The 55,876-nt window shown below is 64.3% G+C and carries 53 protein-coding genes, 1 tRNA gene, 1 pseudogene and 1 riboswitch (1 of these 56 only partly in view); of the genes and pseudogenes, 41 read left to right on the top strand and 14 right to left on the bottom strand.

The features are described from left to right. The first annotated feature begins 146 nt into the window (after positions 1 to 146). The 3 genes from K410_RS0133870 to boxB all read left to right on the top strand — a co-directional run bounded on the left by K410_RS0133870 (position 147) and on the right by boxB (position 4,363). Positions 147 to 965, top strand: a complete 819-nt coding sequence (locus tag K410_RS0133870) for an alpha/beta fold hydrolase (protein WP_028138983.1) — start codon at positions 147 to 149, stop codon at positions 963 to 965. Positions 966 to 1,097: 132 nt separating this feature from the next. Then, a complete protein-coding gene (boxC, locus tag K410_RS0133865; RefSeq protein WP_028138982.1) occupies positions 1,098 to 2,786 on the top strand; it encodes a 2,3-epoxybenzoyl-CoA dihydrolase in 1,689 nt (562 codons plus the stop codon). Between the two features lie 125 nt (positions 2,787 to 2,911). Further along, entirely contained in the window at positions 2,912 to 4,363 is a 1,452-nt protein-coding gene (gene boxB, locus K410_RS0133860; protein WP_028138981.1) for a benzoyl-CoA 2,3-epoxidase subunit BoxB, read from the top strand. Positions 4,364 to 4,539: 176 nt separating this feature from the next. On the opposite strand, the gene K410_RS0133855 is transcribed toward boxB, so the two are convergent. Beyond that, positions 4,540 to 5,340: an SDR family oxidoreductase gene (locus tag K410_RS0133855; protein WP_028138980.1), complete on the bottom strand. Its 801-nt coding sequence runs from the start codon at positions 5,338 to 5,340 to the stop codon at positions 4,540 to 4,542. A 129-nt stretch (positions 5,341 to 5,469) separates the two neighbouring features. After that, positions 5,470 to 6,528 (bottom strand): polysaccharide deacetylase family protein, encoded by a 1,059-nt coding sequence (locus tag K410_RS0133850; RefSeq protein ID WP_028138979.1) that lies wholly within the window; start codon positions 6,526 to 6,528, stop codon positions 5,470 to 5,472. A 164-nt stretch (positions 6,529 to 6,692) separates the two neighbouring features. On the opposite strand from K410_RS0133850, the gene K410_RS0133845 reads away from it, so the two are divergent. The 10 genes from K410_RS0133845 to phoB all read left to right on the top strand — a co-directional run bounded on the left by K410_RS0133845 (position 6,693) and on the right by phoB (position 16,734). Further along, positions 6,693 to 8,087 carry an OmpA family protein gene (locus K410_RS0133845; RefSeq protein WP_028138978.1) on the top strand — a complete coding sequence of 465 codons (1,395 nt, stop codon included), beginning with the start codon at positions 6,693 to 6,695 and terminating at the stop codon, positions 8,085 to 8,087. Between the two features lie 2 nt (positions 8,088 to 8,089). Then, complete coding sequence (locus tag K410_RS0133840; protein WP_028138977.1) at positions 8,090 to 8,386, top strand: hypothetical protein; 297 nt, start codon at positions 8,090 to 8,092, stop codon at positions 8,384 to 8,386. A gap of 484 nt (positions 8,387 to 8,870) precedes the next feature. Then, on the top strand, positions 8,871 to 9,926 hold the full coding sequence (locus K410_RS0133835) for a lysylphosphatidylglycerol synthase domain-containing protein (RefSeq protein ID WP_028138976.1): 1,056 nt from the start codon (positions 8,871 to 8,873) through the stop codon (positions 9,924 to 9,926). A 44-nt stretch (positions 9,927 to 9,970) separates the two neighbouring features. Then, complete coding sequence (locus K410_RS0133830; protein WP_028138975.1) at positions 9,971 to 11,269, top strand: ATP-binding protein; 1,299 nt, start codon at positions 9,971 to 9,973, stop codon at positions 11,267 to 11,269. Between the two features lie 144 nt (positions 11,270 to 11,413). Continuing rightward, entirely contained in the window at positions 11,414 to 12,427 is a 1,014-nt protein-coding gene (gene pstS / locus K410_RS0133825; protein WP_028138974.1) for a phosphate ABC transporter substrate-binding protein PstS, read from the top strand. 190 nt (positions 12,428 to 12,617) lie between these two features. After that, a complete protein-coding gene (gene pstC, locus K410_RS0133820; protein ID WP_028138973.1) occupies positions 12,618 to 13,607 on the top strand; it encodes a phosphate ABC transporter permease subunit PstC in 990 nt (329 codons plus the stop codon). Between the two features lie 4 nt (positions 13,608 to 13,611). Beyond that, a complete protein-coding gene (gene pstA / locus K410_RS37650; protein WP_049820429.1) occupies positions 13,612 to 14,457 on the top strand; it encodes a phosphate ABC transporter permease PstA in 846 nt (281 codons plus the stop codon). Then, complete coding sequence (gene pstB / locus K410_RS0133810) at positions 14,454 to 15,275, top strand: phosphate ABC transporter ATP-binding protein PstB (RefSeq protein WP_028138972.1); 822 nt, start codon at positions 14,454 to 14,456, stop codon at positions 15,273 to 15,275. The genes pstA and pstB overlap by 4 nt, the downstream gene beginning before the upstream one ends. A gap of 11 nt (positions 15,276 to 15,286) precedes the next feature. Further along, positions 15,287 to 16,003, top strand: coding sequence for a phosphate signaling complex protein PhoU (gene phoU / locus K410_RS0133805; RefSeq protein WP_028138971.1), 717 nt, complete (start codon positions 15,287 to 15,289; stop codon positions 16,001 to 16,003). Positions 16,004 to 16,026: 23 nt separating this feature from the next. After that, on the top strand, positions 16,027 to 16,734 hold the full coding sequence (gene phoB / locus K410_RS0133800; RefSeq protein ID WP_008143479.1) for a phosphate regulon transcriptional regulator PhoB: 708 nt from the start codon (positions 16,027 to 16,029) through the stop codon (positions 16,732 to 16,734). 229 nt (positions 16,735 to 16,963) lie between these two features. On the opposite strand, the gene K410_RS0133795 is transcribed toward phoB, so the two are convergent. Beyond that, complete coding sequence (locus K410_RS0133795) at positions 16,964 to 17,473, bottom strand: GcrA family cell cycle regulator (RefSeq protein ID WP_028138970.1); 510 nt, start codon at positions 17,471 to 17,473, stop codon at positions 16,964 to 16,966. A 469-nt stretch (positions 17,474 to 17,942) separates the two neighbouring features. On the opposite strand from K410_RS0133795, the gene K410_RS0133790 reads away from it, so the two are divergent. The 3 genes from K410_RS0133790 (at position 17,943) to K410_RS0133780 (ending at position 21,382) form a co-directional block, all read left to right on the top strand. Further along, positions 17,943 to 19,151 carry an aspartate aminotransferase family protein gene (locus K410_RS0133790; RefSeq protein ID WP_028138969.1) on the top strand — a complete coding sequence of 403 codons (1,209 nt, stop codon included), beginning with the start codon at positions 17,943 to 17,945 and terminating at the stop codon, positions 19,149 to 19,151. Further along, on the top strand, positions 19,151 to 20,086 hold the full coding sequence (gene argF, locus K410_RS0133785) for an ornithine carbamoyltransferase (protein WP_028138968.1): 936 nt from the start codon (positions 19,151 to 19,153) through the stop codon (positions 20,084 to 20,086). The genes K410_RS0133790 and argF overlap by 1 nt, the downstream gene beginning before the upstream one ends. A 276-nt stretch (positions 20,087 to 20,362) precedes the next feature. Beyond that, positions 20,363 to 21,382, top strand: a complete 1,020-nt coding sequence (locus K410_RS0133780) for an Hsp33 family molecular chaperone (RefSeq protein WP_028138967.1) — start codon at positions 20,363 to 20,365, stop codon at positions 21,380 to 21,382. 899 nt (positions 21,383 to 22,281) lie between these two features. Here the strand turns inward: K410_RS0133780 and apaG are convergent. Next, complete coding sequence (apaG, locus tag K410_RS0133775) at positions 22,282 to 22,674, bottom strand: Co2+/Mg2+ efflux protein ApaG (RefSeq protein ID WP_028138966.1); 393 nt, start codon at positions 22,672 to 22,674, stop codon at positions 22,282 to 22,284. 202 nt (positions 22,675 to 22,876) lie between these two features. Between apaG and K410_RS0133770 the strand changes: the two genes are divergently transcribed. From K410_RS0133770 to K410_RS0133760, 3 genes are read left to right on the top strand one after another with little or no spacing between them, the layout of a single operon-like run. After that, positions 22,877 to 24,127 carry an OpgC domain-containing protein gene (locus K410_RS0133770; RefSeq protein WP_028138965.1) on the top strand — a complete coding sequence of 417 codons (1,251 nt, stop codon included), beginning with the start codon at positions 22,877 to 22,879 and terminating at the stop codon, positions 24,125 to 24,127. After that, positions 24,127 to 24,909 carry an SGNH/GDSL hydrolase family protein gene (locus K410_RS0133765; RefSeq protein WP_028138964.1) on the top strand — a complete coding sequence of 261 codons (783 nt, stop codon included), beginning with the start codon at positions 24,127 to 24,129 and terminating at the stop codon, positions 24,907 to 24,909. The genes K410_RS0133770 and K410_RS0133765 overlap by 1 nt, the downstream gene beginning before the upstream one ends. A 12-nt stretch (positions 24,910 to 24,921) precedes the next feature. Beyond that, positions 24,922 to 25,914: an SGNH/GDSL hydrolase family protein gene (locus K410_RS0133760; RefSeq protein ID WP_028138963.1), complete on the top strand. Its 993-nt coding sequence runs from the start codon at positions 24,922 to 24,924 to the stop codon at positions 25,912 to 25,914. Between the two features lie 178 nt (positions 25,915 to 26,092). On the opposite strand, the gene K410_RS0133755 is transcribed toward K410_RS0133760, so the two are convergent. Beyond that, positions 26,093 to 27,280, bottom strand: a complete 1,188-nt coding sequence (locus K410_RS0133755; RefSeq protein ID WP_028138962.1) for an O-succinylhomoserine sulfhydrylase — start codon at positions 27,278 to 27,280, stop codon at positions 26,093 to 26,095. A 75-nt stretch (positions 27,281 to 27,355) separates the two neighbouring features. Continuing rightward, a riboswitch (SAM riboswitch) is annotated at positions 27,356 to 27,435 on the bottom strand. Positions 27,436 to 27,515: 80 nt separating this feature from the next. Here K410_RS0133755 and K410_RS0133750 point away from each other — a divergent pair. From K410_RS0133750 to K410_RS0133735, 4 genes are all read left to right on the top strand, one after another. Continuing rightward, a complete protein-coding gene (locus K410_RS0133750) occupies positions 27,516 to 28,652 on the top strand; it encodes a 2'-deoxycytidine 5'-triphosphate deaminase (RefSeq protein WP_155253806.1) in 1,137 nt (378 codons plus the stop codon). A gap of 140 nt (positions 28,653 to 28,792) precedes the next feature. After that, positions 28,793 to 29,209, top strand: coding sequence for a PAS domain S-box protein (locus tag K410_RS0133745; protein WP_028138960.1), 417 nt, complete (start codon positions 28,793 to 28,795; stop codon positions 29,207 to 29,209). Positions 29,210 to 29,313: 104 nt separating this feature from the next. After that, positions 29,314 to 30,366 (top strand): hypothetical protein, encoded by a 1,053-nt coding sequence (locus tag K410_RS0133740; protein WP_028138959.1) that lies wholly within the window; start codon positions 29,314 to 29,316, stop codon positions 30,364 to 30,366. Positions 30,367 to 30,531: 165 nt separating this feature from the next. Next, positions 30,532 to 31,968 carry an MATE family efflux transporter gene (locus K410_RS0133735; protein WP_028138958.1) on the top strand — a complete coding sequence of 479 codons (1,437 nt, stop codon included), beginning with the start codon at positions 30,532 to 30,534 and terminating at the stop codon, positions 31,966 to 31,968. On the opposite strand, the gene K410_RS0133730 is transcribed toward K410_RS0133735, so the two are convergent. The 5 genes from K410_RS0133730 to K410_RS0133710 all read right to left on the bottom strand — a co-directional run bounded on the left by K410_RS0133730 (position 31,965) and on the right by K410_RS0133710 (position 34,945). After that, positions 31,965 to 32,435, bottom strand: a complete 471-nt coding sequence (locus K410_RS0133730) for a hypothetical protein (RefSeq protein WP_028138957.1) — start codon at positions 32,433 to 32,435, stop codon at positions 31,965 to 31,967. The genes K410_RS0133735 and K410_RS0133730 overlap by 4 nt on opposite strands. Positions 32,436 to 32,548: 113 nt before the next feature. Next, positions 32,549 to 32,950, bottom strand: coding sequence for an SRPBCC family protein (locus tag K410_RS0133725; protein ID WP_028138956.1), 402 nt, complete (start codon positions 32,948 to 32,950; stop codon positions 32,549 to 32,551). Between the two features lie 150 nt (positions 32,951 to 33,100). Next, positions 33,101 to 33,460 (bottom strand): VOC family protein, encoded by a 360-nt coding sequence (locus tag K410_RS0133720; RefSeq protein ID WP_028138955.1) that lies wholly within the window; start codon positions 33,458 to 33,460, stop codon positions 33,101 to 33,103. A gap of 56 nt (positions 33,461 to 33,516) precedes the next feature. Beyond that, entirely contained in the window at positions 33,517 to 34,356 is an 840-nt protein-coding gene (locus K410_RS0133715) for a helix-turn-helix transcriptional regulator (protein ID WP_028138954.1), read from the bottom strand. A 10-nt stretch (positions 34,357 to 34,366) separates the two neighbouring features. Continuing rightward, on the bottom strand, positions 34,367 to 34,945 hold the full coding sequence (locus tag K410_RS0133710) for a methylated-DNA--[protein]-cysteine S-methyltransferase (protein WP_028138953.1): 579 nt from the start codon (positions 34,943 to 34,945) through the stop codon (positions 34,367 to 34,369). A gap of 174 nt (positions 34,946 to 35,119) precedes the next feature. On the opposite strand from K410_RS0133710, the gene K410_RS0133705 reads away from it, so the two are divergent. Then, positions 35,120 to 35,193 (top strand) — tRNA-Gly (locus tag K410_RS0133705). 334 nt (positions 35,194 to 35,527) lie between these two features. On the opposite strand, the pseudogene K410_RS40715 reads toward K410_RS0133705, so the two are convergent. Continuing rightward, positions 35,528 to 35,675 (bottom strand): annotated as a pseudogene (locus K410_RS40715) (transposase domain-containing protein); the annotation flags it as partial. A 280-nt stretch (positions 35,676 to 35,955) separates the two neighbouring features. Between K410_RS40715 and K410_RS41580 the strand changes: the two are divergent. The 6 genes from K410_RS41580 (at position 35,956) to K410_RS38945 (ending at position 41,592) form a co-directional block, all read left to right on the top strand. After that, positions 35,956 to 36,528, top strand: a complete 573-nt coding sequence (locus K410_RS41580; protein WP_080672299.1) for a 2OG-Fe(II) oxygenase — start codon at positions 35,956 to 35,958, stop codon at positions 36,526 to 36,528. Then, positions 36,521 to 37,027: a DUF6817 domain-containing protein gene (locus K410_RS41575; RefSeq protein ID WP_433994213.1), complete on the top strand. Its 507-nt coding sequence runs from the start codon at positions 36,521 to 36,523 to the stop codon at positions 37,025 to 37,027. The genes K410_RS41580 and K410_RS41575 overlap by 8 nt, the downstream gene beginning before the upstream one ends. 27 nt (positions 37,028 to 37,054) lie before the next feature. Next, positions 37,055 to 38,029 carry a cupin-like domain-containing protein gene (locus K410_RS38955; RefSeq protein WP_196236089.1) on the top strand — a complete coding sequence of 325 codons (975 nt, stop codon included), beginning with the start codon at positions 37,055 to 37,057 and terminating at the stop codon, positions 38,027 to 38,029. Between the two features lie 309 nt (positions 38,030 to 38,338). Next, positions 38,339 to 39,391 carry a radical SAM protein gene (locus tag K410_RS38950; protein ID WP_196236088.1) on the top strand — a complete coding sequence of 351 codons (1,053 nt, stop codon included), beginning with the start codon at positions 38,339 to 38,341 and terminating at the stop codon, positions 39,389 to 39,391. A 13-nt stretch (positions 39,392 to 39,404) separates the two neighbouring features. After that, entirely contained in the window at positions 39,405 to 39,716 is a 312-nt protein-coding gene (locus K410_RS0133685; RefSeq protein ID WP_028138951.1) for a hypothetical protein, read from the top strand. 139 nt (positions 39,717 to 39,855) lie between these two features. Next, entirely contained in the window at positions 39,856 to 41,592 is a 1,737-nt protein-coding gene (locus K410_RS38945) for a B12-binding domain-containing radical SAM protein (protein WP_196236087.1), read from the top strand. Here the strand turns inward: K410_RS38945 and K410_RS41570 are convergent. After that, the gene (locus tag K410_RS41570; RefSeq protein ID WP_433994221.1) at positions 41,582 to 42,166 is read right to left on the bottom strand and encodes an aspartyl/asparaginyl beta-hydroxylase domain-containing protein; all 585 of its coding nucleotides are present in this window, start codon (positions 42,164 to 42,166) and stop codon (positions 41,582 to 41,584) included. The genes K410_RS38945 and K410_RS41570 overlap by 11 nt on opposite strands. Before the next feature lie 608 nt (positions 42,167 to 42,774). On the opposite strand from K410_RS41570, the gene K410_RS0133670 reads away from it, so the two are divergent. The 10 genes from K410_RS0133670 to K410_RS0133625 all read left to right on the top strand — a co-directional run bounded on the left by K410_RS0133670 (position 42,775) and on the right by K410_RS0133625 (position 52,709). Continuing rightward, on the top strand, positions 42,775 to 43,356 hold the full coding sequence (locus K410_RS0133670; RefSeq protein WP_028138950.1) for a helix-turn-helix domain-containing protein: 582 nt from the start codon (positions 42,775 to 42,777) through the stop codon (positions 43,354 to 43,356). 54 nt (positions 43,357 to 43,410) lie between these two features. Next, positions 43,411 to 43,875 carry a GNAT family N-acetyltransferase gene (locus K410_RS0133665; protein WP_028138949.1) on the top strand — a complete coding sequence of 155 codons (465 nt, stop codon included), beginning with the start codon at positions 43,411 to 43,413 and terminating at the stop codon, positions 43,873 to 43,875. Positions 43,876 to 43,972: 97 nt separating this feature from the next. Then, a complete protein-coding gene (locus K410_RS0133660; protein ID WP_028138948.1) occupies positions 43,973 to 45,043 on the top strand; it encodes a LacI family DNA-binding transcriptional regulator in 1,071 nt (356 codons plus the stop codon). A 71-nt stretch (positions 45,044 to 45,114) separates the two neighbouring features. Next, positions 45,115 to 46,572 (top strand): xylulokinase, encoded by a 1,458-nt coding sequence (gene xylB / locus K410_RS0133655; protein ID WP_028138947.1) that lies wholly within the window; start codon positions 45,115 to 45,117, stop codon positions 46,570 to 46,572. Next, positions 46,569 to 47,891, top strand: coding sequence for a xylose isomerase (xylA, locus tag K410_RS0133650; protein ID WP_028138946.1), 1,323 nt, complete (start codon positions 46,569 to 46,571; stop codon positions 47,889 to 47,891). The genes xylB and xylA overlap by 4 nt, the downstream gene beginning before the upstream one ends. A 13-nt stretch (positions 47,892 to 47,904) precedes the next feature. Beyond that, positions 47,905 to 48,663 carry an ATP-binding cassette domain-containing protein gene (locus tag K410_RS0133645; RefSeq protein WP_028138945.1) on the top strand — a complete coding sequence of 253 codons (759 nt, stop codon included), beginning with the start codon at positions 47,905 to 47,907 and terminating at the stop codon, positions 48,661 to 48,663. Beyond that, a complete protein-coding gene (locus K410_RS0133640) occupies positions 48,663 to 49,745 on the top strand; it encodes an ABC transporter permease (protein ID WP_028138944.1) in 1,083 nt (360 codons plus the stop codon). The genes K410_RS0133645 and K410_RS0133640 overlap by 1 nt, the downstream gene beginning before the upstream one ends. Positions 49,746 to 49,841: 96 nt before the next feature. Continuing rightward, the gene (locus tag K410_RS0133635; protein ID WP_028138943.1) at positions 49,842 to 50,774 is read left to right on the top strand and encodes a sugar-binding protein; all 933 of its coding nucleotides are present in this window, start codon (positions 49,842 to 49,844) and stop codon (positions 50,772 to 50,774) included. 102 nt (positions 50,775 to 50,876) lie between these two features. Beyond that, complete coding sequence (locus K410_RS0133630) at positions 50,877 to 51,854, top strand: aldo/keto reductase (protein ID WP_028138942.1); 978 nt, start codon at positions 50,877 to 50,879, stop codon at positions 51,852 to 51,854. A gap of 3 nt (positions 51,855 to 51,857) precedes the next feature. Next, a complete protein-coding gene (locus K410_RS0133625) occupies positions 51,858 to 52,709 on the top strand; it encodes an amidohydrolase family protein (RefSeq protein ID WP_028138941.1) in 852 nt (283 codons plus the stop codon). Between the two features lie 154 nt (positions 52,710 to 52,863). Here K410_RS0133625 and K410_RS0133620 read toward each other — a convergent pair whose 3' ends face one another. Together K410_RS0133620 and K410_RS0133615 are read right to left on the bottom strand one after the other, a co-directional pair. Continuing rightward, complete coding sequence (locus K410_RS0133620) at positions 52,864 to 54,093, bottom strand: ABC transporter substrate-binding protein (protein WP_028138940.1); 1,230 nt, start codon at positions 54,091 to 54,093, stop codon at positions 52,864 to 52,866. 116 nt (positions 54,094 to 54,209) lie between these two features. Further along, positions 54,210 to 55,136 (bottom strand): class I SAM-dependent DNA methyltransferase, encoded by a 927-nt coding sequence (locus K410_RS0133615; protein ID WP_028138939.1) that lies wholly within the window; start codon positions 55,134 to 55,136, stop codon positions 54,210 to 54,212. A gap of 129 nt (positions 55,137 to 55,265) precedes the next feature. Between K410_RS0133615 and K410_RS0133610 the strand changes: the two genes are divergently transcribed. Further along, positions 55,266 to 55,876, top strand: the 5' portion of a protein-coding gene (locus tag K410_RS0133610) for a ligase-associated DNA damage response exonuclease (RefSeq protein WP_028138938.1). Its footprint extends 427 nt past the window's final position; the window shows 611 of its 1,038 coding nt (coding positions 1-611); it begins with the start codon at positions 55,266 to 55,268; the stop codon falls past the right edge of the window.

The raw sequence follows: 55,876 nt of genomic DNA, 5'->3' as shown, positions 1-55,876 counted from the left end.
CAGCGGCGGCAGATCGATCACCTTCTCGACCCACCGCCCCCAATGATCAGAAACGACCGCCAGATGAGCTTAAGACTATGCCAAAATTAAACCGGACAGCCGTGGGTCAAGCCCGGGCATGACGACAGAGAGAGAAGAGCGCAGAAATGAACACACTCACCCCCACCGGCTTCCTCAACATCGATGGCGCCAGCCTCGAATACAAATGGCTCGCGCCGCAAACGGCCGATGCGCCCACCATCGTCATGCTGCATGAAGGCCTCGGCTCGGTCGGGCTCTGGGGCGATTTCCCCGAGAAGCTCCAGCAGGCCACCGGAGCCGGCATCTTCCTCTACTCGCGCGCGGGCTACGGTCAGTCGAGCCCGGTCGCGCTGCCGCGGCCGCTCGACTACATGCAGCGCGAGGCGCTGGACGTGCTGCCGAAAATCCTCGACGCGATTCCGTTCAAGCGTGGTCTCCTGCTCGGCCATTCCGACGGCGCCTCGATCGCCACGATCTATGCCGGAGCGCATCAGGATCATCGCCTGAACGGGCTCGTGCTGATCGCGCCGCATTTCATCGTCGAGGACATCTCCATCAAGTCCATCGCCGCGATCAAGACGACGTTCGAGACCACCGACCTCAAGACAAAGCTGGCGCGCTGGCACAAGGACGTCGACAACGCCTTCTACGGCTGGAACGGTGCCTGGCTCGATCCGAAGTTCCGCGACTGGGACATCTCGGACTACCTCGCCTATATCCGCGTCCCCATCATGGTCGTGCAGGGCGCGGACGACCAATACGGCACCCTGCGTCAGGCCGAGATCGCACGGGAAGAGTGCTACTGCCCGGTCGATCTGACCGTCATCCCAAACGCAGGACATTCCCCGCATCGCGAAGCCCCGGCGGCGACGCTTGAGGCAGTCGAGCAATTCGCGCGAGCGGCGCTGCGCGATGACCTGGGTCTGCAGGGGCGCGCCGCGTGACGGTAGCAAAGAACGGCTCTACATGAAACAAAGTGCATGCTATCGCGATTGAGGGCTAGACGCGCTCGGGAAGATGCACTATTGTGCATCTAACGCTACGGCAAAATGCATAATCAAGCTCAGGGATGACCCATGGCCGGGGAAGATCGGCGCCTCGCAGGCGGCGCCACATTCATCGATTTCCAGACCGAACCGTCCCGCTACAGGCACTGGAAGCTCGCGGTCGACGGCGACGTCGCGACGCTGACCATGGATGTCGACGAGAACGGCGGCCTGTTCGAGGGCTACCTGCTCAAGCTCAATTCCTACGATCTCGGCGTCGATATCGAGCTTGCGGACGCGCTCCAGCGGCTGCGCTTCGAGCATCCCGAGGTCAAGGTCGTGGTGATGCGCTCGGCCAAGAACCGCGTGTTCTGCGCCGGTGCCAATATCCGCATGCTGGCGGGCTCGACCCACGCCCACAAGGTGAATTTCTGCAAGTTCACCAACGAGACCCGCAACGGCATGGAAGATTCCTCGGAGAATTCCGGTCAGCGCTTCATCACCGTGGTGAACGGCTCGGCCGCCGGCGGCGGCTATGAGCTGGCGCTCGCGACCGATCACATCATCCTCGCCGATGACGGCTCCTCCGCCGTGGCGCTGCCCGAAGTGCCGCTGCTCGCGGTGCTGCCGGGCACCGGCGGCCTCACCCGTGTGGTCGACAAGCGCAAGGTGCGCCGCGACCACGCCGATTTCTTCTGCACCATCGAGGAAGGCGTGAAGGGCAAGCGCGCCGTGCAATGGCGCCTCGTCGACGAGATCGCGCCGAACTCCAAGCTGGAAGCGAAAATCGCCGAGCGCGCCAAGGAATTCGCCGCGGCCTCGAAACGCAAGGGTAGCGGCAAGGGCATCGCACTGACGCCGCTCAAGCGCGTGATCGACCAGAACAGCATCCGCTACGGCTTCGTCACCGTCGACATCGACCGTGCGGCGCGCATCGCCACCATCTCGATCAAGGCGCCGGAGGCCGCGCCGCCCGCCGACATCGACGGCATGATGGCGCAGGGCGCCGCGTTCTGGCCGCTGCAGATCGCGCGCGAGCTCGACGACGCCATCCTGCATCTGCGCATCAACGAGCTCGAGATCGCCATGCTGGTGTTCAAGAGCCATGGCGATCGCGCCCATGTGCTCTCCCACGACGCCTTCCTCGAAGCCAACAAGGCGCACTGGCTGGTCAACGAGATCAGGCATTACTGGAAGCGCGTGCTCAAGCGCATCGACGTCACCTCGCGCACGCTGGTGACGCTGGTCGAGCCCGGCTCCTGCTTTGCCGGCACGCTGGCCGAGCTCGTGTTCGCCGCCGACCGCTCCTACATGCTGATCGGCACGCGCCAGGGCGACAACCGTCCGCCGCCGTCGATCGAGCTGTCCGCCATGAATTTCGGGCCGTATCCGATGAGCCACGGCCTGACCCGGCTGCAATCGCGCTTCCAGGCCGATCCCTCCGATGTCGAGCGCGCGGAAGCGACGCTCGGCACCAGCCTCGACGCCGAGCAGGCCGAGGAGCTCGGCCTCGTCACCTTCGCGCTCGACGACATCGATTGGGACGACGAGGTCCGCGTGTTTCTCGAGGAGCGCGCCAGCTTCTCGCCCGACAGCCTCACCGGCATGGAGGCGAGCCTGCGCTTCGTCGGCCCCGAGACCATGGAATCAAAGATCTTCTCGCGCCTCACCGCGTGGCAGAACTGGATCTTCCAGCGCCCCAACGCCGTCGGCGAGGAAGGCGCGCTGCGCCGCTACGGCAGCGGCCAGAAGCCGAAATTCGATATGACGCGGGTGTAACGACATTCACTGCGTCATGGCCGGGCTTGTCCCGGCCATCCACGTCCTTGGCTCAAGGAAGCAAGAACGTGGATGCCCGGCACAAGGCCGGGCATGACGGAAAAGAGATCGCAAGGAGCACGGCCATGAACATGAACATCATGAACGTCGACTACTCGACCAAGATTCCGAACAACGTCAACCTCGCCGAAGACCGCCAGGTGCTCAAGGCGCTGGAAGGCTGGCATCCCGGCTACATGGACTGGTGGAGCGACATGGGGCCGGAAGGCTTCCAGGAATCGCTGGTGTACTTGCGCACCGCTTACTCCGTCGATCCGCGCGGCTGGGCCAAGTTCGATTACGTCCGCATGCCCGAATATCGCTGGGGCATCCTGCTCGCGCCGCAGGAAGAGAACCGCGTCGTGCCGTTCGGCGAGCACTACGGCGAGCCGGCCTGGCAGGAGGTCCCGGGCGAGCATCGCGCCATGCTGCGCCGCCTGATCGTGATCCAGGGCGACACCGAGCCGGCCTCGGTCGAGCAGCAGCGCCATCTCGGCAAGACCGCGCCCTCGCTCTACGACATGCGCAATCTGTTCCAGGTCAATGTCGAGGAAGGCCGCCATCTCTGGGCGATGGTCTACCTGCTGCAGAAATATTTCGGCCGCGACGGCCGCGAGGAGGCCGATGATCTGCTGCGCCGCCGCTCCGGCGATGCCGACGCGCCGCGCATGCTGGGCGCCTTCAACGAGGCGACGCCGGACTGGCTGTCCTTCTTCATGTTCACCTATTTCACCGACCGCGACGGCAAGATGCAGCTGCACAGCCTCGCGCAGTCCGGCTTCGATCCGCTGTCGCGCACCTGCCGCTTCATGCTCACCGAGGAAGCGCACCACATGTTCGTCGGCGAGACCGGCATCACCCGCGTCGTGCAGCGCACTTGCGATGCGATGCGCGCGGCCGGCATCACCGATCCCACCGACATCGCGAAGGTGCGCGCGCTCGGGGTGATCGACCTGCCGACCATCCAGAAGAAGCTGAACCTGCACTACACGCTGTCGCTCGACCTGTTCGGCTCGGAGGTCTCGACCAACGCGGCCAACGCCTTCAACGCCGGCATCAAGGGCCGCTATCACGAGACCCAGATCGAGGACGATCACCAGCTCAAGAACTCCACTTATCCGGTGCTCAAGCTGATCAATGGTGAGATCAAGCTCGTGGACGAGCCGGCGCTGACCGCGCTCAACATGCGCCTGCGCGACGATTACAGCCAGGACTGCGTCAAGGGCATGCTGCGCTGGAACAAGGTGATCTCGACCGCCGGCTACGACTTCAAGCTGACGCTTCCCAACGTCGCCTTCCACCGCCACATCGGCGAGTTCAAGGACGTGCACGCCACGCCCGACGGCATCCTGATCGACGATGCCACCTGGGCCAAGCGCAAGGACGAGTGGCTGCCGTCGGCGAGCGACGGCGACTTCATCACCTCGCTGATGCAGCCCGTGACCGAGACCGGCAAATACGCCTCCTGGATCTCGCCGCCCAAGGTCGGCATCGACAACAAGCCCGGCGATTTCGAATACGTGAAGATCGAGTCGTAAGCGTCAGGGGGAGACGCTCTTGCCACACAAATGGTGTCATCACCCGCGAAAGCGGGTGATCCAGTATTCCAGAGAACACCAGTCATCAAGCCGGCAAGCTGCGGCGTACTGGATGCCCCGCCTTCGCGGGGCATGACAGCGGAGTGTGAGGTGCGGCCTTTGCCAAACCGCGCCCTCTACCCCGCGATCTCCAGCCCCGCATTCGCGTACACCACGCCGCCGTCGACCGCGATGGTGTTGCCGACGACGTAATCGCCCGCGCGCGAGGCGAGATAGATCGCCACACCCGCCATGTCCTCGTCGCTTCCGATCCGCCGCGCCGGAATGCGCTGGGCGACCTCGTCGCCGTGGTCGCGCGCGGCCCGGTTCATGTCGGACTTGAAGGCGCCCGGCGCGATCGCGGTGACGTTGATGTTGTCCTTGATCAGCTTGGTCGCCATGCGCCGAGTCAGGTGGATCACCGCGGCCTTGCTGGCGGCATAGGAATAGGTCTCGCCCGGGTTGACGAAGATGCCATCGACCGAGGCGATGTTGATCACCTTGGCCGGACGTTCCGCGCTTGCGGCCGCGCGCAGCGGTTTCGCCAGCGCCTTGGTCAGGAAGAACAGCGACTTGACGTTGAGGTCCATCACCTTGTCCCAGCCGCTTTCGGGAAATTCGTCGAACTCCGCGCCCCAGGCCGCGCCGGCATTGTTGACGAGGATGTCGAGCTTCGGCTCCAGCTTGATGATCTCGGAGGCCAGCCGGTCGCAGCCTTCGACGGTGGAGATGTCGATCGGCAGCGCGATGCACTCGCCGTCATATTGCGCGGTGAGCTCCTTGGCGGTCGCCTCGCAGGGGCCGGCCTTGCGCGCGGTGATGTAGACCTTGGCGGCGCCGGCGTCGAGAAATCCCGCCGCGATCATCTTGCCGATGCCGCGCGAGCCGCCGGTCACCAGCGCGACGCGGCCTTTGAGCGAGAACAGGTCGTTGAACATGAGGCCTCCCTTGGTTGGCGCTGTTTTGGGCGGGGCGGGGAGGGGAGTCAAGGAAGGCGCTGCGGCCCATCCTTCGAGACGCGCTCCTTGGGAGCGCTCCTCAGGATGAGGTCTGAGTGTGCGGTTAGGTCAGGCCGCGGCGATCCGGCGGAAACCGTTCCACATCGCGGTCGCGGCGCCCGAGGTCAGCACCGGCAGGATCCGCGCGTCCTGGTAATTGCCGTTGAGCGAGACGCGCGGCAGCGCCGTCATCTGGCCGGCATTTTCGGCAAACAGCATGCCGGGCCGCGTCGTCACCGCGGTCTTGAAGCCGGCCGTCGCAGCCATGCCGAACTCGCGCACGCCTGCGGCCCCGCGGTCGCCATAGGGATAGGCGAGATGCAGCACGGGGCATTGCAGCACCTGCTCGATCCGCGCGCGGCTCACGGCCAGCTCCTGTGCGGCGATGTCTTCCGCCAGCTTGGCGAGGTTGCAATGGCTGACGCTATGCGCGCCGATCGTGACCAGCGGATCGGCGGCAAATGTCTTCAGCTCGGGCCAGGACAGGCAGAGGCTGCGGCACAGCGCAGCCATGTCGACGTCGTACGCCGCGCACAGCGCTTCGATCTCCCGCGCCAGATCATGCTCGCCCGGCAGCGCGCGCAGCCAGTCGTGCAGGCGGTCGAACGCGGCCTGCTTGGCCGCGGGCGTCGTCGCATCGAGCCGCAGCGCGGAATGGCCGATCTTGATGTCGATCTGCTCGGCCTTGGCGATCACGGCCTCCAGCGCCGTCCACCACAGCCGTCCCGTGCCTTCGGCAAAATCGCTCGCGACATAGACCGTCATCGGCGCGTCAAATTCGCGCAGCACCGGCAGCGCGTGGTCCAGATTGTCGCGATAGCCGTCGTCGAAGGTGAAGGCGGCGAAGCGGCGGTCGAAGCGGCCCTGCACCAGCCGCTCATGCAGCTCGTCCATGGTGACGATATCGACGTCGATCGAGCGCAAATGGCACAGCGTGGCGCGCAGGAATTCGGGGGTGACCTCGAGATGCCGGTTCGGCTGGAACGCGGCCTCGCGGGCCGGCCGCACGTGGTGCAGCATGAAGATGGCGCCGACGCCCGACAAAAGCGGCCGCAGCAGATGGTGCGCCCCGCTGAAATAAAGTGCTCCCAGCCCGGCGCGGATGACGTTGTTACGTAGTTGTTTCATGACCCGTCGGCGGACTCTGGCATTCCGTCCTCAACTTACGGAAGAACCCTTGAAGAAAAAGTTATTCCGATTGTCTGATCCGTGCCTTCGGAAGGGCGCCATTTCCGGTTTGACAGCCTGCCAAGGGTTTGTTTTGTCTCCGGTTCCAGAGTTCGGGTCGTCGAATGCAGAAGCTTTTCAGGTGGGCCAGCAAATGGTGGCTGGGGCTGATTCCCCTGGCCGTCATGTGGGGATTTGCGGCCTGGAATAACACCTTACCGGTGGAGGCCGACCTGTCGGCCCGCAGCTCGGCCGCGCTGAAGGGGACCGTTCTGGACAAGACCCGGATCGCGGTCGACGGCCGCGACGTCAGCCTGGTCGCGGACGCCTTCTCCGAGGAGGGGCGCCGCGACGCCGTGACGGCGGTCGAGGCCGTCCCGGGCGTGCGCCTGGTCGACGACCGGACCCGGCTCGTTCCGGAGGCCCAGCCGTTCGTCTGGAACGCCGAGCGCGACGTGGTGCGGGTGACGCTGTCGGGCTCCGCGCCGCTGCCGTCGATCAAGGCGCGGCTGACCGAGGCGGCCCGCAAGGAGGTCGGCGGCGCCGAGGTGGCCGACCAGATGGGGCTGGCGCGCGGTGCGCCGCCCCGGTTCGAAGCCGCCGCGATGCTGCTGCTCGACCAGATCGGCAAGCTGAAGGACGGCAAGATCACGATCACGGATACCAAGGTCAATCTGTCGGGCATGGCGCGCGAGCTCGGCGGCCGCGAGGCGATCGCGGCTGCGCTGAAGAACCTGCCCGAGGGCTTCTCCGTCGCCGCCAACGACGTCAAGGCGCCGCCCTACATCTTCCAGGCCTACAAGGATCCGGTCGCGGCGACCGTGACGCTGACCGGCTACGTCCCCGACAACAATGTGCATGCGGCGATCGCCACCAGCGCGTCGCGAAAGTTCTTCACCGAAAAGGTGGTCGACAATCTCAAGGCCAGCATCGGCGCCCCCGGCTCCTTCAACACGGCCGTGGTCGCCGCGCTCGGCGCCCTGTCGCGGCTGTCGACCGGCACGCTCGTCGTGTCCGACCGCGAGGTGAAGCTGTCGGGCGACGCGCTCTACGAGGGGGCCGCCAACGACATCCGCGCAGGCCTCGGCAAGGACTTCCCCAAGCACTGGCAGTACAAGCCGGAGATCACCGTGAAGCCCGCGGCAGGGCCGGTCGACGGCACCGTGTGCCAGCAATTGTTCACCGACCTGCTGGCCAAGGGCAAGATCCGCTTCACGCCCAAGCGTGCCGACATCGATCCGGATTCCGTCGCCATCCTCGATCACCTGATCGAGACGGCGCTGCGTTGCCCGGCCGTCAATATCGAGGTTGCCGGGCATACCGATGCCGACGGCGAGGACGGCTTCAACCGGGCGCTCTCGGAGAAGCGCGCCCAGGCGGTGATCGACTATCTGGTCAAGGCCGGCCTGCCCGCCAGCCGCTTCACCGCGGTCGGCCATGGCAGCACGCAGCCGGTCGCCGGCAACGACACCGACGACGGCAAGGCGAAGAACCGCCGCATCGAATTTCTGGTGAGGTGACGATGCCCTATCTCGTCTCGTTCCATCTGGGTTGGCTGATCGGCTCGGTGCTGCTGGGCTTCTGCATGGGCTGGATCTCGGTGGTCCAGCGCGGCAACGGCACCTCGAAGGTGACCGCGCGTTGGCTCGCCGCGCTCGCCGTCGCCCTGGTCGCGGCCTCGTTCGCCCATGTGGTGCCCGGCCGCTTCGGCTACTGGCTCGACCTCGGCCTGATCATGTTCGCCTGCTACCTCGTCGGCTGCACCGTCGGCGCCTGGCTGCGCGACCGCGTGGTGGCGCGCAGCCAGCCTGCGGCCTGAGCCTGCGATCCGCGAGGATCGGACCGGCCGCCTGGCGGCGCGGCGATCCGGCCGCTCCCCGGCCTGCCTTTCGGTGCCGCGACTTTCCGGCGCATCGGGAGTCCTCGACGCGGTCCGGAGCCACCCTCTTTCAACAGCCGCGCGCCGTCCATAGATTGACGTCAGCCTAAGGCGTGACGGAACATTGTGCGGCCGAAATCATCAAAACTTCACGGCCTCTGCGCAGGATCGCCACGGAGATTCGCGTCAAGCCTTGCCGCTAGAGGCGCCAAACCCTGCATCAGGAGCCAGGACCCTGCCTAAAATATTGAAGGCACGTGTTTTTGTTCGAATTGGCGAATTCCACTCCGCCCCAAAACGCGCTAGTGGAGGGGCAGGGGGCATGCGCGATGCCGGAGCCGGCGGCGAGGGGTCGTCGCGTGCCCAAGCGCCGTCCGCCTGTCCGCCGGCCGTTCTGGCCGCTGAAGCGTTGTTCGAGGTCTAGATGCTGGAAGCCATACGCAGGGCGACGTCGTTTCTGCGCGAGAAGCAAGTCCTGCATAAGCTTGGCGTTGTGATCAGCGTCGCGGTCATCGGCATCGCCTGCTATGTGCTCTACCACATGCTGCGCGGCATCGACTTCAATGAGGTCCTCGAGGCGATCAAGAGCACCGAGCCGACCCAGATTGCGATGGCGGCGCTGTTCGTCGCCGCGGGCTATTTCACCCTGACTTTCTACGACCTCTTCGCCGTGCGCGCGATCGGCCGCGACCATGTGCCCTACCGCATCAACGCGCTCGCCGCCTTCACCTCCTATTCGATCGGCCACAATGTCGGCGCCTCCGTCTTCACCGGCGGCGCGGTGCGCTATCGCATCTATTCGGCCTATGGGCTGAATGCGATCGACGTCGCCAAGATCTGCTTTCTCGCCGGCCTGACCTTCTGGCTGGGCAATGCCGCCGTGCTTGGCCTCGGCATCGCCTATCATCCCGAGGCCGCCGCCTCGATCGACCAGCTGCCGCCCTGGCTGAACCGGACGCTGGCGCTGATGCTCATCGCAGGCCTGATCGGTTACGTGGTCTGGGTCTGGACCCAGCCGCGCGTGGTCGGCCGCGGGCCCTGGACCGTGGTGCTGCCGGGCGGCCCGCTGACGCTGCTCCAGATCGCGATCGGCATCATCGATCTCGGCTTCTGTGCGCTGGCGATGTACGTGCTGGTCCCGGACGAGCCCAATGTCGGCTTCGTGGTGGTCGCGGTGATTTTCGTGTCGGCGACGCTGCTCGGCTTCGCCAGCCATTCGCCCGGCGGGCTCGGTGTGTTCGACGCCGCCATGCTGGTCGGCCTCTGGCAGATGGACCGCGAGGAGCTGCTCGGCGGCATGCTGCTGTTCCGGGTGCTCTATTATCTGTCTCCGTTCGTCATCTCTGTAATCTTGCTGACGTTTCGCGAAGTTATCATCGGCGCACGATCGAAGCGCCTGCAGCAGGCAGCGCTCAAGCTCGATCCCGGTCCGGCGCGCGAAGCCGCTTATGTGAGAGAGCGTAGCGACAGCGGCGCCTGACGGCGCCAAGCTTTGAGACAAGCTCCCAGGAGAAGTCCGCCCCGATGGCGATCGACGCCCCATCTTCTCCCTCCGCCCAGCCCTGGTCCGACCGGCTGCGGCACTCGACGATCATCCTGATCGCTGCGGCGCTGGCGCTGTCGGTCGTGGTCTCGCTCGGCGAATTGTCGGCGCTGCACGCCATTGCGGTGTTCCTCTGCATCGCCGCCGCTGCGCTGATCCCGTGGCGCCTGCATGATCCCGCCACTTCGCGCGACGACGTCGGGCGCATCAACCCGGTCGAGAGCGCGGCGGTGGCCGCGGTGGTCTCCGGCATGCCGGATCCGGCGGTGCTGCTCGACCGCGCCGGCCGCGTCATCCACCTCAATGCCGCCGCCGCCCAGCTCGCGCCGGCGCTGCGCAGGAACGAGCTCGCCCAGTTCGCGCTGCGCTCGCCCGAGATCATCACGGCGCTGCGCGAGGCGATCGCGACCACCGAGCCGCGGCGCGCGACCTATCTCGATCATGTCCCGGTCGATCGCTGGATGGAGCTCATGATCACGCCGGTGCCGGTGCCGACCAGCTTCGGTGGCGCCGACAAATGCATGCTGATGACCTTCCACGACCAGACGCCGCTGCGCCGGGTCGAGGAGATGCGGGCCGACTTCGTCGCCAATGCCAGCCACGAGCTGCGCACGCCGCTGGCCGCGCTCTCGGGCTTCATCGACACGCTGCAGGGCCAGGCCAAGGACGATCCCAAGGCGCGCGAGCGCTTCCTCGGCATCATGCACAACCAGGCCACGCGCATGGCGCGCCTGATCGACGATCTGTTGTCGCTGTCGCGGGTCGAGCTGTCGGCCCATGTCCGGCCCGACACCCTGGTCGATCTCCTGCCGATCATCCGACAGGTCGCCGACGGGCTCGAGCCGCTGGCGCGCGAGCGCCAGGTCGAGGTCGAGATCCATTTGCCGGACAGCCCGGTGATGATCGCCGGCGACCGCGAGGAGCTGCTTCGCCTGTTCGAGAATCTGATCGAGAACGCCCTCAAATACGGCGCCTCCGGCGGGCGTGTCATCGTGTCGCTGAGCTCGGGCACGGCCACTGACGGAACTCAGGAAATTCGGATCATGGTCCGCGATTTCGGCCCCGGCATCGCGCCGGAGCACCTGCCGCGGCTGACCGAGCGGTTCTACCGCGTGGACGTCGGCGACAGCCGTTCGCAGGGCGGCACCGGCCTCGGATTATCGCTGGTGAAACATATTCTTAACCGCCATCGCGGCCGGCTCCTGATCGAAAGCGTGCCCAGGCAGGGCGCCACTTTCACCGCCTGTTTTCCCCAGATCAAGACTCCCGCGGCGGCCTGAAATTAAAGCAATATCAATTGCTTGTCGGTGTCATCCAGCTGTCACGAAACCTTCGTAAAAGCACAGCGGACCGCTCTTACACGGGCGGCGTGGGGAGCGCGATCGGGCGCGGATGGCGCTTCGCTCCCCCAAATGGAGACCAGCATGAATTTCCTCAAGACGATGGTCGCTGCCGGCTTGGTCGCCGCATCGGCGACCGCAGCCTTTGCGGCCGACATCACCGGCGCCGGCGCGACGTTCCCGTTCCCGCTCTATTCCAAGTGGGCCGACGCCTACAAGAAAGAGACCGGCAACGGTCTGAACTACCAGTCGATCGGTTCGGGCGGCGGCATCAAGCAGATCCAGGCCAAGACCGTGACCTTCGGCGCGAGCGATATGCCCCTCAAGGCTGAGCAGCTCGAAAAGGACGGCATGATCCAGTGGCCGCAGGCGATGGGTGCCTTGGTGCCGGTCGTCAATCTCGAAGGGATCAAGTCGGGCGAGCTGGTGTTTTCCGGCGAGTTGCTGGGCGACATCTATCTCGGCAAGGTCAAGACCTGGAACGACCCGGCGATCGCCAAGCTCAATCCCAACGTGAAGCTGCCCTCGGACGCCATCACCGTGGTGCGTCGGTCGGACGGCTCCGGCACCACGTTCATCTGGACCGATTTCCTGACGAAGACCAATGCCGAGTGGAAGAGCAAGGTCGGTGCCGGTACTGCGGTCGAGTGGCCGACGGGTGTTGGCGCCAAGGGCAATGAAGGCGTCGCAGGCAATGTCAGCCAGACCAAGAACTCGATCGGCTATGTCGAGTACGCCTATGCCAAGCAGAACAAGCTGACCTACGGCGCCCTGATCAACAAGGCCGGCAAGACCGTGCAGCCGACCGTTGCGGCCTTCCAGGCTGCTGCCGCCAACGCCGACTGGGCCGGTTCCAAGAACTACTACGTGATCCTGACCGACCAGCCCGGCGAAGCCTCGTGGCCGATTACCGGCGCGACCTTCATCCTGATGCACAAGGATGCGACCGACAAGGCGGCGTCCCAGGAAGCCATCAAGTTCTTCAAGTGGGCGTTCGAGAAGGGCGACAAGATGGCGGAGGATCTCGACTACATCCCGATGCCCGACACGGTCGTCAAGCAGATCGAGAAGACCTGGGCTGCCGAGATCAAGAGCTAGGCGCTCCCCTCTCGTGTCCCGGACGCGGTGCAGCCCTGGCGATGCGAAGCATCGTCCAGTGTGCTGCTCCGCAGAGCCGGCACCTCCAAGAACTGGGCCCCGGATCAGCAGCGCTTCGCGCTGCGTCGCATCCGGGGCACGAGACCAGCAAAAGCGTATATAACGGGTACAGGGGATCGGCGTGGCAGAGATGGCCGTTCAGAGCGATGTAATCGACGATGCCGGACCGTATGACCGTGCCAAGGCCTTGGGCGCGTTCAAGCTCGGCGACGTCACCTTCTACTGGATCACGCGGCTCTCCGCGATCTCGGTGCTGCTCATTCTCGGCGGCATCATCATGTCGCTTGTCATCGGCGCGTTCCCGGCGATCAAGGAATACGGCCTCTCCTTCCTGTGGACGCAGCGCTGGGCGCCGTCGGCCGATCCGCCCGTGCTCGGCGCGCTCGGGCCGATGTACGGCACGCTCGTCACCTCCTTCATCGCCATGCTGATCGCCATTCCGGTCGGTCTCGGCATTGCGATCTTCCTCACCGAGCTCTGTCCGCAATGGTTGCGCCGCCCGATCGGCATGGCGATCGAGCTGCTCGCCGGAATTCCCTCGATCATCTACGGCATGTGGGGCTTCTTTGTGCTGGGCCCGTTCCTGGCCAACACCTTCCAGCCGTTCATGATCAGGGTGTTCGACGGCGTCCCGGTGCTGGGCGCGATCTTCGCGGGTCCCCCGTCCTATCTCAGCCTGTTCAACGCCGCGCTGATCCTCGCCATCATGGTGCTGCCCTTCATCACCTCGATCTCGGTCGACGTGTTCAAGACGGTGCCGCCGGTCCTGAAGGAAGCCGCCTACGGCGTCGGCTGCACCACCTGGGAGGTCGTCCGCAGCGTGGTGATCCCCTACACCCGCGTCGGCATCATCGGCGGCGTCATGCTGGCGCTGGGCCGCGCGCTCGGCGAGACCATGGCGGTGACCTTCATCATCGGCAATTCGTTCCGCATCTCCTCCTCGATCTTCGCGCCGGGCACGACGATCTCGGCGGCGATCGCATCCGAGTTCGCCGAGAGCGACGGCCTGCACCAGTCCGGCCTGATCCTGCTCGGCCTGCTGCTGTTCGTGCTGACGTTCTTCGTGCTCGCGGCCGCGCGGCTGATGCTGATGCGCCTGGAAACCAAGGCGGGGAAGTGAAGCCATGAATCCGATCTATGCACGCCGCCGCCGCTGGGACGTCGTCATCCGCGGCCTCTGCATCGCCGCCGCCGCCTTCGGCGTCACCTGGCTCGCGCTGATCCTGGTCACGCTGCTCTACAACGGCCTCAGCGGCCTCAACGTGCAGATCTTCACCGCGGACACGCCGCCGCCGGGCTCGACCGAGGGCGGCCTGCGCAACGCCATCGTCGGCTCGGTCATCATGACCGTGATCGGCGTCGGCATCGGCGCGCCGCTCGGCCTGTTCGCCGGCACCTATCTTGCCGAGTACGGCCGCAACGACAAGCTGACCTCGGTGATCCGCTTCATCAACGACATCCTGCTGTCGGCGCCCTCGATCATCATCGGCCTGTTCATCTACGGCGCGGTGGTGGTGCCGATGCGGGGCTTCTCGGCGATCGCGGGTGCGCTGGCGCTCGCCGTGATCGTGATCCCGGTCGTGGTGCGCACCACGGAGGACATGCTGCTGCTGGTGCCGAACCCGCTGCGCGAAGCCGCCAGCGCGCTGGGCCTGCCGCGCTCGCTGGTGATCAAGCGGATCGCCTATCGCGCCGCGCGCTCCGGCCTCATCACCGGCGTGCTGCTCGCCACGGCGCGCGTCGCCGGCGAGACCGCGCCGCTGCTGTTCACCGCGCTGTCCAACCAGTTCTTCAGCCTCGGCCTCGACAAGACGATGGCCAACCTGCCGGTCACCATCAACAACTTCGTGCAGAGCCCCTATGCCTATTGGAAGCAGCTCGCCTGGAGCGGCGCGCTGCTGATCACCCTGACCGTGCTTGCCCTGAACATTGGCGCCCGCATCCTTGGTGCCGAGAGGACTGCAAAATGAGTGAAATGTCTGTTTCCGTCAGCGCGCCGACCGTTCACCCCGGCTCGCAGCCGCTGCCCGAGGCGCCTGCCAAGGTCACCGCGCGCAACCTCAACTTCTACTACGGTGAGCACCATGCGCTGAAGAACATCAATCTGGCGCTCGGCACTAACCGCGTCACCGCCTTCATCGGCCCGTCCGGCTGCGGCAAGTCGACCCTGCTGCGCATCTTCAACCGGATGTACGACCTCTATCCGGGCCAGCGCGCCACCGGCCAGCTGCTGCTCGACCACACCAACATTCTCGACCCCAAGCTCGACCTCAACCTGCTGCGCGCCCGGGTCGGCATGGTGTTCCAGAAGCCGACCCCGTTCCCGATGACGATCTACGAGAACATCGCCTTCGGCATCCGCCTCTACGAGAAGATCTCGAAGTCCGAGATGGACGACCGCGTCGAGAAGGCGCTGCGCGGCGGCGCGCTGTGGAACGAGGTCAAGGACAAGCTCAACGCCTCCGGCCTGTCGCTCTCCGGCGGCCAGCAGCAGCGCCTCTGCATCGCCCGCACCGTCGCGGTTCGGCCCGAGGTGATCCTGTTCGACGAGCCGTGCTCGGCGCTCGACCCGATCTCGACCGCCAAGGTCGAGGAGCTGATCCAGGAGCTGTCCGAGAATTACACGATCGCGATCGTCACCCACAACATGCAGCAGGCGGCGCGCGTCTCCGACAAGACCGCCTTCATGTATCTCGGCGAGCTGATCGAGTTCGACGACACCAGCAAGATCTTCACGTCGCCGACCGACCGGCGGACGCAGGACTACATCACCGGCCGGTTCGGCTGAGGAGACGCAACATGGGTACTGAACATACCGCAAAGGCCTTCGACACCGACCTCCAGGAGCTCACGCGCCTGGTCGCCGAGATGGGCGGCATCGCCGAGCGCATGATCGTCGATTCCGTCGATGCGCTGATCCGCCGCGACGTCGCGCTCGGCCAGCGCGTCGTCGCCATCGACGCCGATCTCGACGCGCTGCAGAAGCGCATCGAGGAACGCGCCGTGCTCACCATCGCCCGCCGCCAGCCGATGGCGGTGGACCTGCGCGAGATCGTCGGCGCCATGCGCGTTGCGACCGACCTCGAGCGCATCGGCGACCTCGCCAAGAACATGGGCAAGCGCGTCGCCGCGCTGGAGACCGACTTCCATCCGCTCAAGCTGTTCCGCGGCCTGGAGCACATGACCGACCTGGTGCAGCAGCAGGTCAAGAGCGTGCTCGATGCCTATGCCGCGCACGATCTGCCGGCGGCGATGGCGGTGTGGAAGGGCGACGAGGAGGTCGACGCGATCTGCACCTCGCTGTTCCGCGAGCTCCTGACCTACATGATGGAGGATCCGCGCAACATCTCGTTCTGCATCCACTTGATGTTCTGCGCCAAGAACATCGAGCGCATCGGCGACCACGCCACCAACATCGCCGAGACCGTGTTCTACATGATCGAGGGCCAGGCGATCACCGACAAGCGGCCGAAGGGCGACATGACCAATTTCGCCACGACGATCCCGAATACCTGAAGACCTCAAGGAGCGACGACAACATGGGCGCACGCATTATGGTGGTTGAGGACGAGGAAGCTCTCACTGAGCTTCTGCGTTACAACCTCGAAGGCGACGGCTATGACGTCGAGACGGTGATGCGCGGCGACGACGCCGACACCCGCCTCAAGGAACACATTCCCGATCTGATCGTGCTCGACTGGATGCTGCCGGGCCTCTCCGGCATCGAGCTGTGCCGGCGCCTCCGCACCCGGCCCGAGACCAAGCAGCTGCCGATCATCATGCTGACCGCGCGCGGCGAGGAGAGCGAGCGCGTGCGCGGCCTTGCGACCGGCGCCGACGATTACATCGTCAAGCCGTTCTCTGTGCCGGAGCTGCTCGCGCGCGTGAAAGGCCTGCTCAGGCGCGCCAGTCCGGAGCGGCTCGCGACCGTGCTGGCCTATGGCGACATCGAGCTCGATCGCGACAAGCGCCGCGTCGCGCGCTCCGGCCGCCCGATCGATCTCGGCCCGACCGAATATCGCCTGCTGGAGTTTTTCCTGGAGCATCCCGGCCGCGTGTTCTCGCGCGAGCAGCTGCTCGACAGCGTCTGGGGCCGCGACATCTACATCGACGAGCGCACCGTCGACGTCCATATCGGCCGCCTGCGCAAGCTGCTTAATCTCGGCCGCGAGCAGGATCCGATCCGCACCGTCCGCGGCGCCGGCTACGCGCTGGACGATCGCTTCGCCAAGGCGGAGCAGACGTAAAGCTCCAGCGAGAGCTGGTTTGGCGAGCTCGGCCGTCATCCCGGGGCGCGCGCAGCGCGAGCCCGGGACCCATAATCATAGGACGTGGTTTGGCGAAGACTCGAAGTCACCATCTCGCGCAACAATTGCGCCCTGTGGTTATGGATCCCCGCGTTCGCGGGGATGACACCGAGTTGGTTGAGGCGCCGTCGTGTGACGGCTGCCGTCTTTACGATCAGCTAAATCTCGCTCAGCGCGTCGGCTTCGGTGCCGCGCGGCGGCGATCCGCCGCCGGCTGATACGCCACGCGCGAGTGCTGGGCGCAATAGGGCAGGCCGGACAGCGCCTTGCCGCCGCAGAAGAAGAAATCCGGGCTCGAGGGATCGCCGACCGGCCAGTGGCAGGTCGCCTCGTTCAATTCGAGCAGCGACAGCCGCTGGCTCATCGGCACCACGTTGTCGTAGGTGACGGGTTCGGCCTCGACCTCGACCTCGAAGGCCTGCGCCAGCGCGGTGTTGCCGCGCGCGATCGGGCGGCTCACCCGCATCATGTGCTGGGCGGGACGCGCCTTGCGCGGCCGGGGCGCGGCCGACGAAGGGCTCTTGGCGCGGCCGGACAGGCCGAGCCTGTGCACTTTGCCGATCACGGCATTGCGGGTCACATTGCCGAGCTCTGCTGCGATCTGGCTGGCCGACAATCCGGCCTCCCAGAGCTTTTTCAGCTGCTCGACGCGATCGTCGGACCAGGTCAAAACCGTCATTGCACCCTTTCCCTCGCCGCGCGGTTGCCATCCTGGCGGTCCGTGCGGCGAATGCCTAAGCCTCGAAAAACCCGTGCCGCTCGAATCCCTTAGGGCTCGCCGGGCGCGCAACTGACGCCCGAACGTTTACGCCGGTACATGAGGACTCTTGGGATCAGAACTGCCGCACGAGATGTCGTATCTGACAAGCCAAACGCTACAATATGGCGTGACTCGCGCGCAAGAGTCCGCCGACTCGCTTCCACATGTTCCGTGGTGAAAAACCCGCAAAATCGCCACCGCAAGACTACGGAATCACCGTTTCACCACCGTTTCCTGGGGCTTTCGGGCGGCATTGACACCCGTTTCACCAGGCCTAAGATAGTTGTGCGTGCCGCCCTTAAAAGGCGGCACGTTTCGTTTTCCGGGCCGGTGGATGGTGCGTTGCGCAATGCACGCCTCACACCGTCCGCAACATCATGTGGCCGTCATGACTAACAGCGCAGCCCCGCATTTGCTCCCCGTTTTCGCCAGGGCCAACCTCGGTTTCGAGCGCGGCGAAGGCTGCTGGCTGATCGCGACCAATGGCGATCGCTATCTCGATTTCACCTCGGGCGTCGCCGTCAATGCGCTCGGCCATTGCCACCCGCATTTGATCGAGGCGTTGCAGGAGCAGGCGACGAAGCTGTGGCACATGTCGAACCTGTTCCAGAGCCCGGACGGCGAGAAGCTCGCCGCGCGCCTGTGCCACGAGAGTTTTGCCGACCTGGTGTTCTTCTGCAATTCCGGCGCCGAGGCGCTGGAGGGCGTGATCAAGCTGGTGCGCCATCATCACTTCTCCAAGGGGCACCCGGAGCGTTACCGCATCATCACGTTCGAAGGCGCCTTCCACGGCCGCACGCTGGCGACGCTCGCTGCGACCGGATCGGCAAAATATCTCGAAGGGTTCGGTCCGCCGATGGATGGCTTCGACCAGGTGCCGCATGGCGACCTCGAAGCCGTCAAGAAGGCGATCGGCCCCGACACCGCCGGTATCCTGATCGAGCCGATCCAGGGCGAGGGCGGCGTGCGTTCGGCACCGCCCGCTTTCCTCAAGGCGTTGCGCCAGCTTTGCGACGAGAAGGGCCTGCTGCTCGCCTTCGACGAGGTGCAGACCGGCATGGGCCGTGCCGGCGATCTGTTCGCGTATCGGCGCACCGGCGTCACGCCCGACGTGATGTCGCTGGCGAAGGCGCTCGGCGGCGGCTTCCCGATCGGCGCCGTGCTGGCGACCGCGGACGCGGCGGCCGGCATGGGGCCCGGCTCGCACGGCTCGACCTTCGGCGGCAATCCGCTGGCGATCTCCGCAGCCAACGCCGTGCTCGACGTCATGCTCAAGCCCGGCTTCTTCGACCACGTGCAGAAGATGTCGCTGCTGCTCAAGCAGAAGCTCGCCTCCGTGATCGACCGTCACCCCGACATCGTCAGCGAGGTGCGCGGCGAGGGCCTCCTGATCGGCATCAAGGCCGTCGTGCCCTCGGGTGACCTGGTCGCCACCTTGCGCGACGAAAAGCTCCTGACCGTCGGGGCCGGCGACAATGTCGTGCGCTTCCTGCCGCCCTTGATCGTCACCGAAGCCGAGATCGAGGACAGCGTCGGACGGCTGGAGCGTGCCTGCGCCGCATTGTCGGCCGGCCAGAGCAAGCGGGCGGCAAGCTGATGAGCAAGTCGCCGACCAAGACGCCGAAGCACTTCCTCGACATCAACGAGCTCCCGCTGTCGGAGCTCAAGCGCATGCTCGCCGCGTCGAGCGCGATGAAGGCGAAGCAGAAGGCGCATCAGCCGGTCCGGCCGCTCGAGGGCAAGACGCTGGCGATGATCTTCGAGCGACCCTCGACGCGGACCCGGGTGTCGTTCGACGTCGGCATGCGCCAGCTCGGCGGCGAGGCGATCATGCTCACCGGTGCCGAGATGCAGCTCGGCCGCGGCGAGACCATCGCCGACACCGCGCGCGTGCTGTCGCGCTATGTCGACGCCATCATGATCCGCATCCTCAATCACGATGCGTTGCTGGAGCTTGCGGCCAACGCCACCGTGCCCGTCATCAACGGCCTGACGCGGCGCTCGCATCCCTGCCAGGTGATGGCCGACCTCATGACCTTTGAGGAGCATCGCGGCCCGATCGAGGGCAAGACGGTGGCCTGGACCGGTGACGACAACAACGTTCTGGCGTCCTGGGCGCACGCCGCCGAGCGCTTCAAGTTCCAGCTCAACGTCGCCACCCCTCCGGAGCTCGCGCCGAAAAAGGCGATGCGCGACTGGATCAAGGCGACCGGCGCGCCGATCGTGCTCGGCACCGATCCGGAAGCCGCCGTGCGCGGCGCCGATTGCGTCGTCACCGACACCTGGGTGTCGATGGGCGACAAGGAAGGCGAGCATCGCCACAACGTGCTCAAGCCCTACCAGGTCAACGGCAAGCTGATGTCGCTCGCCAAGCGAGACGCGCTGTTCATGCATTGCCTGCCCGCCCATCGCGGCGAGGAGGTCACCGACGAGGTGATCGACGGCCCGCAATCGGTCGTGTTCGACGAGGCCGAAAACCGCCTGCACGCGCAGAAGGGCATCTTGGCCTGGTGCTTCGACGCGGTGAAGTAGCCCGGGCGAAAAAGCAGTGGCTGCGGTGGCCGCCGCATCCACCATTGTCGTCCCGGACAAGCGCCGCACAGCGGCGCGCCGATCCGGGACATAACCACAGGCCGTGGTTTGGCGAGGACTGGGAGTTGCCACCTCGCAGGATGACGTGGTTATGGGTCCCGGGCTCGCGCGCTGCGCGCCCCGGGACGACACCGGGTTTGCTGTAGCGTTGTGCACCCTCATCGCATCGGGAACGCGCCCCTTCCATTTCCCACCTCCGACCCCAGATAGAGCGCCATGGTTTCCCAATCTCCTGACATGAAGACCGGGTCCGAAGGCCCGGTTCGCGCGCCATCCGCAGTTCCGATCGATGACGCCGTGCTGCCCTACGAGGTCGATGCGCTCGACGTGCGCGGGCGCCTGGTGCGGCTTGGCCCGGCGCTCGACGACATCCTGACCAAGCACGATTATCCCGCGCCCGTCGGCAAGCTGCTCGGCGAGGCCATCGTGCTGACGACGCTGCTCGGTTCGGCACTGAAATTCGAAGGACGCTTCATCCTCCAGGCCCAGACCGACGGTCCGGTGTCGTTCCTGGTGGTGGACTACCAGGCGCCGGATCGCCTGCGCGCCTATGCCCGCTTCGATGCCGCGCGTCTCGGCGAGGCCCAAGAATCCGGCATGCGTTCCGGCGCGCTGCTCGGCCGCGGTCATCTCGCCATGACCATCGACCAGGGCCCCGACATGAGTCGCTACCAGGGCCTGGTCGCGCTCGACGGCGGCAGCCTGGAAGACGCCGCCCACGAATATTTCCTGCGCTCCGAGCAGATCCCGACCAAGGTGCGTCTGGCGGTCGGCGAGGAATGGCGCTCCAGCGACGGCGGCAAGCATCGCTGGCGCGCCGGCGGCATGCTGATGCAGTTTCTGCCGAAGGCGCCGGAGCGCGCGCGGCAGGCGGACTTGCATCCCGGCGATGCCCCTGACGGCGTCGAGGTTCATGCCGTCACCGAGGACGATGCCTGGGTCGAGGCGCGTTCGCTGATCGAGACGGTCGAGGACGTCGAGCTGATCGATCCCGAGCTGTCCGGCGAGCGGCTGCTGTTCCGCCTGTTCCACGAGCGCGGCGTGCGCGTGTTCAATCCGCTGGTTCTTAAGGCGCAGTGCTCCTGCTCGCGCGATGCGGTCGCCGCGATGCTCAAGAGCTTCTCGCCCGACGATCGCGCCGCGATGGTCAAGGACGACAAGGTGGTCGTGACCTGCGAGTTCTGCTCGTCGGTCTATCAATTCACCCCGCACGAGGCCGGCGTGGAAGACGCGTGAGCGACATCGTCGCCTCGTAGCCCGGATGGAGCGAAGTGTAATCCGGGGCCGCTCGCCCGGCATCTCGCATCGTCCCGGATTACGCTTGCGCTCGATCCGGGCTACGGCACCGTGCCTGTGTCGGCCTCTGTCAATCCATCAGCGCGAAAATATTCCACTTTACCGAAATTCGGAAATGGCGTATGTGTCGCTCATCCCGGCTCAACCAGGAGGGGCGATCTCGAGGTCGTCTTGATCGCGAGCCGGGCTTGCGGTGGACGCGGCAGCGTCGGCACGAGAGGTGCGGGCAGGGCGGGTAGTCCCTGTGAGCCCGTAACCGCGTGCGGACGAACGGCGCTGCTAGGCTTCGTCTCGCCTGTAAGTTTCCGGCTCTGTCGACGGAGCCAGGAAATACTGCGGCGAAAGGGCGGGCCGTGCGTACGGCAAAACCGTGTGGTCCTGGCCGTCGTTGCTACGGTCAAGTCCAGCGGAGATGCGAGCGAGCCCAACCGGGCAGACTGCATCAATTCGCGGGGCGAGGGAGGCCAGAAGGACATTCGGCTCCCGGGAGAGCGCGGCATAAGCCGTCCGACCATCGCGCAGGGAAGGCCGAGTGATCGGCACCACCTGTATGCTGCTGTGCGGTTCTTCTGCGTGTGCATTTTGCGCAGCAGACCGCGGGTGCGTTGTCAGCACCCGGCCTTCCCTGCGCCCTCTTGGATTTGAGGGTGGAGACGCAAGCAAAGCTCGGGCGAAATCGGCCGCGAGAACAAGAAGGCGTGTCTGCAAGCTGAGCTGCCCGCCACAAGCTCGATCTCGTAGGATGGGTAGAGCGCAGCGAAACCCATCGCCCTTCCGCGAGCAGATGCGTGATGGGTTTCGCTGCGCTCTACCCATCCTACTTGACGGCGTCGTCGCCCCTAATTCAACACCCGCTTGCTGTCCGGGCTGTCCAGCGAGAACGCCGGCACGTCGATCTCGAAGCGCTCGCCGCTTTCGCTGACCATCTGGTAGCGGCCGGTCATGAAGCCGGAGGCGGTCGAGAGCGGGACGCCCGAGGTGTATTCGAAGCGCTCGCCGGGGGCCAGGATCGGCTGCTCGCCGACCACGCCCTCGCCCTTCACCTCCTGCTGGCGGCCGGAGGCGTCGGTGATGATCCAGTGCCGCGTCTTGAGCTGCACGGTCTCCTCGCCCGAATTGGTGATCACGATGGTGTAGGACCAGAAGTAGCGGGAGCGGTCGGCCGACGACTGCTCCGGAACAAAGTTCGGCTCGACGGTCACTTCGATGTGGCGGGTCACGGCGCGGTACATGGCTGCTACCATAGCGAAATCCGGCTCCGGAACCAAACGCCCTGGACGGCTTTGGCGACATCGTCCCGCCAGAATTCGAAGGGAATGACACCCCAGGGAAGGCACCGGCAAACCCCCATGGCACCCGGCCGCTTTGTGGGGTAACGACCGGACCGGTACACTCCTTGACACGCCGCGATTTGCGGAAGGTTTTTGCGCCCCGATGACCATTGCCGACCAAGTGACGGGATCGACGATCACGGGAACTGCCGCATCTGAGGGGACGAAGCCGCGTGCGAGGGCGCCGGCCATCACGCTGCCCGCCATCGGCGAGCGCGAGCTCCGGCTCGACCTGTTCCGCGGGCTCGCGCTGTGGCTGATCTTCATCGACCATCTGCCGCCCAGTGTGTTGACCTGGTTCACGATCCGCAATTACGGCTTCAGCGACGCCACCGAGATCTTCATCTTCATCTCCGGCTACACCGCCGCCTTCGTCTACGGCAGGGCGATGCTGGAGAGCGGCGTCGTCATCGCCACCGCGCGCATCCTGCGCCGGGTCTGGCAGATCTACGTCGCCCACGTCTTCCTGTTCACGATCTTCCTCGCCGAGATCTCCTACGTCGCGACCAGCTTCGAGAACCCGCTCTACACCGAAGAGATGGGCATCATGGATTTCCTCAAGCAGCCCGACGTCACCATCGTGCAGGCGCTGCTGCTCCGCTTCCGCCCCGTCAACATGGACGTGCTGCCGCTCTATATCGTGCTGATGCTGGCGCTGCCGTTGATCCTGTGGTCGATGAAATGGCGGCCCGACGTCACGCTCGCCCTCTCGGTCGTGCTCTACGCGGTGACCTGGGAGTATGATCTGTATCTGTCGGCGTATCCGAACGGCTTCTGGGCCTTCAACCCCTTCGCCTGGCAATTGCTGTTCGTGTTCGGTGCCTGGTGCGCGCTCGGAGGGGCGCGCCGCATGTCGCGCATTCTGTCGTCACGCGTCACGATGTGGCTGGCGATCGCCTATCTCATCGCGTCGTTCTACGTGACGCTGACCTGGTACGTGCCGCAGCTCTCCCAGTTCATGCCGAAGCTGGTCGAGCAATGGATGTATCCGATCAACAAGACCGATCTGGACGTGCTGCGCTTCACGCATTTCCTGGCGCTGGCGGCGCTCACCGTGCGCTTCCTGCCCCGGGATTGGCCGGGCTTGAAATCGCGCTGGCTGCGACCATTGATTCTATGCGGGCAGCATTCCCTCGAGATCTTCTGCCTCGGCGTCTTCCTGGCCTTTGCCGGCCATTTCATCCTCGCCGAAGTCTCCGGCGGCGCGGCCATGCATGCGCTAATTAGTCTCTCCGGGGTGCTGATCATGTGGGGCGTAGCCTGGGTGATTTCGTGGTACAAGCGCGTGGCTGACAAGAGCGGTACGAAGACCAAGAACGCCGCCGGCAACGCCGACCTGGCGGGAGGGGGCTGATGAAGGCGAAGGTTCTCCTGAGCCTGATCCTGCTATGCGGTAGCCTCGCCGCGCCCCTGGCGCGCGCGGGCGATGCTGCGCCTGCCGCCACCAATAATGCGCCCGCAGCCTGTGAGCTGCCGTCCTATCTGCTCACCAGCGAAAGCCGGCTGACAAAGGTCGCCGATGCGCTCAAGGCCGGCAAGCCGCTCGACATCCTGGTCATCGGCAGCCGCTCGACCACGATTCCATCCTCGGAGAGCAGCTCCTATCCGGCGCGAATGGAGGCGATCCTCAAGGAGAAGCTGCCGGCGTCCGAGGTGGTGCACGTCTCCGTAGAAATACAGAGCAAGAAGACAGCAGAGGAGACCGCGTCTACCTTCGTTAAGCTGATGGAAGCAAAAGCGCCTACTTTGGTGATCTGGCAGACCGGGACCGTGGATGCTATTCGATCCATCGATCCCGACGAATTTCGTAGCGCGGTGACCGAGGGGGTTGTTGCGCTGCAAAATGCAGGGGCTGACGTCGTCTTGATGAACTTGCAATACAGCCCGCGTACGGAGACCATGATCTCGGCGCCGCCTTATCTCGACAACATGCGGGTGGTGGCGCAGGAGCACGACATTCCGCTGTTCGATCGCTTCGCGATCATGCGGCAGTGGAATGACCAGGGTCAGTTCGACCTGTTCAGCCCGTCCCGCGGGCCCGAGCTGGCGAAACAGGTCCATGATTGCCTTGGCCGGGCGTTGGCACAGTTCGTGATCGACGCAGCCCGTGGGGAGCCGGCCCAGCAGCAAAATTGAGGTCTAGCGTTAATGAGTTCTCTCCGCCCTTTTTGCCTGACGGCATGGCTGGCCGCGCCTGCAGCCGCAGTGCTGCTGTCGCTGCTGCCGGCCCCGCAATCGCAGGCCCAGACGCCGGCCATGCAGGCGACACCCGCCCCCGCACAGTCGGCTGATCCCGCGCCGGCCTCGCCCTCCCAGACCGCCGTCGCCGCGACCTCGCCCGAGCAGCGCGGCATCACGGCGCGTGCCATCGACAAGGTGAAGCAGGCCGCCAAATCCGCCAGCGACATCTTCAACCGCGTGCCCTGCCAGCCGCCGAAGGGTGGCTCGAAGGCGATGGGCTCGCTGCCGCACGTCGCGGGCAAGCTCGTTGCCGGGCTGCCCGTCGTCATCGTCGCGTTCGGCTCGTCCTCGACTCAAGGATTCGGCGCGAGCTCGCCGGAGTTCAATTACCCCAATCGTCTCGCCGCGCAGCTGCGCCGGCACTATCCGACCGCCGACATCAGCGTCATCAATGCCGGTGTCGGCGGCGAGGACGCGCCTGAGATGATGAAGCGCCTTCAGACGCAGGTGATCGACATGCATCCGGATCTCGTGATCTGGCAGGTCGGCACCAACGCCGTGCTGCGCAATCTCGATCCCGGCGAAACCGCCAAGATGGTGGAGGACGGCATCAGCCGCATCCAGGCCGCGGGCGGCGCCGACATCGTGCTGGTCGATCCGCAATATTCGCCGGCCGTCAACCAGCGGGCCGAGAGCGCCGGCAAGATGGTGAAGCTGCTCAGCAAGGTCGCCGAGCTCCGTCACGTCGGAATCTTCCCGCGCTTCGAGGTGATGCGTGACTGGCACGAGAAGCAGGCCATTCCGGTCGAGGGCTTCGTGATCGCCGACGGCCTGCACATGAACGATTGGGGCTATGCCTGCTTCGCCCAGCTGCTCGGCGACGACATCATCCGCTCGGTCGGCCAGATCAAGCTCGGCGTCAACGTGCCCGCGGACGTGCGGACGTACCGGCCGATGTGAGAGGTCTGCTTCACCCTCCCCTGGAGGGGGAGGGTCGATCGCGCGCAGCGCGAGCGGGGTGGGGTGATCTCTCCACTCGGGCACTGTTGGATGTGGAGAGACCGTCACCCCACCCCGTCTCACATTTCGCTGCGCTCAATGTGAGCCGACCCTCCTCCTCCAGGGGAGGGTCAGCGCTTCACGCCTTCTCCAGCGCCGCCGTCAGGTCCTCGATCAGATCGTCGGCATGCTCGAGCCCCGCCGAGAAGCGAATGAAGCCTTCGCCGATGCCGAGCGCGGCGCGGTCTTCCGGCTTCAGGCGCTGATGCGTCGTGGTGGCCGGATGCGTGACGAGGCTCTTGGCGTCGCCGAGATTGTTCGAGATCCTCGCAAGCTTCAGCGCGTTGAGCACGCGGAACGCGGCCGCCTTGCCGCCCTTGACCTCGAAGCCGACCAGCGTCGAGCCGCCGCGCATCTGCTTCTTCACCAATGCGGCCTGCGGATGATCGGCGCGGCCGGGATAGACCAGCCGCGAGATCTTCGGATGGCTCGCCAGCACCTCGGCGATGCGCGAAGCGGTCTCGGTCTGCGCACGGACCCGCACGCCCAGCGTCTCCAGGCCCTTGAGCAGGACCCAGGCGTTGAACGGCGAGATCGACGGCCCGGTCTGGCGCATGAAATTGTGGATGTGCTCGGCGATGAAGGCTTCCGAGGACAGGATGATGCCGCCGAGGCAGCGGCCCTGGCCGTCGATGTGCTTGGTCGCGGAATAGACCACGACGTCGGCCCCGAGCGCGAGCGGGCTCTGCCAGATCGGGGTTGCGAACACGTTGTCGACGACGAGCCGCGCACCGCCCTTGTGCGCGATCTCGGCGATGGCGGGAATGTCGAGCACGTCGAGCGTCGGGTTGGTCGGGCTCTCCAGGAAGAACGTCTTGGTGTTGGGCCGCAGCGCGCGCTGCCATTGGTCGAGATCGAGCCCGTCGACCAGCGTGGTCTCGATGCCGTAGCGCGGCAACAGGTCCTGCACGACGTAGAGGCACGAGCCGAACAGCGCGCGGGAGGCCACAACGTGATCGCCGGCCCTCAGCGGCGCCAGGATCGCGGTCGTCACCGCGGCCATGCCGGTCGCCGCCGAGCGGGCGGCTTCGGCGCCTTCGAGCTCGATCATGCGGCGTTCGAACATCGCGATGGTGGGATTGGAATAGCGCGAATAGATGAAGCCGGGGTCCTCGCCCTTGAACCGCGCCTCGCATTGCTCGGCGGTGTCGTAGACATAGCCCTGGGTCAGGAACAGCGACTCCGAGGTCTCGCCATATTGCGAGCGCAGGGTGCCGGAATGAACCAGGCGGGTTTCGGGGCGGTAGTTGGCGGTCGACTTCGACATAGGGTACCTCCGACATGACCGCCTCGTCGAAAGCGGTCACAAAAAAACCGGCCTGGATATCTCCACGGGCCGGGATCACAGAGGTCCCCGGCCTGTTTAGCGACTTATTTAACGTGGCTGCAAGCCGGCCGGCTCAAATCACCACGGGATAAGTGATGCTCATATTCGGCAATGCCCTTTCCGTCAAGGCGTCCATCGGATAGCCGTAAAAGACCTGTATTTCCGGCATGTCCGGATGCATTTGACCCCTGATGAGGACCCCCGGTTGACGTTCACGGTCGCGCCCGACGCCAATGGTATCCTGCCCGACCGCATGATCGCGGCGATGGCGGAGGCGGGGCTCATCCGGCCCGCCTACGACTTCGTCGAGAGCCAGATCCAGCCGGCCAGCCTCGATCTGCGTCTCGGCGACATCGCCTATCGCGTCCGCGCCAGCTTCCTGCCCGGTCCCGGGGCCACCGTCGCCGAGCGCATCGACGAATTGAAGCTGCACGAGTTCAGCCTCGCCGACGGCGCGGTGCTGGAGACCAACTGCGTCTACATCGTGCCGCTGCTGGAAAGCCTCGCGCTGCCGCCGGAGATCGTCGCGGCCGCCAACCCCAAGAGCTCCACCGGCCGGCTCGACGTCTTCACCCGCGTGATCGCCGACGGCACCCGCCGCTTCGACATGATCGGCGCCGGCTATCACGGTCCACTCTACGCCGAGATTAGCCCGAAGACGTTCCCGGTGCTGGTGCGCGAGGGCTCGCGCCTCAGCCAGGTGCGCTTCCGCACCGGTGATGCCATCCTCAACGCCGACGAGCTCGACGGCTTGCACGCTGCCGAGCGTCTGGTCGATGTCGACGATGCCGATCTCTCCGGTGGCGTTGCCGTCTCCGTCGACCTGTCCGGCGAGAAAGCGGGCGGCTTCGTCGGTTATCGCGCCAAGCGCCACACCGGCGTCGTCGACGTCGATCGTCGCTCCGGCTACGCGGTGGAGGATTTCTGGGAGCCGATGTCGGCCCGTCCCGACGGCAGCCTGATCCTCGATCCCGGCGAGTTCTACATCCTCGCCTCCAAAGAAGCCGTGCAGGTGCCGCCAGACTACGCCGCGGAGATGGTGCCGTTCGATCCCCTGGTCGGCGAGTTCCGGGTGCATTACGCCGGATTCTTCGATCCCGGCTTCGGCTATGCCGGCGCCGGCGGACAGGGCGCGCGCGCCGTGCTGGAGGTGCGCTCGCGCGAAGTGCCGTTCATCCTCGAGCACGGCCAGATCGTCGGCCGTCTCGTCTACGAGAAGATGCTGGCCCGACCTGATGCGATGTACGGCCAGCGTATCGGTTCCAACTACCAGGCCCAGGGCCTCAAACTATCGAAGCATTTTCGGGTGTAGCCCGATCCTGTAGCCCGGATGGAGCGAAGCGAAATCCGGGGCAGTCTCACTTGTGGCGCGATCCCGGATTGCGCGGAGCCTGTCATCGGGCGGCGCTCCGCGCCGACCCGGTGGCTTTATCCGGGCTACGAGGTGAGCATATGACCAATCAATCCGAACTCGATGCAAGGATCGCCGAAGGCGTCGCGGATGCGCTGATCTATTCGGATCGCTCGGGAACGATCATGCGCTGGAACGGTGCCGCGGCGGCCCTGTTCGGCTTCTCCGCTGCGGAAGCGCTCGGCCAGAATCTCGACCTGATCATTCCCGAGCATCTGCGCGCCGCGCACTGGAAGGGCTTTGAGGCCGCGCTCGCCAGCGGCAGCATGAAGCTTGCGGGCAAGCCGACGCTGACTCGCGCGCTGCACAAGAGCGGACGCAAGCTCTACATCGAGATGACGTTCGCCCTGGTGCGGGATTCCGCCGGCAACGTCCTCGGATCCGTGGCGATGGCGCGCGATGTCACCGAGCGGGTCGAGCGTGAGCGCGCGGCCAAGGCGCCGCCGCAAACTTCGTGATGCGGAATTGACGGGCCATCGCGCAGGGCGCCCTGCACGGGCGTGATGTTGCCTGCCGCGGGGTGCGGTGACACACTCGATCGAAACAACGATCGGGAGCGAACATGGCCGCCGCTTTGGACGCCGCGCAGGAAGCCCAATGGAAGCGCTGGCGCGCGGTCGCCGACCTCTATCACGCTTATTTCACCGGGCTCATCCTCACCGTCGTCACGCGGCGCGGCACCGCAGGCGCCGCCGAGTTCGTCTTCCGCGTGTTTCGCCGCCAGCAGCAGGAGCGCTTCCTGCCGGGCCTCGCGAAGCTCGGGATCGATCATCTGCCGCCGGCGGTGGCGGCCGCGCAATATCACTATCTCTCCAACTGGATCGGCGGCGTGCATGTCGAGTACATGTACGAGAGCGACGTCAAGGCCTGGATCCGCTACCCGCCGCCGCGCTGGATCTGGAAGGGCACCGCGATCTGCGGCGTGCCGGGCGAGGTCTCGCGCGCGATGCTGCGCGGCTGGCACGCCAACAATGGCGCAGCCCTCGGCGATCTCAGGCTCGGCTTCGTCTGCACCAAGCAGAGCGTCGACGGCCAGGACGGGCTGGAAGGCTACTATCACCAATACGATCATCCGCTCGAGCTCGATCAGCGGCTGGTGTTCGCGCGCCACCTCGAAGCGCCGCTGTTCGATGCGAAGACCGCGCCGGCGCTTCCCGTGGCGAGCTGGCCGAAACCGCGTCTTGAAAAAGCCTATCGCAATTACGCGATGGAATATGTGCGCACCGCGGCGCCCGTCATGGTGCAGCTGTTCGGTCCTGAAGACGCCGGCTACCTGCTGCGCCTCACCGGCAAGCTGATCGGGATGCAATATTTCGACGACGTCGCGGCCGCGCTGGCGATGAGCCGCGGCGGGGCAAGCGAATTCGCCGCGTTCCTGAACGCGCTGCTTGCCGCGCAGGATGATGCGGTCGAGACCGCACGATCCGAAGGTGCCTTCGAGGTCCGCCAGCAGACGTGGAAGCTGATGGACGACGTCGCTGACTATCACCCGGTTTGCGCCAAGGTGCTGGAGGGGCTGTTCGAAGGCCTCGCCGCAGGCTGCGGGCGGCATATCGCCGTGCATCTGCGCCCCGCCGCTGGTTGCCGTCCGCCATTGGTCTGGTCGATCGAGTAGCCCCGCCCATCGGAATGCGCTGCCGCAGGGCACGCCTGCATCGGGCGTAGGAGGAATCGGCCATGGCCGTGCTAACAAGCCTCCCGGCGCGCCCCTGCGCGAACAATTGATTGCCACACCCAAGCATTACCGCGCCGCAAAGGGCGCCCCGGGCCCGGAGAGGATATGTCCGACATCGCCGAAATCCCGGTCGATGAGCAAGAGCGTCCGCTGCCGCCGCCGGTGCGAAACGCGCTTGTAGACGGGCCGATCCTGCGCACGCTGCTCAGCCTCGCCTGGCCCAACGCGATCGCGCTGTCGGCCGGCACCTGCACGGTGATCGCGGAAACCTCCTATATCGGCCGGCTCGGCGTCGAGGCGCTGGCGGCGATGGCGCTGGTGTTCCCGGCCATCATCCTGACCATGACGATGTCGGGCGGCGCCATGGGCGGCGCGGTGGCGTCCGCCATTGCACGCGCCCTCGGTGCCGGCGATCGCGAGCGCGCCGGCACGCTCGCCGCGCACGCGATCCTGATCGGCATCAGCTTCGGTCTCGTCTTCATGCTGGGCATGCTGATCTTCGGGCCCAAAGTGCTGGAGATGCTCGGCGGCCGCGGCGATGTGCTGACCCATGCAATTGCCTACACGCAGGTGTTTTTCGGCGGCGCCGTGCTGCCCTGGCTGCTCAACACCATGGCCGGCGTGCTGCGCGGCACCGGCAACATGAAGCTGCCCTCGTTCCTGATTATCAACTCCGCGGCCTGGCAGATCGTGCTCGGCGGCACGCTCGGCCTCGGACTCGGTCCGGTGCCGCAATTCGGCATGCGCGGCGTCGCGGCCGGCGCGCTGATCGCCTATTCCATGAACATCGGCATCATGGCCTGGTACCTGTTCTCCGGGCGCGCGCGCGTCACACCGAAGCTGCGCGGCCTGCGCATCCAATGGGCGATGTTTTTCGACATCCTCAAGGTCGGCGCCATCGCCTGCTTCTCGCCGCTGCAATCGGTGCTGACGATCTCGATCTTCACCCACATGCTGGCGCAGTTCGGCACCACGATCCTCGCCGGCTACGGCATCGGTGCGCGGCTCGAATTCCTGCTGACCTCGATCGCGTTCTCGTTCGGCATCGCCTGCGTGCCGATGGTCGGGATGGCGATCGGCGCCGGCAATATTGCACGCGCCCGGCGCATCGCCTGGATCGCCAGTGCGGCGGCCTTCGTCGCCGTCGGCGCACCGGCCTGTGTCGTTGCGATCTTCCCCGACCTCTGGATCGACATCTTCACCGACAGCGCGGAAGTGCGCGCGGCGAGCCATCAATATCTCTCGACGGTTGGACCGTTCTACGCCTTTTTCGGCATCGCCACGACGATGTATTTCTCCTCGCAAGGCGCGGCCAAGGTGATCGGGCCGGTGCTGGCGCAGACGGCGCGGCTGGTCTACATCTCGGCCGTCGGCTGGTGGCTGTCGACCCATGAGGCCACCGCGCAGAGCTTTTTCTGGCTGGCCGCGAGCTCGATGGTCGTGCTCGGCCTGCTCTCATCCTCCAGCGTCGTGCTGACGCGCTGGGGACCGCGCGGCGGCAAGCCTGCGATCAGGCCAGCGCTGTCGGGTGCCGTCGACTAGCGATGCTTATGGCGGCGATGGCTGCCGCCGCCGCCGGTATGGGCGAGCCGCATCAATTGCGGGATCATCGCCATCATGTCGCCGCCACCAGCGCCGCCGAGCATGCCCATGATGTCGCCGCCGCCCATGCCGCCGAGCCCGGTCGGCACATAGCCGCTTCCGCCCACCGGCGTGTAGCCGCCGTAATTCGGCGCGCCGAAGCCGCCGCCGCCCATCATGCCACCAAGCCCGCCGCCGTTCTCCATCATGCGGCTCATCATCGGGCCCATGGTCTGCATCATCATGGCGAAGCGGCGCTTGCCCATCTTCGCCTTCATCATCTCCAGCATCGGCGCCATCTGGGTCATCATGTCCTCGCCGCCGCCTCCGCCGAATCCGGCGAGTTGCGCCTTCGCCGGCGTGCTTGCGGCGGAAAACAGCAGCAGCACGGCGGCCGCCTGGCAGATCACCTTGTCCGCACCTCTCATGGCATGCTCCTCGCGTGCGCAGCCCCGCCGGGACAGCGGGGCCAACCGGACGCACGCCGCGATGGTTACGGCCGGCGAGGGCGGAGCTCTGTGCGAAAACTCACAGAGGGCGGTCAGGCCGCGGCAGGCGGAAACGCCTTGTGCAGGCCGATGACGGCGTCCTTGGTCTGTTCCTGGACGTAAGCTGCAAGCTCGTTCGGCAGCATGTCGATGGTCCACACCAGGCGGCATCTCCGCTCGCCGTCGGCGATCACCTGCACCGCGGCGCTGTAGTGCTTCAGCCGTTCGTTGCTGATGGCGTAGACGAGACGCCGGCGCGCGTCGTCGCAATCGACCAGCACCTCGCGTGCCACCGAACCATTGGCGAAGGTGACGATGCGCGCATCGCCGTCGCGCGTGCAGGCGGTGACGAAGCCGGGCACCAGCCGTTCATGCAGCGCGCCGAAATCGCGCACCGCGTCCCAGACGTCGTTCGCGGGGGCGGGTAGGGGGATATCGTTGTGGATGGAGGCCATGGGATCAGTATCCTTGATTTCGATTGGTCGACACCGCAAACACCGTCATTGCGAGCGCAGCGAAGCAATCCAGCGATGTTTCCGCGGAGACAGTCTGGATTGCTTCGTCGCAAGAGCTCCTCGCAATGACGGAGCCGGCGGTCGGAGCGCTTAGCTACAAACCGCCTCGACATTGTTGCCGTCGGGATCGATCAGGAAGGCCGCGTAATAGGTTGGGCTGTAATCCTTGCGCGGTCCGGCGCCGCCGTTGTCGCGGCCGCCGCTCTTCAGTCCTTCGCTGTGGAACGCCTTGACCGCGTCATGGCTGCCGGCGCGAAACGCGATGTGCGCGCCGTCGGCCTTGCGGCCCTTGTTGAGGTGCAGCCACAGCGCCGGCGCATCCTTCGGCCCAAAGCCGGCATAGCCGTCGCCGCTGGAGCACAGCACGTAGCCGAGCGGCGCCAGCACCGCGGTGTAGAAGCGCGTCGCGGCGTCGAGGTCGGCAACGCGAAGTCCGATGTGGTCGTACATGTTCGTCTCCATGTGCAAAGCGCGCCGAAACTGGCGCGCGCCGGAGACGAAGCTAGTCAGTTGAGGGCAAGCTGCTCTTGGAGAATCTTGCGCATCCCCTTCGAGGCCTGGCGGAATTTGGTCGGCGATACGCCGGCCGCGCGGTGGAAGGTGCGGACGAAATTGGAGAGATCGCCGAAGCCGACGTCATAGGCGACGTCGGTCACCGTGATGTCGTCGTCCGCGAGCAGCCGTGCCGCGTGCCGCAGCCGCGAGCGCACCAGATATTGATGCGGGGTGACGCCGAGCACGCTCGAGAACAGCCGCAGGAAGTGGAACGGGCTGAGGCCCGCCTGCTTGGCGGCCTGCTCGAGATCGACCTCGGCGTGGGAATTGTCGTCGATCCACAGCGCGGCCTCCACCGCGCGGCGGCGGTCGCGCGCATTGGGCGTGGCCGGCTTGCGCGGCTTGCCCGAAACGACGTTGACGAAGCGGCCGGCCAGGATCTGGCCGACCTCGTCGAGGCCAATGTCGCTGTTGCCATCTGCCGCCGTCTGGGCGAGCTCGCCCAGCACCATCAATTCGGGCAGCGGCGGCGTGGCGCCGACCCGCCAGATCTCGCGCCGTCCACCGAGGGCATCGACCATGTCCTCGCCGAAGAAGAATCCCAGGCAGACGTCGCCGCTGACATGCTCATGGGTGCAGGTGTATTCCTCGCCGGGCGCGCCGACCAGCATCGAGCCCGCCACCAGCTCGAAGAACCCGGCGCGGCAATTGCAGCCGAAGCTGCCCGATCGGACATAGGCGATGGAATGCCCGGTGCGGCATTCGGCAAACGGCGTATCGTCCGGTCCCGCGTCGCAGCGAAACTCACAGACCGTCATCGATTGTGTCGTCAGCAGCGTGGTCGCGTCCATGCCGCCTTATCTAGGTGGACGGCCTCGGCGGAGCAACGGGCAGCAGCACCTCGAACAGCGTCTTGCTGGCGACGGGATGGGCGCCCTCCAGCGCCAGCAGCCGCCGCTTGGAGATCACCCCGCCATAGGGCGAGAGCCGGTCGGTGTAATTGCCGGCCTCCAGCACCCGGTGGCAGGGCACGATCAGCATGTAGGGATTTCTGGCGATCGCCTGCGCCACCGAATGCGCCGCGCCTGAGGCCCCCAGCGCCTTGGCGACCTCGTGATAGGTGCGCGTCTCGCCGCGCGGAATCGAGCAGGTGAACTCATAGACGCGCCGGTTGAAGCCGGACACGCCGCCGGCATCCAGGCTGACCTCGGAAAAGTCAGGGTCGCCGCCTTGCAGCAGGCTCACGATGCCCTCGATCGCCAGCTCCGCGTTCTCGCACGGCCGCTGCTCGCGCGCCTCGGGATGGACCTGGAAGATCCGGCGGCGGGTGTCGATCTCCCGCGCTTCCGGCAATTGCACGGCGACGACGCCGGTGCCGCTCCAGATGATGCCGCAGCGGCCTATGGCCGTGTCGAATATCGAATAGCCGCGCCCCACCATGCACACGCCCCACTCAGTGCACGTTGCTCCCCAGATATAAGATCATAACACCGCCACAATCCGGCGCACCCAAAATCTTGCCAAAACGTTAAGAAGCGTTCGGCCGGCTGCGCCAAACCGCTTGGCGGCAGGCGCCGTCTCGGCTAATCAGGACGGGCGCGGAGCAGCGCTTCCGCGGGCGTAGTTCAATGGTAGAACGGCAGCTTCCCAAGCTGCATACGAGGGTTCGATTCCCTTCGCCCGCTCCAACGCTTACCCGATTTTTGGAAATCCTTAGGCACCAATAGGCACCGCGCAGCGTCGGATTTCTTGTGCTTTGCCCAGGGGCGCCACGGCAGATTATCCATTGGGATGTCGAAGATGGAATTTCGTGGATCAGCGCGATCATTGATCGAACGCCGGATCTGGATTCGAGAGAACTCGAAGCCAACATGTGGCCCAAGCCGGAAGTGCGACCTAGCCGGCTAGATGCTCGCTCCCAGCGGTAGAGTGGACGAGGCGCGGCAGGCACGAAATGTCGGCTTCGGTCCTAGCCAGACCGACCTATAGGATGTGGTCTCGACTTTCGAAAGGGGGCGTGGCTGCCGCCAGCTCGTCTTCAGTGGCGTCACTTTCCAACTCTTCGAACGTCAAGGAACTGCTCGATCAGGCGCGACGAACGCTCCGACCGCTGGCCGTAGAACTTATGCTTCAGCCTGGCGATCCGCAGCTTCTGCTGAGCAATCAGAGATCGTCTCCCTAGCGCTCGTCCGACGCGTGTGTGCTTGGTCGTCGTTTTCAGCCCAGAGCAGACGATAAAAGGCGGCTCCGGCTCGGCCTGAATGCAGTAGTTTGTCAATCGCGCCACGCCGCTGCGAGGGACTCTCGCAGCGCAGCAGAAAAAATTCCCCGGAATCTAATTAATGGTTGATCGCAACCCTTGCGAGTGCTCGGAAATTGCCGGAGACTGGCCAGAATAATACTCGGAGTGTAGGGACGATCGTCGTTAGCGCAGCCATTGCGGCAGGGCCATGGGTGTAAAGGAATATGACGGATTGGTGCCGTTGCGGCTTCAGGCTGAGTTGGCTCAGCTTGCAAAACAGCCAATTTGGGGGTTCGGCTGGCACTCATCGTCCGCACGTGACCGCTACGCTTTTTGGCATGCGCACGGTGCAGGCGGTGACGCAAAAAGCCGGGAGAGCTGCGCTGCCGAGCTCGAAGCGAATGTTGCGTTTCAGCCCGTCTACAAGTTATTCAAATTGCTGCAGAAGAACATCCTTGCAGGACACGAGCCGCTGAGAGTTTATGCGAACCTGCACACTTTTGGACACGAAGGATACCCACATCGAGACAGCCCTGATCGAGAGAATTACTGGACTACGGTATATTTTGCGCATGAGGAATGGCATAGCGCCTGGGGTGGAGAGCTCGCCTTTCTGAACGATACTTACGATGAAATTATTCATTCCACGTTTCCGAGGCCAGGGAGGCTAGTTCAGTTCTCGGGGAGTACGCCTCACTGTGCTCGCGGTGTTTCACGCGAGTGCTCGAAGGCTCGGGTGACTGTAGTTATCAAAACTCAGAAGAAGCGAAGTCATGGATAGTCTATTGGCCTGGCTGCGCGCTAGGGGTGCCGACTGCATACCTCATAGTGGAGGAACATTATACGGTCACCTCACCCGTACATGCTTGCATGTGGTTCGGTGGGGTGCATCTGCGCATGTTGTTCGTGGCGCACTTTTCCATTCTGTCTATGGCACGCGGTCGTTCCGACACCGTTTACTTTCGCACGAAGAGAGGCCGATCGTTCGCTCCTTGATTGGCGGCGACGCGGAGCAGCTTGTATTTCTGTTTTCTACCCTTGATCGTAAGAAGATTTTCTCTGAAGGCAACAAGGTGCCTCCCGTCTGCCGACCGGAACGCGTTCTTCGCGAACTCGCAATTATTGAATTGGCAAATTTGGCAGATCAAGTGGCCTCGCCACAGCCGCCGACTTCTGTGCACGCAAATACCAGCACTCGGGTTCTGCTTGCTCACATCCAGTTTCTTTATGGAGCGTCCCGAACAGATGCTGCCGCATCAGACGTTAGCTGGCAGCGGTGACTCATGATGCACCCCGGATCAACATTGATGAACGATAGCGAAGAGCTGCAACAAGAGGTCGTCCAGGCGAAGCTCGACGGCTTCAGCGAAGCCCAGATAGTGTTGAAATTTGTGCAGCACGGCCATAGCAAAGCGCGGGTCATCGAATGCATATCCAATTCATTTGACTATGTGGTCGAGCACAACAATAGGATAGCACTGCAGCTTCGACGGTACGAAGAGTTGCTCTCAATCTTCGCGACCTTGGGGAAGAATGATCGTACAAAGCTAGCAACGCAGCGTCGGTTTCCAGAAAAATCCTTTCATAGCCATTACTATGTGAAAAACAGGCCGCTCGTCTTACGAGGGGTTGCAAGGAAAATGCGCGCTTCGAAGAAATGGACCTTCGAATATTTCAAGGAACAACTTGGCGACATTGAAGTGAAGGCTGCGGTCGGGCGAAATAAATATGCAGATCCTGAAGGTAACCTTGCCAAGGTCCAGCGCCGACTACCCTTTAGAGAGTTTATCGATCTCGTCCAAAAAACTCGCGGCAATGACGTTTATATGGTCGCCAGAAATTACAACTTACTCAACATGGACCTGAGAAAACTCCTAGAGGATTTTCATCCGCTTCCACCCTGCATCAGATCGTCTCCTTCACCTAGGCGCACTCATCTATGGATTGGGCCAGAAGGGACCGTTACGCCATTTCACTATGATCGGCGCAATATATTGTTCTTTCAGATCAGGGGTGCAAAGTGCTTTACGATCGCATCGCCCCTCGCCGCCCCGTACATCTATAATCACTACTCAGTGTTCAGCGAGGTCGACCCGGAGCAACCAGATCTTGAGCGCTATCCACTGTTTAGGAACGTAAAGCTTCTCCCTATCGAATTGAACGAGGGCGACGCGCTGTTTGTGCCGGTGGGTTGGTGGCATCACGTACGTTCGTTATCTCCTAGCATTTCAATTGCGACGTCGGATTTTATCTACCCAAATTCGTTCGATCTAACTGAATGAGTTGATTGGGAGAAAGGGATAGGGATGAGTTTGCCACAAAACTCGCTGCTTCCACGATCCAACTTCGAGGTCTTACTCGGCGACTCGACCTATTTGCTCCCCAAGAGAGGCGCTTCTGATTTCTTGCTTTATGACCCAGTTGGGGGGTACGTCCTGGACGTAACCGCCGCGCAAGCGGGAATTCTGCGGGCGCAAGCCCATGACCCAGTTCGTTTGAATACGCTACTACGGGCTCTTACTGGTGCTTCTCGAAAGCGAGTTGTCCCCAAAGCTAGTGCAGACGCCTATAGCCCTACGACCGTAGCGCTCATGCTGACCAGCGCATGTCAGCTGCGTTGCTCGTACTGCTATGCTGAAGCTGGCGACACCAAGACGCAACACTTATCGTCCGAGATTGCTCGCAAAGCAATTACAATTGTGGCGCGAAATGCGAGCCAGACTGAGCAGAGACAGTTTACAGTTCATTTGCACGGTGCGGGCGAGCCGACCTTGATGCCAGGCACGATTGCCTCACTTCTTGATCACATTTCTGTCGAGGAAACACATTGGTCGACGATTTGCCGGAAGATAATGTCCTCGAATTTCTGCGTTCCTCCGCAGCAGGCCGTTTCTTATGCGCGATCGCTAACGCAGATCTTTGTATCCTCGGACGGCCCGCCAGACATCGCTGATGCATTTCGCCCCATGGCAAAAAAGGGGGGCTCCTCAGGCGCAATCTTGGAGAATGCATTAGCCGCCGTCTACGGTGCGCAACTATCTGACAAAATTACCATTCGCTGTACGGTTTCGAGTGCGACGCAACGTCGACTTTGTGAAATCACGCGCTATTTCTCTCAGTTCGGCATCAGGAAAATCTATTTCGTGCCGGTTTCATCGCTCGGGCGAGGTCAAGATTCGCTAGCAATTGCTGCCGACGTATTTGTCGAGGAGTTCCGCAAGTGCGGGCGCGTAGCCGAAAGCCTGGGTGTCTCGATTTACTACCCCGGAACGGATCTGTCTCGCGCCCGACTTGATGGATATGCCTGCGGCATTAAAGGATCGAACTTCGCGGTATTGCCCGATGGCACCGTCTCCGTCTGCTATGAAGCGGTCGTGCCAGGGTCTGAGCTGCGGGAAGCGTACCGAATTGGCACGCTGTCATCCGAAGGCTTGCGTGTCGACGAAAGCAGGGTCCAGCAAATTGCGCATTCGACGCACGTCTCGCAGCGGGCCGCCTGCAACACTTGCTTTTGTCGGTTGACTTGCGCGGGGCAATGCGCGGCCCGGAATGTGGCCCCCGGTATCAACAAGCGTGACTTACCGATGACTGATGCGTGTGACATCACTAGAGCGTTAACTCAAGCTGCAATTGAGGATCTGTAGAAGGGAACGTCAAATGACAGTCGACCAGAAATTGGATCGTATTCTTGAAGAGATCGCCAAGATTTCTGAGCAACTGATGCTAATGCAAGCGATCTTATTGGAGTCATCGAAGCTTTCGCCAAAGAGTAAGGGCCGGCGGTCCATACGCACAATGCAAGTAGTGCTTGACGGATGCGAAGATCAGTCGATTGAGCCCAGCGGCCCGGCAGATGATGGCGACGACGGTGATGGTGATGGCGGAGACGATGGGGGAGGCGACAAAAAGATAGCGAAGCCGCAGGTTGTTCGTAGTAAGCGTAAGACATCCTCAGGCCGGCGAAAATAGGATGTCCCGGCTGACTAACGGCGGAATGACAAGGCCGACGACGGCTTCCTCGTCGGCCCTCGGCCCTCGACGCTTCTTGCTAATCTATCCTCCGTTGGTGAGGTCGGGGCTAAACGGACCTCCCTTGGGAATTCAGCATTTGTCGTGGGCGCTCAAATCGATCGGAGCGAGCGGCGACGCGATCGATTGCAACATTCAGTTTGCCCGTGAGTTGATCTGCGACAAACACTTATCCGAACTATCGCTACGAGTACCTCGCCAGTCGACCCGCGGCGTTATGTTGGCTAGTCTTGCCTCGCTTTCTGAAAACGAGCGCCTGAAATTCCCTCGTGCCTTTGATATATCCTATCCGGTCAAGTCGAATAGGGGCGGTCGCGCGTCGCTATCCGAGGACGAGCAGCGTTACGTTTTTGGTACGAGTCAAACGTTCAATGCGCTTGTTAAATTGGTTGCGATGCATAACCCGACATTTGTTGGAATCTCGATCCTGTCGCATTCGCAGATGCTTTATGCAGTTGAAATTGCCAAGTGGATTCGTGGACGCAGCAAAGCGACCATTGTGTTCGGTGGGTCTGAAATAAGTGGCTGGTCAACTGATCGTATTCGTCGACTCTCGGAAGAGCCCTACGTAGATCACGTTGTGCTCGGTGATGGAGAGTTCGCGATCCGGCGGCTATGGCAAGGAGTCGGCTGCAACGAGAAGATTGTGCGAGGCGAGCCTTTATCTTTGGGACAAATTCCCATTGGTGCGTCTTTTGAGCTTGATTCGGATCTTTACCTCAAGCCAAAACTTCTGAACGTTGTTGAATCGAAGGGATGCTATTGGAATAGATGCACGCACTGCGACTACATTGCCCTAAATGAGGAGCTCGACGTCGGCAGAAGAGTCGGGCAATTGGTCGATGGGCTCGAAGCGCACGGAAAGAGTACTGGTATCTATGATTTTCATCTTGTGAACGAGACTCTCACCCCATCACGCGCTAAGAAGCTCGCGATCGAAATCGCTCAACGTCGCTCAAGAATCCGATGGAATTCGTTTGTTAAGATCGACCGTCGATTTGGTGAGGACATTTTGCGTCTTTTGCCTCCGGGAGGCTGTGACTTCCTAGTAATCGGCCTTGAATCGTTATCTGATCAAGCATTGCGGGTATTGGATAAAGGCTATACCGCGAAAGAGGCGCTTGAATGGATTCGCACAGCCCGCCGCTGCGGCGTAAATTTAGTGCTCAACTTTATTGTCGGGATACCTGGTACAACGATTGAAGATGAAATGATTACGCTGGACCGCCTGGCGGAATTTCCGGAGCTTGCTAGTCGAAGCAAGGTATTTAGTTTCGTACTAAGCAGGCTATCCATGATGGGCCAGAAACCGGCATCTTTTGGTATCGATGTGCTAAAGAGCCCTGATAGTGCAGCAGAGGCTCACAGAGGCGGGAGTTCACTGCGCTTTCGGAAGTCGGCCGATATCGAGAATCGCCTCAATGGATTTCGCCAAGGACTGCAGCAGATTATGGCGAGGCATCGGCTGGCGGGTCCTCTTGCCCATATCATACTAGCATGTCAATTCGACCGTCCAATTCCACAAGGTCAAATTCGACTTTCGTCGTCCGTCGCTGCCACTCTGGCCATCAATGGCCGTACAGAACGTTGCGAGATCTACGACTACAGAAATGGGACTAATCTCTCGTTGCCGAGCCATTTTTATCCTGATCTGGAGTTCTTGATTAAGAGACGACTAATCTCAGCTTCAGAGTTTCTGGCCGGGAAGAAGGGAATCGCGAGAGCAAGTCTCCTTCAGCACCTTGGCGAGGCAGGGTTCATACGCGTCGAAAAGAGTGAAGGTCCGCACCAAGCCCGCTCCGCGCTTATTTCATGACTTGCTTTGCGATACTTCTCTTGTGTACGGAGCGTGCGAGAGCAAGTAGCTCGGTTGTAGAAGCCAAAAGCGGCCCCTCCATAATCACGGAATAACGCACTCTCTTCGAATTGTTTTCCACGGAATGGTACGCAGCGACGTTTATGAGCATTGGTGCTCCATTCCGAACCGGAACGCTAGATGTGGTCGCGCTTCGTGCCCCAGTGGGACTTAGTCCAACCATGAACCGACAGCCTCTGTCGTACGTCAGGGGCAGGTGAGTTACAATCGCGACAGGCCCAACTTCATCTCGATGACAAGGAATCTTCGCACCAACTTCGAGAGCCAAGATCCTGATGCGTCTGCAGCGGTCGACATCTACGATCTTTGAAACTGCGCGCATGATCGTCGGACAGCTATCGGCAAAGGGTGTCTGAGCGAACTGGGAGCTAGGTTGTGGGGTGAAGCCGTACTTGGCCTCAGCTTCGGTGTATGTCGGGTTCCCCCGAAGCGTACGAAGACCGAGCGACGCCCATCCCGGCACATCTCGATGCGGCCGGAAGTGTCGCTTGAGAGCGGCCGCCTCTCTGGACATCATTGTGACCGCGAATCTTCTGTCGAGTACAAGGTGCGGACGAACGTGGAGATATCCGGCCAGCAACAGCGCATCGGTATCTGTCATGGGCAGCCTTAAAGAACGTCCTGCAATCCTGACGTCAAATCCACCGTCGGATTGTCCGCCGAACAATGAACTCGCCGCGACAATATGGGGTACCGGTCAAAACGGTTGGATGCGGTTCAATTCCGTTTGCATTTCGGCGGATATCCCGTCAAAGTTGCTTAATTAGGTCTCATTCACTTTACGCCGTGTCGCCTCCGGCGTCGAGCGCGATGGGGGAGATGATTGGTTCGCTTCGCGTTGCAACAACAGCAAATTTTCACAGCCTTAGGCGGCAGATGAGCAATGGCCGGCTCGGCAGGCAGGACATCGAGGCCATCTTTTCCAACGACGAGAAAGAATAGCAGAGCGAGCGCGTCGAAGACGTCGCTTGCTGATTGAGGCCGAGCATTCGCAGCGAGAGCCGTCGGCAAAGATTCTAATATGTTAGCCTGCCGCTCCCGGCACACCCGCCTCGCCCGCCTTAAGCTTCTCTCGCCCGGCGGATGCGGTCCCTGCGCCGGGTGATGTCTGGATGAGAGCCGATGGACCAGCAGAAACTCGACCGCGCGATCGGTCGCCGCTTGAAGACGCTGCGGACGCAGGCGGGCATGACGTTGAACGAGCTCGCCGGCCGCTCCGGGGTCAGCCGGGCCATGATCGGGCGGGTCGAGCGGGCGCAGAGCAGTGCGACGGCCTCGCTGCTCGGCAGGCTCTGCGCCGCCCTCGACGTCTCGCTCAGCGATGTCGTCGCGCTCGCCGAGAAGCCGCCGGAGCGGCTGGTTCGGCTCGCCGATCAGCCGCTCTGGCGCGATCCCGACAGCGGCTATCGAAGGCGGCACGCCTCGCCGACGGATGCAGCGAGCGGCATCGAGATCATCGTCGTCGATCTGCCGGCCGGCGCACGGGTGCCGTACAGCCCCTGGGGCCGCAACGCCTTCACCCAGCAATTGTTGATGCTGGAGGGCGCGATCGCCGTGTACATCGACGCCAAGACGGTGCGCCTGCGCGAGGGCGACTGCCTGGATTTCGACGTGATGCGCGCGGTGACCTTCGAGAACGAAACCAGGCAGGACGCGCGCTACGTCATCATCACGCGGCGCGGCTCCTCCTACGGGAAGATGTGATGTCGCTGATCGCAGGCGCCCGCCCACGCGCACGAACTTGAAATGAGGCCCAGCATGCAGATTCGCACCGGCGATACCTTCGATCCGCGCGTCGTCGCGCTGCTCGATCATCACGTCACGTCCGCGCGGGCACAGACCGCGCCGGGCAGCGCACATGCGCTCGACCTGGCGGGCCTTCGCGCCGACGATGTCGCGTTCTGGACCGGCTGGGACGGCGAGCTGCTCGTCGCCACCGGGGCGCTGAAGACACTTTCGGCCGTCCATGGCGAGGTGAAGTCGATGCATACGCTTCAGACCACGCGGCGGCGCGGCTTCGGCGGCCAGATGCTCCGCCACATCATCGCGGAGGCCCGCACGCGCGGCTTGAGGCGGCTCAGCCTCGAGACCGGTTCATGGGATTATTTCAAGCCGGCGCATGCGCTCTACCAGGCCCACGGTTTCGTCCTCTGCGGTCCGTTTGAGGGTTATCGCGATGATCCCAATAGCCTTTTCCTGACGCTCGATCTGACGCAAGGCTGACTGCCGGCCGGGGCTTCGGCCAGTTCGCGCGCGGCACTGCATTCCCGTTCGACAAAATGAGTTGCGTACCTCAAAAAACCTCTGCTAGCCTTCAGCCATGGCCGAGACCCTGACCGCGAGTGCGCTGACGCTGAAGGACATCGCCCGCGAGGCGGGCGTCAGCCTCGCGACGGTGGACCGCGTCCTGCACAACCGGCCGGGCGTGCGGCCCGAGACGGTGCGGCGCGTCAAGGCGGCGATCGAGCGCAATTCGTTCCAGCCCCACGTCGCCGCCGCCGAGCTTGCCCGCGGCCGCGCCCGCCGCTTTGCCTTCGTGATGCCGTCGGGGCCGAACCCGTTCATGCAGCAGATCGAGGCCTATCTCGGCGAGATGTCGGGCTGGCTCTCGGCCCGCCGCCTCAGCGTCGAGATGGTCGCAACCGACGTGTTCGATCCCTCCGTGCTTGCGGCCTCGCTCGAGGCGCTCTCCGGCGATTGCGACGGTGTCGCCGTCGTGGCGCTGGATCACCCCACCGTTCGCGCCGCGATCAACGACCTCGTCGATGCCGGCACCCAGGTGGTGACGCTGGTGTCGGACGTGCCGTCGTCGCGCCGCCACCATTATGTCGGCATCGACAACATCGCGGCGGGTCGGACCGCCGGCGCGCTGGTCGGACGACTGGTCGGCCAGAAGTCCGGCAAGGTCGCGATCGTGGCGGGCTCGCAGGGCCTGCGCGACCATGCCGAACGCATCTTCGGCTTCAACCAGGTGATGGCCTCGGAATTCCCCGGTCTCAGCGTGCTGCCGGTGCTGGAAGGGCGCGACCAGGACGATCGCTCCGAGCAGGTGCTGGCGCGGCTGCTCGCCAAGCATGCCGACATCGTCGGCCTCTATAATGTCGGCGCCGGCACCCAAGGTGTCGCCAAGGCACTGAACGACAAGGCACTGAACGACAAGGCGTTGAGCGATGCCGGCCGCGACAAGGTGGTGTTCGTCGGTCACGACGTCACCGTGCTGACGCGCCGCCTGCTGCTGCAGGGCGTGATGGATGCCGCGATCTCGCAGAACCCCGGGCATGAAGCGCGCGCCGCCGTGCGCGTGCTGCTCGCGCTCGCCCGCGGCGAGCCGATCTTGCGCGAACAGGAGAAGATCAGGATCGACATCGTGATGCGGGACAATCTGCCCTAGCTATCGAATGGGCCGTGGCGAAAAGCGCGACATCAAGATCGTGCAGCGCAATGAGGAAAGAGGAGGACGATTTGTATCTCGGACTGGACATCGGCACGTCCGGCGTGAAAGCGGTGCTCGTGAGCGAAGCCGGCGCGATCGTCGCGACCGGCGCGCGCGAGCTCGCGCTGTCGCATCCGGCGCCGCTGTGGTCCGAGCAGGACCCCGATGCCTGGGTCGATGCGGCGATCGGCGCGGTCGACGATCTCGCAAGCCGCCATCCGCGCGAGGTTGCGAGGGTTCGCGGCATCGGCCTGTCCGGCCAGATGCATGGCGCGACGCTGCTCGATGAGGACGGCAAGCCGCTGCGCCCGGCGATCCTCTGGAATGACGGCCGCTCGCAGGCTGAATGCGCGGTGCTGGAGCGGCGCTGTCCGTCGCTGCACGCGATCGCAGGCAACCTGGCCATGCCTGGCTTCACGGCGCCGAAGCTGCTGTGGATCGCGCGGCACGAGCCCAAGATTTTCGAGCGTGTCGCAAAGGTGCTGCTGCCCAAGGCCTATGTGCGTTATCGCCTCACCGGCGAGATGGTCGAGGACATGTCCGATGCCGCCGGCACGCTGTGGCTCGATGTCGGCGAGCGGCGCTGGTCGGCCTTGCTGCTGCACGCTACCGGGCTCGACCTCCATCACATGCCGCGCCTCGTCGAGGGCAGCGCGGCGAGCGCAGTGCTCGCTCCGGATTTTGCGCAGCGCTGGGGCATGAGGAAGGACGTCGTGGTCGCGGGCGGCGCCGGCGACAATGCCGCGAGCGCGATCGGGCTCGGCGCGATCGCGCCCGGCGATGCCTTCCTGTCGCTGGGAACATCAGGCGTTCTGTTCCGCGTCACCGATCGCTTCGCGCCAGCGCCGGCCTCGGCCGTGCACGCGTTCTGCCACGCGCTGCCCGGCCTCTGGCATCAGATGGGCGTGATGCTGTCGGCTGCGGCTTCGCTGGCCTGGCTCTCCGGTGTGATGGAGGTGCCGGCCGCAACACTGCTGGCGCCACTCGGCGAGCGCGTCGATGCGCCGAGCCCGATCAGATTCCTGCCCTATCTCGACGGCGAACGCACGCCGCACAACGATGCCGCCGCGAGCGCCGCCTTTGTCGGTCTGCGCGGTGCCACCGGCCGCAGCCAGATCGTCCAGGCCGTGCTCGAAGGCGTCGCCTTTGCCGCGCGCGACAATCTGGCGGCGCTGAGCCAGGCGAGCGGGCCGATTGCCGAGGTCGATCTCGTCGGCGGCGGCTCGCGCTCGCCGCTATGGGCACAGATCTGTGCCGACGTGCTCGGCATTCCCGTTCACCGCGTCGAAGAGGGCGAGGTGGGGGCGGCCCTCGGCGCCGCGCGGCTCGGCCGGCTCGCTACCACCGGCGAGAGAGCCGAGGCGGTCTGCACCCGGCCGCGACGACTCGCGAGCTTCACGCCCCGCGCTTCCCTCGCTGCCGCCTATGACGAAGCCTATCGGCGATGGCGCGAGCTTTATCCCGCATTGAAGGAGTCCCTGAAGTGAACGCGTCAGCCAAATTCTTCGATGCGAGCGCACCTGTCGCCTTTGCCGGCCAGGACGCGGGACCGGCGCCCGCGTTCCGCTGGTACGACAAGGACCGCATGGTCCACGGCCGCAGACTCGAGGATCACCTGCGCTTTGCGGTCTGCTATTGGCATTCGTTCTGCTGGCCGGGCGGTGACCCCTTCGGCGGCGAGACGTTCCTGCGGCCCTGGCATCACGGCAGCGATGCGATGACGCAGGCGCGGGCCAAGGCCGATGTCGCGTTCGAGCTGTTCCGCCTGCTCGATGTGCCCTACTTCACCTTCCACGACGTCGACGCGGCGCCGGAGGGCGCTTCGCTCGCCGAGTCCGTCGCCAATCTCAACGCGATCGCCGATCTGTTCGAAGCGAAGATGGCATCAGCTAAGGTCCGCCTGCTCTGGGGCACTGCGAACCTGTTCACGCATCGCCGCTACATGGCGGGTGCGGCGACCAATCCCGACCCCGAGATCTTCACCTACGCGGCCGGCCAGGTCCGCGCCGCGCTGGAGGTGACGCACCGGCTCGGCGGCCAGAACTATGTGCTGTGGGGCGGGCGCGAAGGCTATGAGACGCTGCTTAACACCGATCTCAAGCGCGAGCTCGACCAGCTCGGCCGCTTCGTCTCGCTCGTCGTCGAGCACAAGCACAAGATCGGCTTCAAGGGTCCGGTCCTGATCGAGCCGAAGCCGAAGGAGCCGACCAAGCACCAATATGATTTCGACGTCGCCACCTGCTACGGCTTCCTCGAACGTTACGACCTGCTGAAAGACGTCAAGCTCAACATCGAGCAGAACCACGCCATCCTCGCCGGCCATTCCTTCCACCACGAGGTCGCGCTGGCCGAGGCGCTCGGCGTGTTCGGCTCGCTCGACATCAACCGCGGCGACGATCTGCTCGGCTGGGATACCGACCAATTCGCGATGAACGTGCCGGAGCTGGCGCTGGTGTTCCACGAGATCCTGAACCGCGGCGGCTTCACCACGGGCGGGCTCAATTTCGATGCCAAGATCCGCCGCCAGTCGATCGATCCCGACGATCTGATCCATGCTCATGTCGGCTCGATGGATGCCTGTGCGCGGGCCTTCCTCGCCGCCGCCGACATGGTCGACGCCGGCGTGCTGAGTGCGCCGCTTGCAAAGCGCTACGAGGCGTGGGCGGGCCCCGATGGCCGGGCGATTCTCGCCGGCCAGCGTTCGCTTGCCGATCTCGCCGACCGCGCGCTTCAGCCCGGCTTCGACCCGCAGCCGCGCTCGGGGCGGCAGGAATATCTGGAATCGCTGGTCAACCGCTATGTCTGAGGAAACGCCGCTGATGACGAAGACTGACGCGACACCGGTGCTCGAGCTCTCCGGCATCGGCAAGGAATTCGGCGCCATCCGCGCGCTGCACGAGGTCGACCTGCAAGTCATGCCGGGGGAGGTGGTCGGCCTGATGGGCGACAACGGCGCGGGCAAGTCGACCCTGGTCAAGATCATCGCCGGCAATTTCCGTCCCAGCCATGGCGAGATCCGTTTTGCCGGCAGCGCGGTCCATTTCAGCCGGCCCGTCGATGCCCGCGCGGTCGGCATCGAGGTCGTGTATCAGGACCTCGCGCTATCAGACAATCTGACGGCGGCGGCCAACGTGTTCCTCGGTCGCGAGCTGAAGCGGAAATTCGGGCCCGTCGCGCTGCTCGACCACAAGGCGATGGCGGCGCGGGCGCTGGAGCTGTTCGGCGAGCTGCGCTCGGAAACACGCCCCGACGATCTCGTCAAGCAGATGTCCGGCGGCCAGCGCCAGGCGGTTGCGATCGCGCGCACGCGGCTCTCCAATGCGCGGCTGGTGATGATGGACGAGCCGACCGCCGCGATCTCGGTGCGTCAGGTCGAGCAGGTGCTCGGCCTGATCCACCGGCTGAAGGAGCAGGGGGTTGCCGTGATGCTGATCTCGCACCGCATGCCCGACGTCTTCGCGGTATGCGACCGCGTCATCGTCATGCGCCGCGGCGAGAAGCGCGCCGACAAGCCGATCCACGAGACCTCGCCGGAGGAAGTCACCGCCCTCATCACCGGCGCGAAGGAGGCGGCATAATGGCCATGCCCATGGAATCTCCGATCAGCTTCACCAATGTGGGCCGGATCAGATGGTGGCAGCGCGGCATCTTCGCCTCGCAGACCGGCTACGTGCTGCTCGCGCTGGCGGTGCTGCTGGTGATCATGCATTTCGCCAGCCCGTATTTCTTCACCGAAGGCAACATGCAGAACGTGGCGAAGAACTTCTCCTTCATCGCCATCGCCACGCTCGGCGTCACCTTCGTGATCATCACCGGCGGCATCGACCTCTCGGTCGGCTCGATGATGTGCTTCTCCGCCATGATCACCTCGATGGTCATGACCGAGCTGTCGTCGCCCGGCTCGCCCGCCGGCGCCTTGTTCGTGCACATGGCTGCGGACGGCAAGACCGTGCTCGCCAACGTGCCCGGGCTGATCCTGCTGGTCTCGGTCCTGGCCGGTCTCGGCGTGGCGCTGATCGCCGGGCTCGTCAACGGCTTCTGCATCGCCGTGCTCGGCCTGTCGCCCTTCGTCACCACGCTCGGCATGCTCTCGATCGTGCGCGGGCTCGGCTATGTCGTCTCCAACGGCCGCGGCAGCTTTCCGGGCGGGCCCGATGCCGATTATTTCTACGCCGCGACCTCGGGCGACGTGCTCGGCGTACCCGTGCCGTTCATCTATCTGGTGGTCCTCGCGCTGACGATGGCCGTGGTGCTGCACCACACCGCGTTCGGCCGCCACGTCTTTGCGCTCGGCGGCAACGAGAAGGCGGCCGAGCTGACCGGCATTCCGGTGGTGCGGGTGAAGATCGAGGTCTACGTGATCTGCGCGCTGGCCGCCGGCCTGCAAGGCATCATCATCTCGGGATGGCTCGGGTCGGCGCCGGCCAACATGGCGACCTCCTACGAGCTCAACGTGATCGCGGCCGCCGTCATCGGCGGCGCCAATCTTGCCGGCGGCATCGGTGGTCCGCTCGGCGCCATCGTCGGCTGCGTGCTGCTGGAGGTGATCCGCAACGGCCTCGTGCTGGCGCAGGTCTCGTCCTACTGGCAGCAGACGCTGGTCGGCGTGATCATCATCCTGGCCGTGCTGGTCGACCGCATTCGCTCGCGGATGACTTGAATTGACGTGGTTCTCGGGAAGGCAACGAAAACGCCGCCCGTCTGCTTCCCGGACGATCTTGAGAAGGACGGGCACCAAGCAAGAGTGGAGGAGACGATGAGGAAATTTCTTCTGGCCGGCATCGCGGTTGCGATGATGGCGACGCCGGCATTCGCCGCGAACTACCGCTTCGTCATCGTACCGAAGGCGATGAACAATCCGTTCTTCGACTTCGCGCGCGACGGCTGCCTGAAGCGGGCCAAGGAGCTCGGCAACATCGAGTGCATCTACAAGGGACCGGTCGAGCACGAGCCGGCGACGCAGGCGCAGATCATCCAGGACTTCGTCACCCAGAAGGTCGACGGTCTCGCCATCTCGGTCGCCGACGTCGCGGCCATGACCAAGTCGATCGAGGCGGCGACCGCCGCCGGCATCCCCGTCATCACCTTCGATGCCGACGCACCCGGATCCAAGCGCCTCGCCTATATCGGCACCAACAACAAGGAGTTCGGTGTCGCGCTCGGCAAGCAGCTCTTGAAGATGCGGCCCGACGGCGGCAAATACGCCATGGTCTCCGGCGGCCCAGGTGCCAAGAATCTCGCCGAGCGCGTCGACGGCGTGCGCGAGGCGCTGAAGGGCTCGAAATGGACCGAGGTCGCGGGCTCCCCGACCTTCTGCAACGACGATCCCGCGCTGGCGGTGCAGCAGATGACGGACATGCGCACCGCGACGCCCGATCTCGCCGCGATCGTTCCCATCGGCGGCTGGCCGATGTTCGCGCCCGAAGGCTTCAAGGCCTTCGCGTCCAGGAACAAGAAGGACATCGATTCCGGCAAGTTCACCCTTGTCGTCGCCGATACGCTGAAGATGCAGCTCGAGCTGCTGCGCGACGGCTATGCCAATGCGCTGGTCGGCCAGCGTCCGTTCGAGATGGGCGAGAAGGCCATGGATACGCTGCTCGCCATCAAGAAGGGCGAGAAGGTGCCGGAGATCGTCTACACCGGCCTCGATCTCGTCACCAAGGACAACGTCGCGCAGATGTTGAAGTAGGAGCGCCCGCCAGCCCCGCGCTCCTGCATGCCTCTCCCGCTTGCGGTTTCCGCAAGCGGGAGAGATGATTTGAACTGTTGGAATGAAGACAAGGCCATGGGAATGAAACGATCGCGGCTCGGCTCGCTCGACGTCACCTCAATCGGCCTCGGCTCCGCGCCGCTCGGCGGATTGTTCAGTCCTGTGAGCGATGCCGATGCGGAGGCGACGATCGCGCGCGCTTGGTCGGTCGGGGTACGATTCTTCGATACCGCGCCGCTCTACGGCTTTGGCCTCGCCGAACGGCGGCTCGGGGCCTTCCTGCGGCAACAGCCGCGCGCCTCCTACGCCATCTCGACCAAGGTCGGCCGCCTGCTGCGCATGCCCGAAGGCGCGGCCACTGAGGACGAGCACTACAAGGGCACGTCGCGCGAGCGGCCGGTGTTCGACTTCAGCTATGACGGCGTGATGCGCTCGGTCGAGGAAAGCCTGGGCCGGCTCGGGCTCGACCGCGTCGACGTCCTGCTGGTGCACGATCCCGACGATCATTATGACGAGGCCGTCACAGGTGCCTTCCGCGCGCTGCAGCGGCTGCGCGAGGACGGCACGGTCAAGGCGATCGGCGCCGGCATGAACCAGTCGGAGATGCCGGTTCGCTTCGCGGAAGCCGTGCCGGTCGACTGCTTCCTGCTCGCCGGGCGCTACACGCTGCTCGACCAGGGCGCGCTGGATGCGCTGTTTCCGGTCTGCACGGCCAAGAACATCGGCATCCTGCTCGGCGGCATCTACAACAGCGGCATTCTCGCCGATCCGCATACGAGCGCGAAGTTCAATTATCAGGATGCCGATGCCTCGCTGGTGGCGCGGGCGTTGGAGCTCGAGGCGCTCTGCCGCAAGCATGGCACCGAGCTGAAAGCCGCCGCGCTCCAGTTCTGCATGGCGCATCCGGCGGTAACCGTCGCCGTGATGGGCGCGCGCAACGCCGCCGAGGTCGCCGACAACATCGCGATGTCGGAGAAGACCGTGCCGGCCGCATTCTGGCAGGAGCTGCGCGCGCGAAGCCTCGTCGATGCGCGCGCGCAGCTGCCGACGGGAGCGTAAGGCATGATCATCGATGCGCATCAGCATTTCTGGGATCCGGCGCGCGCCGACTATCCCTGGATGGCGGCGGACGAGCTCGCGCCGATCCGTCGTGCATTCGGCCCGGCTGATCTGGCGCCATTGCTGAAGGCGAACGGCATCGATGCCAGCATCCTGGTGCAATGCCGCTCCTCGCTCGAGGAGACCGAGGAATTCCTGGCGATCGCGCATGCGACGCCGTCGGTGATCGGCGTCGTCGGCTGGGCCGACCTGACCGACGGGGCGCTCAGCGACACGCTCGCCCGGCTGCGTGGTTTGCCGGGCGGAGACAAGCTCGTCGGCATCCGCCACCAGGTGCACGATGAAGCCGATCCCGATTGGCTGCTGCGCGAGGACGTCCAGCGCGGGCTCACGGCTGCGTTCGCACACGATCTCACCTACGATTTTCTCGTCCGCACCCGCGAGCTGCCCGCCGCGATCGCAACCGCGCAGGCCTTTCCGCAAGCGCGCTTCGTGCTCGACCACGCCGCCAAGCCGCCGATCGCGGACGGCGGCAGCGCCGAATGGTCTCATCGCATCAAGGCGCTCGGGACCTGCGGCAATGTCTGGTGCAAGATCTCGGGCCTTGCGACCGAGGCAGTTTGGAACGACTGGGATGTGGAGCGCCTGTTTCCCTTCGTCGCGCACGCCGCAGACTGTTTTGGCGAGGACAGGCTGATCTTCGGCTCGGACTGGCCAGTGTGCCTGCTTGCGGGAAGCTACGGCGAGATCAAGGCCGCGCTGGAAGCCTGCCTGGCGAAACTTGGTCCGCAGGTGCGGGACAAGGCGTTCGGCGTGAATGCAGCGCAGGCGTATCGGCTGGCGATGGCCAGCTAGCTGCGCTCCCGCTGTGCTGGCAGAGCAAAGTCCAATCGCATTTGAAAATCAGCGGAGGCCGTCATGCCCGGGCTTGTCCCGGGCATCCACGTTCTTTGTGCTGCGTAGAAGGGCGTGGATGGCCGGGACAAGCCCGGCCATGACGATGTGAGTGCTACTCCGACATCGGCTTGTCGGAGATGTCCCAGTCCTTGCCGGTGAAGGTGGAGATGAACAGCGTCTTCATCGGCGTGTAATCCTCCGGCGTGTAGCTGTAGGTGACGCCGTCGAGGAAGTAGGGCGAGTGGAAGCCCTTGAGGTTCGAGGCCTGCTTCAGCACGTTGGCGCGGGTGAGCTCGTCGCCGCAGCGGCGCAAGATCTCGCCCATGGTCACGGCCTGGCCGTAGCCGGCGAAGGCGATGGTGTTGTCGGGGTCGATCGCCGGCGTGTATTTCTTGCGCAATTCCTCGAACGCCATCACGTCGGGATCCTTCTCCCATTTCGGCAGGCCGACCTCCTTATTGTAGCGGATGGCGACGATGCCGGTGGCGTTCTCGAGGCCCGCCGCGCTGAGGATCGAGCGGCCGGTCGAGCCGGCCGACAGCAGCTGCAGCGGCTTCCAGCCGAGCTCGGCGACCTTGCGGATCGACTGCGACGAGGCCTTGCCGGTGGAGATGTTGTAGAAGACGTCGGCGCCCGACTTCGACAGGTTGATGAGCTGGGAATCGACGGTCGGTTCGGTCAGATCATAGGTTTGCTCCATGATCACCTGCGCGGTGCCGCCGGCATCCGCCAGCACCTTCTTGAAGGGACCGAGGAAGTCGCGGCCGAAATCGTCGTTCTGGTAGAGGATGCCGATCTTGGCATTCGGCTTCACGCTGACGACGTGGCGGGCCAGGATGCGCGCCTCGGTCGGATAGAGTGGCAGGCCCGCCATCGTCCATTTGAACTCTTTCGGATTGTTCCACTTCGACGCGCCGGTGTTGAGCAGCAGCTGTGGCACGCCCTTGGAGTTCAGGTACTTGTGCACGGCGGTCTGCGGCGCGGTGCCGAGCGAGCCGTAAAGCGCGAGCACCTCCTCCTGCTCGACCAGTCGCCGCGTCGCCTCGACGCATTTCGGCGCGCTGTAGGCGTCGTCCATGGTGAGAAACTTGATCTTGCGCCCGTTGATGCCGCCCTTCTCGTTCAGCATCTGGAAATAGGCTTCGCCGATGCGCCCGAGCACGCCGTAGAGCGAGCCGGGGCCGGAATGCGGCACGGTCTGTCCGATCTTGATCTCGGTGTCGCTGGCGCCCGCATCGTATTTCTTCTCCGCGGCCCAGACGTAGGGCGCGGGCAAGGTGGATGCGGCGATGGTGGCAAGCGCGGCGGCGTTGAATTCGCGCCGCGATGGTTTCTTCGTCATTATTTGTTTCTCCCTGGTGCGCGCATTGTGCTGGGAACGCTGCACGGCTCGCAAGTGGGAAGTCGCATCTTTGCGACGCAATGACGCTTAAATCGCGCGGAGCCCAGCGCCTAGACTCAAGTTTTCTCGGCGACGACGACGAGACCGCGCACCGGCTCGTTGTTCTCGTTGCGCGGCGAGGCCGGCTCCAGCGTCAGCAGCTTCAGGCCCGCCTTGGCGATGGCGCCGCGAACATATTCCGCTGGATGGGCATAACGCAGACCCTCGCCGAGAACGATGCCGCTGCCGTCATGCGTCTCCAGCGTGAAGGCGAGCACGCCGCCCGATGCGAGCACGCGGCTCGCTTCGTCGAGGACCGGCGCGAGATCGGCGAGATAGACGAACGCATCCGCTGCGACGATGAGGTTCGCGCTCGCGTCATGCTTCGTGCGCAGGCCTTCGATCATGTCGGCGACCTCGAGCTCGGCGTAGAGGTTGGTGGCGCGCGCCTGCTTGATCATGCCGGGCGACAGGTCGATGCCGATGAAATGATCGACCTGCTTGGCGAAGGCGGCGGCCGCAAGGCCGGTGCCGCAGCCGAGATCGATGGTGCGCTTGAAGTAGGCCGGTTTCTTCGCGGCGACGCGCGCGGCCAGCACCGCCTTGAAGATCAGGCTGGGCGCGCGGTAGCCGAGATCGTTGATCAGCGCATGCTCGAAACGCGGGGCGTACTGGTCGAACAGTGCCTGCACATAGGCCTTCGGCATCTCCGCCATCTCGGTATCGCCGAGCCGCATCAGATGCAGGCCGGCGCCGTGCTGGTCGGCGGGGTCGGACCTCCGCGCTTCTCGAAACGCCGCGATGGCCTTGTCGCGCTCGCCGAGCTGCTGCCGGATTTCGCCGAGCGTGAACCAGGCCGAGGTGAAGTCGGGCGCCAGCTCGATCGCCTGCTCCAGCAGGTCGGCGGCCGCGGGCAGATCGCCCTTGAGCTGGAGGTCGCGCGCGAACTCGAAGCGGCGGTCGGCCATGAGATCGCCGGAGGTCTGGAACAGGCGGAGCGGCATGGAACTACTCGTCATTGCCGGGCTTGACCCGGCAATCCATCAAAACAGAACTCTTTAAGAAGATGGATGCGCGGGTCAAGCCCGCGCATGACAGCTTAATTTGAAGCGCCCACTGCCTATATCACGACCATGCGACCTCAAGACATCCTGTTGCCAGCTGCTGCCGGCCTGTGCTGCAGGCCCGGCGGCTTCCATATCGACCCCGTCCGCCCGGTCGAGCGGGCCGTGATCACCCACGGTCATTCCGATCATGCCCGCGCCGGCCATGGCGCGGTGCTGGCGACGCAGGAAACGCTGGACATGATGCGACTGCGCTATGGCGAGAACTTCGCCGGCTCAACGCAGGCGATCCGCTATGGCGAGGAGATCCGTCTCGGCGATGTCCGCGTCAAGTTTCACCCGGCGGGCCATGTGCTGGGCTCGGCGCAGATCGCCGTGACGTGCAAGCAGACCTGCATCGTCGCCTCCGGCGACTACAAGGACGCGCCGGACCCGACTTGCACGCCGTTCGAGCTGGTGCCCTGCGATGTCTTCATCACCGAGGCCACCTTTGGCCTGCCGGTATTCCGGCATGGCGACGCCGCCGATGAGGTCAGCAAGCTGCTCGCCTCGGTCGAGTTGTTTCCCGAGCGCGCGCATCTCGTCGGCGCCTATTCGCTCGGCAAGGCGCAGCGCGTGATCAAGCTGCTGCGGCAGGCTGGCTACGATGCCCCGATCTACCTGCATGGCGCCATGGAGAC

The organism is Bradyrhizobium sp. 22 (assembly GCF_000482425.1).
Classification (GTDB): domain Bacteria; phylum Pseudomonadota; class Alphaproteobacteria; order Rhizobiales; family Xanthobacteraceae; genus Bradyrhizobium; species Bradyrhizobium japonicum_B.
This window is presented reverse-complemented; position numbering and strand designations above follow the sequence as displayed.

Excerpts from the sequence above, each read along its gene's own strand:
- K410_RS0133750 (WP_155253806.1), top strand. The coding sequence starts at position 27,516 with ATGCATTTGACCCCTGATGAGGACCCCCGGTTGACGTTCACGGTCGCG.
- K410_RS38955 (WP_196236089.1), top strand. The coding sequence starts at position 37,055 with ATGAACGATAGCGAAGAGCTGCAACAAGAGGTCGTCCAGGCGAAGCTC.
- K410_RS0133850 (WP_028138979.1), bottom strand. The coding sequence starts at position 6,528 with ATGAAACAACTACGTAACAACGTCATCCGCGCCGGGCTGGGAGCACTT.
- K410_RS0133835 (WP_028138976.1), top strand. The coding sequence starts at position 8,871 with ATGCTGGAAGCCATACGCAGGGCGACGTCGTTTCTGCGCGAGAAGCAA.
- K410_RS0133725 (WP_028138956.1), bottom strand. The coding sequence starts at position 32,950 with ATGGCCTCCATCCACAACGATATCCCCCTACCCGCCCCCGCGAACGAC.
- K410_RS0133870 (WP_028138983.1), top strand. The coding sequence starts at position 147 with ATGAACACACTCACCCCCACCGGCTTCCTCAACATCGATGGCGCCAGC.
- pstC (WP_028138973.1), top strand. The coding sequence starts at position 12,618 with ATGGCCGTTCAGAGCGATGTAATCGACGATGCCGGACCGTATGACCGT.
- boxB (WP_028138981.1), top strand. The coding sequence starts at position 2,912 with ATGAACATGAACATCATGAACGTCGACTACTCGACCAAGATTCCGAAC.
- phoU (WP_028138971.1), top strand. The coding sequence starts at position 15,287 with ATGGGTACTGAACATACCGCAAAGGCCTTCGACACCGACCTCCAGGAG.
- K410_RS0133790 (WP_028138969.1), top strand. The coding sequence starts at position 17,943 with ATGACTAACAGCGCAGCCCCGCATTTGCTCCCCGTTTTCGCCAGGGCC.
- K410_RS0133640 (WP_028138944.1), top strand. The coding sequence starts at position 48,663 with ATGGCCATGCCCATGGAATCTCCGATCAGCTTCACCAATGTGGGCCGG.
- K410_RS0133730 (WP_028138957.1), bottom strand. The coding sequence starts at position 32,435 with ATGAGAGGTGCGGACAAGGTGATCTGCCAGGCGGCCGCCGTGCTGCTG.
- K410_RS0133625 (WP_028138941.1), top strand. The coding sequence starts at position 51,858 with ATGATCATCGATGCGCATCAGCATTTCTGGGATCCGGCGCGCGCCGAC.
- K410_RS0133660 (WP_028138948.1), top strand. The coding sequence starts at position 43,973 with ATGGCCGAGACCCTGACCGCGAGTGCGCTGACGCTGAAGGACATCGCC.
- pstS (WP_028138974.1), top strand. The coding sequence starts at position 11,414 with ATGAATTTCCTCAAGACGATGGTCGCTGCCGGCTTGGTCGCCGCATCG.
- K410_RS0133760 (WP_028138963.1), top strand. The coding sequence starts at position 24,922 with ATGAGTTCTCTCCGCCCTTTTTGCCTGACGGCATGGCTGGCCGCGCCT.
- K410_RS0133685 (WP_028138951.1), top strand. The coding sequence starts at position 39,405 with ATGACAGTCGACCAGAAATTGGATCGTATTCTTGAAGAGATCGCCAAG.
- K410_RS38950 (WP_196236088.1), top strand. The coding sequence starts at position 38,339 with ATGCTGACCAGCGCATGTCAGCTGCGTTGCTCGTACTGCTATGCTGAA.
- K410_RS0133665 (WP_028138949.1), top strand. The coding sequence starts at position 43,411 with ATGCAGATTCGCACCGGCGATACCTTCGATCCGCGCGTCGTCGCGCTG.
- K410_RS0133855 (WP_028138980.1), bottom strand. The coding sequence starts at position 5,340 with ATGTTCAACGACCTGTTCTCGCTCAAAGGCCGCGTCGCGCTGGTGACC.
- pstB (WP_028138972.1), top strand. The coding sequence starts at position 14,454 with ATGAGTGAAATGTCTGTTTCCGTCAGCGCGCCGACCGTTCACCCCGGC.
- argF (WP_028138968.1), top strand. The coding sequence starts at position 19,151 with ATGAGCAAGTCGCCGACCAAGACGCCGAAGCACTTCCTCGACATCAAC.
- K410_RS0133740 (WP_028138959.1), top strand. The coding sequence starts at position 29,314 with ATGGCCGCCGCTTTGGACGCCGCGCAGGAAGCCCAATGGAAGCGCTGG.
- K410_RS41570 (WP_433994221.1), bottom strand. The coding sequence starts at position 42,166 with ATGTCCAGAGAGGCGGCCGCTCTCAAGCGACACTTCCGGCCGCATCGA.
- boxC (WP_028138982.1), top strand. The coding sequence starts at position 1,098 with ATGGCCGGGGAAGATCGGCGCCTCGCAGGCGGCGCCACATTCATCGAT.
- K410_RS0133765 (WP_028138964.1), top strand. The coding sequence starts at position 24,127 with ATGAAGGCGAAGGTTCTCCTGAGCCTGATCCTGCTATGCGGTAGCCTC.
- K410_RS0133755 (WP_028138962.1), bottom strand. The coding sequence starts at position 27,280 with ATGTCGAAGTCGACCGCCAACTACCGCCCCGAAACCCGCCTGGTTCAT.
- K410_RS0133770 (WP_028138965.1), top strand. The coding sequence starts at position 22,877 with ATGACCATTGCCGACCAAGTGACGGGATCGACGATCACGGGAACTGCC.
- K410_RS0133715 (WP_028138954.1), bottom strand. The coding sequence starts at position 34,356 with ATGGACGCGACCACGCTGCTGACGACACAATCGATGACGGTCTGTGAG.
- K410_RS0133645 (WP_028138945.1), top strand. The coding sequence starts at position 47,905 with ATGACGAAGACTGACGCGACACCGGTGCTCGAGCTCTCCGGCATCGGC.
- K410_RS0133735 (WP_028138958.1), top strand. The coding sequence starts at position 30,532 with ATGTCCGACATCGCCGAAATCCCGGTCGATGAGCAAGAGCGTCCGCTG.
- phoB (WP_008143479.1), top strand. The coding sequence starts at position 16,027 with ATGGGCGCACGCATTATGGTGGTTGAGGACGAGGAAGCTCTCACTGAG.
- K410_RS0133840 (WP_028138977.1), top strand. The coding sequence starts at position 8,090 with ATGCCCTATCTCGTCTCGTTCCATCTGGGTTGGCTGATCGGCTCGGTG.
- apaG (WP_028138966.1), bottom strand. The coding sequence starts at position 22,674 with ATGTACCGCGCCGTGACCCGCCACATCGAAGTGACCGTCGAGCCGAAC.
- K410_RS0133630 (WP_028138942.1), top strand. The coding sequence starts at position 50,877 with ATGAAACGATCGCGGCTCGGCTCGCTCGACGTCACCTCAATCGGCCTC.
- K410_RS0133615 (WP_028138939.1), bottom strand. The coding sequence starts at position 55,136 with ATGCCGCTCCGCCTGTTCCAGACCTCCGGCGATCTCATGGCCGACCGC.
- K410_RS0133620 (WP_028138940.1), bottom strand. The coding sequence starts at position 54,093 with ATGACGAAGAAACCATCGCGGCGCGAATTCAACGCCGCCGCGCTTGCC.
- K410_RS0133780 (WP_028138967.1), top strand. The coding sequence starts at position 20,363 with ATGGTTTCCCAATCTCCTGACATGAAGACCGGGTCCGAAGGCCCGGTT.
- K410_RS0133745 (WP_028138960.1), top strand. The coding sequence starts at position 28,793 with ATGACCAATCAATCCGAACTCGATGCAAGGATCGCCGAAGGCGTCGCG.
- K410_RS0133720 (WP_028138955.1), bottom strand. The coding sequence starts at position 33,460 with ATGTACGACCACATCGGACTTCGCGTTGCCGACCTCGACGCCGCGACG.
- K410_RS41575 (WP_433994213.1), top strand. The coding sequence starts at position 36,521 with ATGGATAGTCTATTGGCCTGGCTGCGCGCTAGGGGTGCCGACTGCATA.
- pstA (WP_049820429.1), top strand. The coding sequence starts at position 13,612 with ATGAATCCGATCTATGCACGCCGCCGCCGCTGGGACGTCGTCATCCGC.
- K410_RS0133845 (WP_028138978.1), top strand. The coding sequence starts at position 6,693 with ATGCAGAAGCTTTTCAGGTGGGCCAGCAAATGGTGGCTGGGGCTGATT.
- K410_RS0133670 (WP_028138950.1), top strand. The coding sequence starts at position 42,775 with ATGGACCAGCAGAAACTCGACCGCGCGATCGGTCGCCGCTTGAAGACG.
- K410_RS0133635 (WP_028138943.1), top strand. The coding sequence starts at position 49,842 with ATGAGGAAATTTCTTCTGGCCGGCATCGCGGTTGCGATGATGGCGACG.
- K410_RS0133710 (WP_028138953.1), bottom strand. The coding sequence starts at position 34,945 with ATGGTGGGGCGCGGCTATTCGATATTCGACACGGCCATAGGCCGCTGC.
- K410_RS0133830 (WP_028138975.1), top strand. The coding sequence starts at position 9,971 with ATGGCGATCGACGCCCCATCTTCTCCCTCCGCCCAGCCCTGGTCCGAC.
- K410_RS41580 (WP_080672299.1), top strand. The coding sequence starts at position 35,956 with ATGGGTGTAAAGGAATATGACGGATTGGTGCCGTTGCGGCTTCAGGCT.
- K410_RS0133795 (WP_028138970.1), bottom strand. The coding sequence starts at position 17,473 with ATGACGGTTTTGACCTGGTCCGACGATCGCGTCGAGCAGCTGAAAAAG.